This window comes from uncultured Pseudosulfitobacter sp., from assembly GCF_963976325.1.
In the GTDB taxonomy this organism is placed as follows: domain Bacteria; phylum Pseudomonadota; class Alphaproteobacteria; order Rhodobacterales; family Rhodobacteraceae; genus Pseudosulfitobacter.
On the sequence record NZ_CAXBJW010000004.1, the window covers coordinates 57,672 to 114,837 of the forward strand.

Annotated in this window: 53 protein-coding genes and 1 pseudogene (1 of these 54 running past the window's edge); 35 read left to right on the top strand and 19 right to left on the bottom strand. The window is 62.7% G+C overall.

The features are described from left to right. From AAC077_RS13390 to AAC077_RS13410, 5 genes are all read left to right on the top strand, one after another. Positions 1–670, top strand: the 3' portion of a protein-coding gene (locus tag AAC077_RS13390; protein WP_339770398.1) for an anti-sigma factor. 20 nt of this gene lie to the left of the window's left edge; only the last 670 of its 690 coding nucleotides appear in the window; the start codon falls outside the window, past its left edge; the stop codon is at positions 668–670. 136 nt (positions 671–806) lie between these two features. Further along, positions 807–1,358: a fasciclin domain-containing protein gene (locus AAC077_RS13395; protein ID WP_339770399.1), complete on the top strand. Its 552-nt coding sequence runs from the start codon at positions 807–809 to the stop codon at positions 1,356–1,358. A 113-nt stretch (positions 1,359–1,471) separates the two neighbouring features. Then, a complete protein-coding gene (msrB, locus tag AAC077_RS13400; RefSeq protein ID WP_339770401.1) occupies positions 1,472–1,948 on the top strand; it encodes a peptide-methionine (R)-S-oxide reductase MsrB in 477 nt (158 codons plus the stop codon). Next, positions 1,945–2,301 carry a DoxX family membrane protein gene (locus AAC077_RS13405; RefSeq protein ID WP_339770403.1) on the top strand — a complete coding sequence of 119 codons (357 nt, stop codon included), beginning with the start codon at positions 1,945–1,947 and terminating at the stop codon, positions 2,299–2,301. The genes msrB and AAC077_RS13405 overlap by 4 nt, the downstream gene beginning before the upstream one ends. 44 nt (positions 2,302–2,345) lie before the next feature. After that, positions 2,346–2,939, top strand: coding sequence for a hypothetical protein (locus AAC077_RS13410; protein ID WP_339770405.1), 594 nt, complete (start codon positions 2,346–2,348; stop codon positions 2,937–2,939). A gap of 63 nt (positions 2,940–3,002) precedes the next feature. Here AAC077_RS13410 and truA read toward each other — a convergent pair whose 3' ends face one another. Beyond that, positions 3,003–3,773, bottom strand: a complete 771-nt coding sequence (truA, locus tag AAC077_RS13415) for a tRNA pseudouridine(38-40) synthase TruA (RefSeq protein WP_339770406.1) — start codon at positions 3,771–3,773, stop codon at positions 3,003–3,005. 116 nt (positions 3,774–3,889) lie between these two features. Between truA and AAC077_RS13420 the strand changes: the two genes are divergently transcribed. The 7 genes from AAC077_RS13420 (at position 3,890) to AAC077_RS13450 (ending at position 14,902) form a co-directional block, all read left to right on the top strand. Then, on the top strand, positions 3,890–5,296 hold the full coding sequence (locus AAC077_RS13420) for a YcjX family protein (protein ID WP_339770408.1): 1,407 nt from the start codon (positions 3,890–3,892) through the stop codon (positions 5,294–5,296). After that, positions 5,293–5,760: a GNAT family N-acetyltransferase gene (locus AAC077_RS13425; protein WP_339770409.1), complete on the top strand. Its 468-nt coding sequence runs from the start codon at positions 5,293–5,295 to the stop codon at positions 5,758–5,760. Before AAC077_RS13420 ends, AAC077_RS13425 begins: the two co-directional genes overlap by 4 nt. Continuing rightward, positions 5,760–6,755 (top strand): TIGR01620 family protein, encoded by a 996-nt coding sequence (locus AAC077_RS13430; RefSeq protein WP_339770411.1) that lies wholly within the window; start codon positions 5,760–5,762, stop codon positions 6,753–6,755. Before AAC077_RS13425 ends, AAC077_RS13430 begins: the two co-directional genes overlap by 1 nt. A gap of 77 nt (positions 6,756–6,832) precedes the next feature. Then, positions 6,833–9,574, top strand: coding sequence for a DUF2339 domain-containing protein (locus AAC077_RS13435; protein ID WP_339770413.1), 2,742 nt, complete (start codon positions 6,833–6,835; stop codon positions 9,572–9,574). Positions 9,575–9,814: 240 nt separating this feature from the next. Then, positions 9,815–12,718, top strand: coding sequence for an isoleucine--tRNA ligase (gene ileS, locus AAC077_RS13440; RefSeq protein WP_339770415.1), 2,904 nt, complete (start codon positions 9,815–9,817; stop codon positions 12,716–12,718). Positions 12,719–12,950: 232 nt separating this feature from the next. Beyond that, a complete protein-coding gene (locus AAC077_RS13445; protein ID WP_339770417.1) occupies positions 12,951–14,363 on the top strand; it encodes an NCS1 family nucleobase:cation symporter-1 in 1,413 nt (470 codons plus the stop codon). A gap of 83 nt (positions 14,364–14,446) precedes the next feature. Continuing rightward, positions 14,447–14,902: a methylated-DNA--[protein]-cysteine S-methyltransferase gene (locus tag AAC077_RS13450; RefSeq protein ID WP_339770419.1), complete on the top strand. Its 456-nt coding sequence runs from the start codon at positions 14,447–14,449 to the stop codon at positions 14,900–14,902. Here the strand turns inward: AAC077_RS13450 and AAC077_RS13455 are convergent. From AAC077_RS13455 to fsa, 4 genes are all read right to left on the bottom strand, one after another. Continuing rightward, positions 14,899–15,594, bottom strand: coding sequence for a phosphatidylcholine synthase (locus AAC077_RS13455; protein ID WP_339770420.1), 696 nt, complete (start codon positions 15,592–15,594; stop codon positions 14,899–14,901). The genes AAC077_RS13450 and AAC077_RS13455 overlap by 4 nt on opposite strands. 91 nt (positions 15,595–15,685) lie before the next feature. Continuing rightward, entirely contained in the window at positions 15,686–16,606 is a 921-nt protein-coding gene (locus AAC077_RS13460; RefSeq protein ID WP_339770422.1) for a tyrosine recombinase XerC, read from the bottom strand. Further along, on the bottom strand, positions 16,603–17,310 hold the full coding sequence (locus AAC077_RS13465) for a DUF484 family protein (protein ID WP_339770423.1): 708 nt from the start codon (positions 17,308–17,310) through the stop codon (positions 16,603–16,605). The genes AAC077_RS13460 and AAC077_RS13465 overlap by 4 nt, the downstream gene beginning before the upstream one ends. 211 nt (positions 17,311–17,521) lie before the next feature. Then, entirely contained in the window at positions 17,522–18,175 is a 654-nt protein-coding gene (fsa, locus tag AAC077_RS13470; protein WP_339770425.1) for a fructose-6-phosphate aldolase, read from the bottom strand. A gap of 128 nt (positions 18,176–18,303) precedes the next feature. Between fsa and AAC077_RS13475 the strand changes: the two genes are divergently transcribed. The 5 genes from AAC077_RS13475 (at position 18,304) to AAC077_RS13495 (ending at position 25,093) form a co-directional block, all read left to right on the top strand. Continuing rightward, on the top strand, positions 18,304–20,499 hold the full coding sequence (locus AAC077_RS13475; protein WP_339770426.1) for a primosomal protein N': 2,196 nt from the start codon (positions 18,304–18,306) through the stop codon (positions 20,497–20,499). A gap of 118 nt (positions 20,500–20,617) precedes the next feature. Then, positions 20,618–21,850, top strand: a complete 1,233-nt coding sequence (locus AAC077_RS13480; RefSeq protein WP_339770427.1) for an MFS transporter — start codon at positions 20,618–20,620, stop codon at positions 21,848–21,850. A gap of 189 nt (positions 21,851–22,039) precedes the next feature. After that, entirely contained in the window at positions 22,040–23,506 is a 1,467-nt protein-coding gene (locus AAC077_RS13485) for a hypothetical protein (protein WP_339770429.1), read from the top strand. Positions 23,507–23,768: 262 nt separating this feature from the next. Beyond that, a complete protein-coding gene (locus tag AAC077_RS13490; RefSeq protein ID WP_339770431.1) occupies positions 23,769–24,641 on the top strand; it encodes a 50S ribosomal protein L11 methyltransferase in 873 nt (290 codons plus the stop codon). 170 nt (positions 24,642–24,811) lie between these two features. Continuing rightward, the gene (locus AAC077_RS13495) at positions 24,812–25,093 is read left to right on the top strand and encodes a hypothetical protein (RefSeq protein WP_339770433.1); all 282 of its coding nucleotides are present in this window, start codon (positions 24,812–24,814) and stop codon (positions 25,091–25,093) included. Between the two features lie 183 nt (positions 25,094–25,276). Here the strand turns inward: AAC077_RS13495 and AAC077_RS13500 are convergent, their stop codons facing one another. After that, entirely contained in the window at positions 25,277–25,486 is a 210-nt protein-coding gene (locus AAC077_RS13500; protein WP_339770435.1) for a DUF1127 domain-containing protein, read from the bottom strand. 344 nt (positions 25,487–25,830) lie between these two features. Between AAC077_RS13500 and ruvC the strand changes: the two genes are divergently transcribed. The 18 genes and pseudogenes from ruvC to AAC077_RS13590 all read left to right on the top strand — a co-directional run bounded on the left by ruvC (position 25,831) and on the right by AAC077_RS13590 (position 42,268). Then, positions 25,831–26,337 carry a crossover junction endodeoxyribonuclease RuvC gene (ruvC, locus tag AAC077_RS13505; protein WP_339770437.1) on the top strand — a complete coding sequence of 169 codons (507 nt, stop codon included), beginning with the start codon at positions 25,831–25,833 and terminating at the stop codon, positions 26,335–26,337. Continuing rightward, positions 26,334–26,990: a Holliday junction branch migration protein RuvA gene (ruvA, locus tag AAC077_RS13510; RefSeq protein ID WP_339770439.1), complete on the top strand. Its 657-nt coding sequence runs from the start codon at positions 26,334–26,336 to the stop codon at positions 26,988–26,990. The genes ruvC and ruvA overlap by 4 nt, the downstream gene beginning before the upstream one ends. 3 nt (positions 26,991–26,993) lie before the next feature. After that, a complete protein-coding gene (gene ruvB, locus AAC077_RS13515) occupies positions 26,994–28,016 on the top strand; it encodes a Holliday junction branch migration DNA helicase RuvB (RefSeq protein ID WP_339770441.1) in 1,023 nt (340 codons plus the stop codon). Positions 28,017–28,073: 57 nt separating this feature from the next. Then, positions 28,074–28,703 carry a hypothetical protein gene (locus tag AAC077_RS13520; RefSeq protein ID WP_339770443.1) on the top strand — a complete coding sequence of 210 codons (630 nt, stop codon included), beginning with the start codon at positions 28,074–28,076 and terminating at the stop codon, positions 28,701–28,703. Beyond that, positions 28,693–29,082, top strand: coding sequence for a YbgC/FadM family acyl-CoA thioesterase (locus tag AAC077_RS13525; protein WP_339770445.1), 390 nt, complete (start codon positions 28,693–28,695; stop codon positions 29,080–29,082). The genes AAC077_RS13520 and AAC077_RS13525 overlap by 11 nt, the downstream gene beginning before the upstream one ends. Positions 29,083–29,181: 99 nt before the next feature. Beyond that, on the top strand, positions 29,182–29,877 hold the full coding sequence (gene tolQ, locus AAC077_RS13530; protein ID WP_339770447.1) for a protein TolQ: 696 nt from the start codon (positions 29,182–29,184) through the stop codon (positions 29,875–29,877). Positions 29,878–29,880: 3 nt separating this feature from the next. Beyond that, entirely contained in the window at positions 29,881–30,360 is a 480-nt protein-coding gene (tolR, locus tag AAC077_RS13535; RefSeq protein ID WP_339770449.1) for a protein TolR, read from the top strand. A gap of 6 nt (positions 30,361–30,366) precedes the next feature. After that, a complete protein-coding gene (locus AAC077_RS13540; RefSeq protein WP_339770450.1) occupies positions 30,367–31,509 on the top strand; it encodes an energy transducer TonB in 1,143 nt (380 codons plus the stop codon). Next, the gene (tolB, locus tag AAC077_RS13545; RefSeq protein ID WP_339770452.1) at positions 31,506–32,828 is read left to right on the top strand and encodes a Tol-Pal system beta propeller repeat protein TolB; all 1,323 of its coding nucleotides are present in this window, start codon (positions 31,506–31,508) and stop codon (positions 32,826–32,828) included. Before AAC077_RS13540 ends, tolB begins: the two co-directional genes overlap by 4 nt. 82 nt (positions 32,829–32,910) lie before the next feature. Continuing rightward, on the top strand, positions 32,911–33,429 hold the full coding sequence (gene pal, locus AAC077_RS13550; RefSeq protein ID WP_339770454.1) for a peptidoglycan-associated lipoprotein Pal: 519 nt from the start codon (positions 32,911–32,913) through the stop codon (positions 33,427–33,429). 4 nt (positions 33,430–33,433) lie between these two features. After that, positions 33,434–34,264 (top strand): tol-pal system protein YbgF, encoded by an 831-nt coding sequence (gene ybgF / locus AAC077_RS13555; protein WP_339770456.1) that lies wholly within the window; start codon positions 33,434–33,436, stop codon positions 34,262–34,264. Positions 34,265–34,266: 2 nt separating this feature from the next. After that, a complete protein-coding gene (gene tilS / locus AAC077_RS13560) occupies positions 34,267–35,523 on the top strand; it encodes a tRNA lysidine(34) synthetase TilS (RefSeq protein ID WP_339770458.1) in 1,257 nt (418 codons plus the stop codon). Between the two features lie 98 nt (positions 35,524–35,621). Further along, the gene (gene ftsH, locus AAC077_RS13565) at positions 35,622–37,541 is read left to right on the top strand and encodes an ATP-dependent zinc metalloprotease FtsH (RefSeq protein WP_339770460.1); all 1,920 of its coding nucleotides are present in this window, start codon (positions 35,622–35,624) and stop codon (positions 37,539–37,541) included. Between the two features lie 126 nt (positions 37,542–37,667). Further along, positions 37,668–37,826: pseudogene (locus tag AAC077_RS13570) on the top strand (type I methionyl aminopeptidase); the annotation flags it as partial. An 85-nt stretch (positions 37,827–37,911) separates the two neighbouring features. Continuing rightward, positions 37,912–38,523 carry an MOSC domain-containing protein gene (locus AAC077_RS13575; protein ID WP_339770462.1) on the top strand — a complete coding sequence of 204 codons (612 nt, stop codon included), beginning with the start codon at positions 37,912–37,914 and terminating at the stop codon, positions 38,521–38,523. A gap of 148 nt (positions 38,524–38,671) precedes the next feature. After that, entirely contained in the window at positions 38,672–40,348 is a 1,677-nt protein-coding gene (locus AAC077_RS13580; RefSeq protein ID WP_339770464.1) for a formate--tetrahydrofolate ligase, read from the top strand. A gap of 115 nt (positions 40,349–40,463) precedes the next feature. Next, positions 40,464–41,357 carry a bifunctional methylenetetrahydrofolate dehydrogenase/methenyltetrahydrofolate cyclohydrolase FolD gene (gene folD / locus AAC077_RS13585; protein WP_339770465.1) on the top strand — a complete coding sequence of 298 codons (894 nt, stop codon included), beginning with the start codon at positions 40,464–40,466 and terminating at the stop codon, positions 41,355–41,357. A gap of 188 nt (positions 41,358–41,545) precedes the next feature. Then, positions 41,546–42,268 carry a LytTR family DNA-binding domain-containing protein gene (locus tag AAC077_RS13590; protein WP_339770467.1) on the top strand — a complete coding sequence of 241 codons (723 nt, stop codon included), beginning with the start codon at positions 41,546–41,548 and terminating at the stop codon, positions 42,266–42,268. Here AAC077_RS13590 and pdeM read toward each other — a convergent pair. The 13 genes from pdeM to cpaB all read right to left on the bottom strand — a co-directional run bounded on the left by pdeM (position 42,263) and on the right by cpaB (position 56,982). Next, positions 42,263–42,928, bottom strand: coding sequence for a ligase-associated DNA damage response endonuclease PdeM (pdeM, locus tag AAC077_RS13595; protein ID WP_339770469.1), 666 nt, complete (start codon positions 42,926–42,928; stop codon positions 42,263–42,265). The genes AAC077_RS13590 and pdeM overlap by 6 nt on opposite strands. Positions 42,929–43,034: 106 nt before the next feature. Beyond that, positions 43,035–45,443, bottom strand: a complete 2,409-nt coding sequence (locus AAC077_RS13600; protein WP_339770471.1) for a ligase-associated DNA damage response DEXH box helicase — start codon at positions 45,441–45,443, stop codon at positions 43,035–43,037. A 100-nt stretch (positions 45,444–45,543) separates the two neighbouring features. Further along, positions 45,544–46,851, bottom strand: a complete 1,308-nt coding sequence (locus AAC077_RS13605; RefSeq protein WP_339770473.1) for an ATPase — start codon at positions 46,849–46,851, stop codon at positions 45,544–45,546. Between the two features lie 98 nt (positions 46,852–46,949). Beyond that, the gene (locus AAC077_RS13610; RefSeq protein WP_339770475.1) at positions 46,950–47,447 is read right to left on the bottom strand and encodes a prepilin peptidase; all 498 of its coding nucleotides are present in this window, start codon (positions 47,445–47,447) and stop codon (positions 46,950–46,952) included. Positions 47,448–47,452: 5 nt separating this feature from the next. Then, entirely contained in the window at positions 47,453–48,316 is an 864-nt protein-coding gene (locus tag AAC077_RS13615; protein WP_339770477.1) for a tetratricopeptide repeat protein, read from the bottom strand. Between the two features lie 27 nt (positions 48,317–48,343). Further along, complete coding sequence (locus AAC077_RS13620) at positions 48,344–48,874, bottom strand: tetratricopeptide repeat protein (RefSeq protein ID WP_339770479.1); 531 nt, start codon at positions 48,872–48,874, stop codon at positions 48,344–48,346. 43 nt (positions 48,875–48,917) lie between these two features. Further along, on the bottom strand, positions 48,918–49,895 hold the full coding sequence (locus tag AAC077_RS13625) for a type II secretion system F family protein (protein WP_339770481.1): 978 nt from the start codon (positions 49,893–49,895) through the stop codon (positions 48,918–48,920). A 12-nt stretch (positions 49,896–49,907) separates the two neighbouring features. Next, positions 49,908–50,870 (bottom strand): type II secretion system F family protein, encoded by a 963-nt coding sequence (locus AAC077_RS13630; RefSeq protein WP_339770483.1) that lies wholly within the window; start codon positions 50,868–50,870, stop codon positions 49,908–49,910. A gap of 11 nt (positions 50,871–50,881) precedes the next feature. Beyond that, positions 50,882–52,336 carry a CpaF family protein gene (locus AAC077_RS13635; RefSeq protein WP_339770485.1) on the bottom strand — a complete coding sequence of 485 codons (1,455 nt, stop codon included), beginning with the start codon at positions 52,334–52,336 and terminating at the stop codon, positions 50,882–50,884. 20 nt (positions 52,337–52,356) lie between these two features. Next, complete coding sequence (locus AAC077_RS13640) at positions 52,357–53,598, bottom strand: AAA family ATPase (protein ID WP_339770487.1); 1,242 nt, start codon at positions 53,596–53,598, stop codon at positions 52,357–52,359. A 204-nt stretch (positions 53,599–53,802) separates the two neighbouring features. Continuing rightward, positions 53,803–54,465, bottom strand: a complete 663-nt coding sequence (locus AAC077_RS13645; RefSeq protein WP_339770488.1) for an OmpA family protein — start codon at positions 54,463–54,465, stop codon at positions 53,803–53,805. 22 nt (positions 54,466–54,487) lie between these two features. After that, positions 54,488–55,921, bottom strand: coding sequence for a type II and III secretion system protein family protein (locus AAC077_RS13650; RefSeq protein WP_339770490.1), 1,434 nt, complete (start codon positions 55,919–55,921; stop codon positions 54,488–54,490). Positions 55,922–56,124: 203 nt separating this feature from the next. Further along, positions 56,125–56,982: a Flp pilus assembly protein CpaB gene (gene cpaB / locus AAC077_RS13655; RefSeq protein ID WP_339770492.1), complete on the bottom strand. Its 858-nt coding sequence runs from the start codon at positions 56,980–56,982 to the stop codon at positions 56,125–56,127. Between the last annotated feature and the right edge of the window lie 184 nt (positions 56,983–57,166).

The following is a 57,166-nucleotide window of genomic DNA, read 5'->3' on the forward strand; positions in this document are numbered from 1 at the left end:
AGAAGACGACCGCGCCCTGGCCGCCGAATATGCGCTAAGCCTGTTGGAAGACCAGGAAGCGGAAGACGCTGCCACCCGTGTGCGCGACGACGCAGGCTTTGCCGCCGAGGTCGTGGCCTGGCAACGCAATCTGTCTGCGCTGACCGATGCGCTGGACCCGGTGCAGCCGTCGGCTGCGGCACGCCGTGCGCTTATGGCGCGTGTGTTCGGCCGCAAACCGGCAAGCGCGCTGCGCTGGCTGCGCCCGCCGATGTGGATCGGCTTGGGCGTTGCCGCGCTGGTCGCTGTGGCGCTGTTTGTCTACACGCCCGGACCGTTGCAGCCCACCGGCCCGGTTTATACCGCGCAACTGACGCCTGAGCAGCGCAGTTTTGTGCTGACCGCGACGTTGCAGCCCGACTCCGGCCTGCTGAACCTGGTGCGCAGCAGCACATCGGCCCCCCCGGCGGGCCGTGTGACCGAACTGTGGGCCATTGCGCCCGATGCAGCGCCCGTGTCGCTGGGCGTTGTCCCGCTTGAGGGCGAATGGCAGATCACCTTGCCGGAAAACCTGCGCGCGGTGGCGGCCAGCCTGACGCTGGCCCTGTCCGACGAACCCACGGGCGGCTCGCCCACGGGCGCACCAACGGGTGCGGTGCTGGCGGCGGCAGCGGTCGAACAGGCGCTGTAAACACAGCGCTAAAACGTCCTTTCGAAAAAAATCAGAAAAAAATGCACGCCGCGTGAAACTTCACGCGGCGTTGTTGCGTGGCTCAGGTCAAGCAGGGGGGAAAACGCCGCTGCACACACTAGGAAGGAATGAAGATATGACACCGATGAAGACATTTGCAGCCCTTGCCCTGAGTACTGTGCTGGCAACTTCTGCCTTTGCGGCCAACCCCGACGTGGGCGGCGCGCCGATGTTCGAAGACAAGAACATTATTGAAAACGCCGTGAACTCGGCGGACCACACGACGCTGGTCGCGGCTGTCAAAGCCGCCGGTCTGGTGGACGCACTGCAAGGCGCTGGCCCCTTCACGGTCTTTGCCCCAACCAACGCGGCCTTTGCGAAATTGCCCGATGGCACGGTCGACACACTGCTGAAGCCTGAAAACAAAGGCATGTTGACCAAGGTGCTGACAGCCCACGTGGTTGCCGGCGACATCTCGGCAGCAACGCTGATGAGCAAGGCGAAGAACTCCAAAGACGGTTTTTACCACATGCAGACCCTGTCGGGCGATGCGATCTCGGCTCAGGTCAAGGGTAAGAACGTCTATATTTATGACGAAAACGGGAATGTCGGAAGAGTAACGATTGCGGACGTAGACCAGTCGAATGGCGTGATTCACGTCGTCGATGCGGTTCTTGTGCCGAAGTAAGTACCAGTTTTTTCCGACCGGGTTGGTCGCTGGCCCCCCATGTTAGCGGCCAACCCATTTTTTTTTGACGCGATCCCGTTCAAACCTACCTTTGTCTTGAAAGGATCACCCCTATGTTACGCCGAAATTTCCTGGCCTCTGCTGCCGCCTTGGCCTTTGCCCGCCCGGGCTTTGCCGCCGCATCCGAAGGCACATTCGAAGTCACCCGCACCGATGCCGAATGGCGAGCGATGCTGACCGACACCGAATATGCAGTGATGCGCGAAGAAGACACCGAGAAACCCTTTACCAGCCCGCTGAACGACGAAAAGCGTGCAGGTGTGTTCCACTGCAAGGGCTGCGATCTGCCGCTGTATGACGCCAAGACGAAATTCGAAAGCGGCACCGGTTGGCCCAGCTTTTACGACAGCCTGCCGGGTGCCATCGAAACCAAAGAAGACCGCAAGCTGCTGTTCTACGTGCGCACCGAATGCCACTGTCGCCGCTGCGGCAGCCATCTGGGCCACATCTTTGACGACGGGCCAGCACCCACAGGCAAACGCCACTGCCTGAACGGGGTCAGCCTGACCTTCACGCCAGAGGCTGCGTGACAGGCTACCGCATCTGGTCTTTCCGTGCAGGGCGCGCCCTTTTGGGCGCGTTCTTTGCTGCGGGGGCTGTGCAAAAGATCATGGACCCGGCGCCCGCGATGGATCTGCTGCGCGGCCTGGGTTGGCCTGCCGTGCTGGTCTGGCCCGCGATGGTGTTCAACGTGATGGGGGCCTTTGCCCTGTGGTTCGGGACATACCTTAGCCTGATGGCCCTGGCGCTGGCTGCCTATTGCATGGTCACGTCGGTGTTCCACTACCTGCCGGACGATCCATGGCAAATGACCATCTTCGTCAAGAACTGGGCGATTGCGGGCGGCCTGCTGGTGCTGGCAGGGCACCCGGACGCGCGCTGAAAACAACCCTTGGCTGCAAAATGTGACGCGGCTAACAATGCGGTATGCGCGCGCCATTCTTTCTTTTTCTGATTTCCTGTATCGGCATCGCTGTGGCGCTGCTGCTGCCCGGCTGGTCCGATCTGTTGCTGGTTGCCGTTCCGATGGCGGTGGCCGCGGCGGTCCTGATTGCACGCCGCCCGCGGATTGCGCCAAGACGGCACACCCCACCAAGACAAGCGCAGACCGGTCCGCCTGTCATTCTCGACGGATCGAACGTGATGTACTGGAAAACCCAAACCCCCAACCTTGCGCCGGTGCGCGAGGTGATTGCCACGCTCAAGGCACGCGGCCTGTCGCCTTGGGTGATCTTTGACGCCAACGCCGGCCACCTGTTGGATGGAAAATACTGGCACGACAGCGACTTCGCGCGCGCTCTGAACCTGCCCGAAGCCCACGTGACGGTGGTCGACAAAGGCACCCCCGCCGATCCGCTGATCCTGCACACCGCCCGCAAGACCGGCGCCCGCATCGTCACCAACGACCGCTACCGCGACTGGTTGGAAACCTACCCCGAGGCCCGCAAACGCGGCCACCTGATCCGCGGCGGCTACCGCAAGGGGCCGCTTTGGCTGGACCTGCCAAAACCAACGGGTTGACCTTCATCTTGCCAGACAAACTCCGGGGGAGGCGCGCCAGCGCCGGGGGCAGCGCCCCCAATCCTAGCCCCTGAACGGGTCGTCAGGGTACTTCACCCCCGCCAGATACAGCCCCTGCGGCGGACACACCGGCCCACAGGCCGCACGGTCCCGCGCCTCAAGCGCGCGCCGCACATCATCCGGCTGCCAGCCACCGCTGCCCACACGCTCCAGCGTGCCGACAAAACTGCGCACCTGGTTGTGCAGGAACGACCGCGCCCGCACGGTGAACTGCACTTCGGGGCCCCAGTCGGTCTCGACGCGCACAATGTCCAGCGCGTCCAGCGTTTTCACCGGGCTTTCCGCCTGACAGATCGACGACCGGAAGGTGGTGAAATCATGCAAGCCCAGCAAATGCGCCGCCCCTTCGCGCATCGCGTCCACGTCCAGCGTGTGGTTCACCCGCCACACCAGCCCGTTCAGATGCGTCGCAGGCGGGCGGCGCATGAGCAGGCGGAACAGGTATTTCCGCTCAAGCGCGGAAAACCGCGCGTGCCAGTCGTCGTCCACGGCGGCGCAATCGACAATCGCCACGGGGGCCGGTTTCAGGTGATAATTGATCGCCTCGGACAGCCGGAACGGGTCCCATGCCTTGTCCATATCGCAATGGGCCACCTGCGCCAGCGCGTGCACGCCCGCATCGGTGCGCCCTGCGGCGGCTATGGTGTGGGCGCGTGGTTCCAGCTTTGCCAGTGCAGCCTCGATCGCACCCTGAACCGATGGCTGGTCCGGTTGCCGCTGCCATCCGACGAATGGCGCACCATGATATTCGACTTTTAACGCATAACGGGGCATGGCCTATGCCCTAGCGCCAGCCGCGCCCACTGGCAAGCCTGCGGTGGACACCCTATGTTCATCCCAACAACATGCACCGCCCGTCAGGGTGGTCGCGCGGAACAAGGGAACCCCGGGTGGTCATATCAGCAATAGCCGACAGTCTGGTGCGCGGCGTCGAAAGCGTGCAAGACACGGTGTCCGAAACACTTTTTGAACCCGTGGTGCGCCTTGGGGTCACCGGCCTTGCGCGGTCGGGCAAGACGGTGTTCATCACGTCGCTGGTGGCCAACCTGCTGGACCGGGGCCGCATGCCGCATTTGCTGGCCGCCTCCGAAGGGCGGATCGAGGCGGCGTTTTTGCAACCCCAGCCCGACGATACGGTCCCGCGATTCGACTATGAAAGCCACCTTGGCGCGCTGACCGCCGATCCGGCCCACTGGCCAGACAGCACGCGGCACATTTCCGAACTGCGGGTCAGCCTGCGGGTGCGTCCCAAGGGGCTGCTGGCGGGGCTGAAAGGGCCGCGCACGGTGCATGTCGACATCGTGGATTATCCCGGCGAATGGCTGCTGGATCTGACGCTGATGGACAAGACCTATGCCGAATGGTCCGCTGCCACGCTGAAATCCATCACCAGCCGCGAAGAGGCCGCCGACTACCGCAGCAAGGTGGCGCAGGTGGACGGGGCCGCCAAGCTGGACGAACCGCTGGCCCAGGATCTGGCCGCCAGCTTTGCCGCCTATCTGCAAGACGCGCGGCGGGCGGGCTATTCCGACTGCGCACCGGGCCGGTTCCTGTTGCCCGGTGATCTGGCGGGCTCTCCGGTTCTGACCTTTGCACCGCTGCCCACGGGCAACGCCCCGCGCGGGTCGTTGTTGCGCGAGATGGACCGCAGGTACGAGGCGTATAAGGCGCAGGTGGTCAAACCGTTCTTTCGCGATCATTTTGCCCGCATCGACCGTCAGGTGGTGCTGGTCGATGCCTTGGGTGCGATCCACAACGGCCCCGCGGCACTGGACGACCTGCGCGGCGCGCTGACCGATATCCTGTCGGCCTTTCGACCCGGGCGGAATGCGTTTCTCACGCGGTTGCTGATGGGCAAGCGGGTCGAGAAGATCCTCTTTGCCGCGACCAAGGCCGACCACCTGCACCACAGCCAGCACGCGCAACTGACCGCGATCATGCAGGCGCTGGTGCGCGACGCCACCGACAAGGCGCGCTTTGCCGGCGCTGACACGCAATCGCTGGCCATCGCGTCGCTGCGGGCGACGACGGAAACCGACATGCCCCATGACGGCGAAACGCTGGGCATGGTGCAGGGCAAGCTGCTGGACACCGGCAAACAGGCGGCGTTCTTTCCCGGCCATCTGCCCAGCGATCCGTCGCATTTGCTGAACCCGCAGCGGGGCGAAAACTGGCTGGCGGGGGATTATCAGGTGATGCGCTTTGCCCCCGCCACGCTGACCCTGCGCCCGGGCGACGGGCCGCCACACATCCGGCTGGACCGCGCCGCGCAATTCCTGATCGGGGACAAGCTGTGAGCGGGGCGCAAACAGCGATAGAGATACGGGCCGCGCGTCCGCTGGATGCGGGCACCGTGGGTGCCATTCTGGGGGCCAACGTGGATGCGACACCGTGGTTGCCACGGGTGCACACCCGCGCCGAAGAGGTGATGTTTGCCGCCGACATGATCGACGCAGGCTGGGTGACCACCGCGCGCACCGATGCGGGGGTGGTGGGGTTTCTGGCCTTGCAAGGCACTGAAATTCAGGCGCTTTACGTCGCCCCCGATGCGCAGAACCGCGCGGCGGGCACGGCCTTGCTGGACCATGCCAAACAACAGTCCACACGCCTGGGCCTGTGGTCCTTTGCGCGGAACACCGGCGCAAACCGCTTTTACGAACGCGCGGGGTTTGCGCCCGTGCAGCACACGGACGGGGCGGGCAATGACGTGGGCCTGCCCGACATCCGCTATGAGTGGCATGCTGACAAGGAGACGCTGTAATGGCCAAAGGTCCGGTTTTGATTGATCTGTCCGAAACGCCCTCGGTCGCCGATGCGCCGCCCGTGCCCGACACGCTGGCCGAGCCGCTGCCGCAGGGCCGCGCGATGCAGGCCGCCGCCCGCATGGCTGCGCGCCGTCCATCGCTGCTGGCGCGGATGTTCTGGTGGGTGACGACCACGCTGATCGGCGCAGTGGTGTCGATTGCCGCGTGGGATTTCGCCAACGGGCTGATCGCACGGGCGCCGGTTCTGGGCTGGATCGTGACGGCGCTGTTCGCCCTGTTCGTCGCAATCCTGCTGCTGATGGCGGTGCGCGAACTGGCCGCCCTTGCGCGGCTGACCCGCATCGACGACCTGCGCCATCAGGCCGCCACGGCCATCGAGGCCGCCGACCTGCCCGCCGCGCGCAAGGTCACCGACCGTTTGGTCACGCTCTACAGCAGCCGCGAAGACACCCGTTGGGGCCGCGAGCGTCTGCAAGAGCTGCGCGGCGACCAGATGGATGCAGCCGCCTTGCTGACGCTGGCTGATGCCGAACTGCTGGCCCCGCTGGATGTGGCCGCATCGCGCGAGGTCGAGGCCGCCGCACGGCAGGTGGCGGCGGTGACGGCGCTGGTGCCGCTGGCGCTGGCCGATGTGGCCACGGCGCTGACCGCCAACCTGCGGATGATCCGCCGGGTGGCCGATGTCTATGGCGGGCGTTCCGGATTTTTCGGAAGCTGGCAGCTGACGCGCGCGGTGCTGTCGCATCTGGTGGCAACCGGTGCGGTGGCCGTGGGCGACGACATGCTGGAGCCGGTGCTGGGCGGTTCGCTGCTGGGCAAGCTGTCGCGCCGCTTTGGCGAGGGGCTGGTGAACGGTGCGCTGACCGCCCGCGTGGGCGTGGCCGCAATGGATGTCTGCCGCCCGCTGCCGTTCCCCGCGGGGAAGCGCCCGACCAGCCGCGGCATCGTCCAGCGCAGCCTGACGGGGCTGTTCGGGTCCAAGGAACGCTAGGTCTGGATTTCCCCACTTTGCGCCGCCGCGTCAACGCGTTAACCTGCGCTTTGAATGTGGCTTGGGGGTAGGGCGTGATGGAAGGTCTTCTGGTTTTGATCGGGGGGATCGTTGTGGCGATTCCCATCGCGGTGATCTATCTGTTGATCAGCCACAGCGGCGTGAAATCGCGTCTGGCCGAAGTGGAAAAAGAGCTGACGGCGCTGCGTTTGCGGTCCAGCTCTGAACCTTTGGAACGCGCGGAAACTGCCGCGCCTCAGGCGTCAACGCCGTGGCCGCAACCGGCCGAACCGGCCAAGCCCGCAGCAACGCCGCCGCCCCCGGCCGCTGCCGTGATCGCCGCGCGTGCAGCGGCGCAGACAAACGCACAGACATCGACACCAGCCGCACCGCGCCCACGCCCGCAGCCCGAAGGCCCGGATTGGACCCAGCGGCTGAGCGCGTGGCTGGTTGAAAACTGGTTCTACGCCGTGTCGGCCGTGTCGCTGGCTTTGGCAGGGCTGTTTTTGGTGCAATACGGCGTTGAAAACGGCATGTTGCCGCCCACCGCACGGGTCGCTGCGGCGCTGGCCTTTGGCGTGGTGCTGATCGGCGCGGGCGAATACATCCGCCGCCGGTTCGGCGATGGCGAGGACAAGACCACCGCCTATCTGCCGTCGGTCTTTTCCGGCGCGGGCATCGTGTCGCTGTTCGGCGGCGTGCTGTCGGCGCGACTGCTGTATGAGCTGATCGGGCCGGAAACGGCGCTGATCGGTATGGTGCTGGTGGCGCTGGTCGCGCTTGTGCTGGGCTGGTTCTATGGCCCGCTGCTGGCGGCGGTGGGCGTGATCGGTGCCTTTGCCGCACCGTTCGTGGTGGGCGGGTCGTCGGATGATCCGACGATTTTCTACGCCTATTTCGCCATTATCGCAGCCCTTGGGCTGGGCATCGACACGCTGAAACGCTGGGCCTGGGTCTCGGTGCTGAGTCTGGGGCTGGCTTACGGCGCGGGCTGGTTGCTGGTGAACGGCGCGGACCAGACGGTCGCGGCCTTCGTGGCTTATGTCTTTGCGCTGGCGGTGATGGCAGTGCTGATCCCGGCGCGCTCGGTGTCGCCGGACCACGGCGGCGCGATGCTGCACCAGATGACCCCGACCACGCGCCCGATCTTTCCGACGTGGCTGGCCGCAGGCGCGCTGGCCGCGACGGTGCTGGCGCTGGTGTCGACCGCGCAGGCGGGCGCTGCCGAATTCGGGTTGTCGGTGCTGGCGCTGTCGGTGCTGGCGGGGGCATGGACCTGCTGGTCGGTGCGCGCACCGGCCTTGCAGGACCAGACGCTGCTGCCGGTCGCAGGCCTGGGCGCTGCGGTTGTTCTGGTCGGTCTGGACCGCGCGCCCATCGTGACCGATTACCTGACCACATATGTGGATGCGCCAGAGGCCAAGTTCCCCCTGACCGTCACCGCGTTGGTGGGCATCGGCGTGGTGCTGTCACTGCTGACCGCATGGCGGTCGCTGCGCGGCGGGGCGTTTGCACCCCTGTGGGCGCTGGCGGCGGCGGTGATCGCACCGGGACTGGCCGTGCTGATCGAAGTGACATGGCAGCCGGCGACGGCCATCGGGGCCTATGCATGGGCGCTGCACGCAGCGGCGCTGGCGGCGTTGATGAGCGTGATGGCCGAACGGTTTGCCCGTGTGGACGGGCCGGAACACCGCCTGCGCACCGCGTTTTTCGTGCTGTCGGCGCTGTCGTGCATCACCTTTGCGCTGGTGCTGATGCTGTCGCTGGCGGCGCTAACGGCGGCGATTGCGGTGACGGTTGTGGTGGCCGCGTGGCTGGACCGCAAGTTCGACCTGCCGCAGATGGCGTGGTTTGTGGCGGCGGGTGTGGCCACGCTGGGATACCGGCTGGTGGCCGATCCCGGGATGATCTGGGCCATTGATACGGGGCTGGCGGAAATGCTGCTGGCCTATGGCAGCGCCTTTGCCGCGATGGTGGCGGGGCTGTGGCTGCTGCGCCCGCGCGTGGCCCAGGGGCGGCGGGACGAGGCGATGCTGATGCTGGACAGCGCGGCCTGGTCGTTCGGCGGGATACTGGTGACGCTGCTGGTCTACCGCGCGATTTCCTATGTGCTGGACGAGGACAGCGTCGGATCGCATTGGGCGATGGGGCTGTTTGCGACGATCTGGTTCGGGCTGGCGCTGGCACAGGTGCAGCGTATGGCGGGGCGGCCCCTGTTGCGCATGGTGCGGGCAGGGCTGGCGGCTGTCTTTGCGCTGATCGGCCTGCTGGCACTGGGGGGCGCTGCGGTGCTGACCTCGCCGTTGCTGAGCGACTGGTTCGCGGATGTCTCGGGCCCGCCGCTGATCAACACGCTGGCACCGGCTTATCTGGCACCGGCGCTGGTGTTGGCCTTGGGCGTGTGGCGGATTGGCACGCTGCCGCGTCTGCTTCGGCTGGGCATGACGGGGCTGGCCGGTGCGCTGGGTCTGTTGTGGCTGTTCTGCGTGATCCGCCATTTCTGGCAGGGGGCCGATGCGATGGAGCTGTCTTACGGCATGGGCCAGGGCGAGCTTTATACCTATACCGTGGCGCTGCTGCTGGCGGGCGCGGGGCTGTTCTATCAGTCGATGGCGGCCAATTCGGCGCTGATGCGGCGGGCGGGCCTGGTGGTGATCGGGCTGGCCGTGGCCAAGGTGTTCCTGATCGACATTTCGGGGCTGGGCGGTCTGGTGCGGGTCTTCTCGTTGCTGGTGCTGGGCCTGTCGCTGGCGGGGCTGGCGTGGCTGAACCGCTGGGCGCAGGGCAAGACGGCGGCGCAGGGGGACGCGGCGGACTAGGGGGCGCTGCCCCCACGGCCCGTTGGGCCGTCCCCCCGGGATATTTGAGGCCAAAAGAAGGGGTCTTGTCGGGCTTTGCTGGGCTGCTTATAAGGCGGGCATGATGATGCTATCCGCGCTCATTATTCGAATTATTTCCCCGGCGCTCTGACACTTGAGACGCCGGGCAACAGGTGTTTGAGCCATCGCACCGACCCTCACTGAACATATATTCCCGACCTGATCCGAAGGACGCCCGACATGTGCGCCGATACACCTGAATACAAAGACACACTGAACCTGCCCCGCACCGATTTTCCGATGCGCGCGGGCCTGCCCAAACGCGAACCCGAATGGCTGGCGCGTTGGGAAGAGATCGGTGTCTATGACCGCCTGCGCGAAAAACAGGGCCGCACGCCCTTTACGCTGCACGATGGCCCGCCCTATGCCAACGGGCACCTGCACATCGGCCACGCGCTGAACAAAACGATCAAGGACATGATCGTGCGCAGCCACCAGATGATGGGCTTTGACGCGCGCTATATCCCCGGCTGGGATTGCCACGGCCTGCCGATCGAATGGAAGATCGAAGAGCAGTACCGCAAGAAGGGCCGCGACAAGGATCAGGTGCCGATCAACGAATTCCGCGGCGAATGCCGCGAGTTTGCGCGCGGCTGGGTCGACATCCAGCGCGAGGAATTCAAACGTCTGGGCATCACCGGCAACTGGGAAAATCCGTACCTGACGATGGATTTCCACGCCGAACGGGTGATCGCCGAGGAGTTCATGAAGTTCCTGATGAACGGCACGCTGTATCAGGGATCGAAGCCCGTGATGTGGTCGCCGGTCGAAAAGACCGCGCTGGCCGAGGCCGAGGTGGAGTATCACGACAAGGAGAGCTTTACCGTTTGGGTGAAGTTCCGCGTGGTCGGCACCGGCGGTGATCTGGACGGGGCGAAGGTCGTGATCTGGACCACAACGCCCTGGACCATGCCCAGCAACAAGGCTGTCGTATACGGCGCGGGCATTTCCTATGGCCTGTACGAAGTGACCGCCACGCCCGATGAATGCTGGGCCGAGGTGGGCGAACGTTTCGTGCTGAGCGATGCACTGGCCGCCGACGTCATGGGCCGCGCGCGGCTTGAGGAAGGCATGTACACCCGCGTGCGCGATGTGACGCAGGACGAACTGGCCAAGGCCAGCCTTGAGCATCCGCTGAAAGGGGCAGAAGGTGCGGGCGGCGAATGGGACGACCTGCGCGATTTCCGTGCCGCTGATTTCGTCACCGACACCGAAGGCACCGGCTTTGTCCACTGCGCGCCAAGCCACGGTCTGGAAGAATACGAGCTGTATCGCGATCTGGGTATGTTGGAGCAGGTGATCACCTATAACGTCATGGAAGACGGGCGTTTCCGCGACGATCTGCCGTTCTTTGGCGGCAAGGCGATCCTGAAACCCAACGGCAAGGAAGGCAATGCAAACAGCGCCATCATCGACAAGCTGGTCGAGGTTGGCGGCCTGCTGGCGCGTGGCAAGATCAAGCACAGCTATCCGCATTCCTGGCGCTCGAAAGCGCCCGTGATCTATCGCAACACGCCGCAGTGGTTTGCCGCCATCGACAAGCCCGTGGGCGACGGGCTGGACACATTCGGCAAGACCATCCGCGAACGTGCCCTGACCGAGATCGACAACGTCAACTGGACGCCGAAATCGGGCCGCAACCGTCTGCATTCGATGATGGAGGCGCGCCCCGACTGGGTGCTGTCGCGTCAACGGGCATGGGGCGTGCCGCTGACCTGCTTTACCAAGAAGGGCGCACTGCCGACCGACGCAGACTTCCTGCTGCGCAATGCCGACGTGAACGCGCGGATCGTCGAAGCGTTTGAGGCTGATGGCGCGGATGTCTGGTACGCCGATGGCGCGAAAGAGCGGTTCCTGGGTGGCATCGTCAACCCTGACGACTACAACCAGGTCACCGACATTCTGGATGTGTGGTTCGACAGTGGCTCGACCCACGCCTTTACCCTGCGCGACCGTGAAGACGGGTCCGAGGACGGCATCGCCGATGTCTATATGGAAGGCACCGACCAGCACCGGGGCTGGTTCCATTCGTCGCTGCTGCAATCGGTCGGCACCACCGGCCGCGCGCCTTACCGGAACGTGGTCACGCATGGCTTTACGCTGGATGCCAAGGGCATGAAAATGTCCAAATCCATCGGCAACACCATCGTACCGGACGAGGTCGTGCGCCAGTACGGGGCCGACATTCTGCGGCTGTGGGTGGCACAGGCCGACTATACCGCTGACCAACGGATCGGGCCGGAAATCCTGAAAGGGGTGGCCGACAGCTATCGCCGCCTGCGCAACACCATGCGGTTCATGCTGGGGTCGCTGTCGGACTTTACCGACGCCGACCGGACCGCCGCCGCCGACATGCCCGAGCTTGAGCAATGGGTGCTGCACCGTCTGGCCGAGCTGGATGAGGTGGTGCGCACGCGCTATGCCGCATTCGATTTCCAAGGTGTCTGGCAGGCTGTGTTCAACTTTGCCACGCTGGATCTGTCGGCGTTCTACTTCGATGTGCGCAAGGATGCGCTGTATTGCGATGGCGACACGCTGCGCCGCCGTGCCGCGCGCACGGTGCTGGACCTGCTGTTCCAGCGCCTGACCACGTGGCTGGCCCCGATCCTTGTGTTCACGATGGAAGAGGTCTGGTTGGAGCGGAACCCCGGTGCGGATGCGTCCGTTCACATGGCCGATTTCCCCGCCACCCCTGCGGACTGGCGCAATGATGCGCTGGCGGCGAAATGGGCGGGTGTGCGTGCCGCACGTCGCGCGGTGACCGCGGCGCTGGAAGTACAGCGCACCGACAAGGTCATCGGTGCCTCGCTTGAGGCGGCGCCTGTCGTGCATGTCGAAGACGATGCTTTGCGCGCGGCCCTGCAATCGGTGGCGTTCGAGGATCTGTGCATCACGTCCGACATCGCTGTCACCGCCGACACGGCCCCCGCTGAAGCGTTCCGCCTGCCGGAAGTGGCAGGCGTGGGCGTGGTGTTTGAAAAAGCCGCGGGCGACAAATGCCACCGCTGCTGGAAGGTGCTTCCCGATGTGGGCACGCACAGCCACGCAGGTGTCTGCGGACGCTGCGATGATGCGTTAAGCTAAGCCCGCGCACAGCTCAACATCTGGCGGCCCGTTCCCGGTTCGGGGGCGGGCCGCTTGTTATTTAAGCATTTTCCCTGCAACGCCTAATCTGTGATCAATTCGACGCTATGCAGGCGCAAACCGATGTGACAGGTTCCCGTTATCGTGGTGCGCCAAGCGCCGCGCAACATCAGGACGCCAAGGCCAAAGGCCGCCGTTCGCACACTATTCGCACAAATAGCGAGGGACACTCATGACCATGCACACAGACACCCCCATTGGCGGCGGTGGCGATACGCTGAACCCCGTCATCCCGTCTGAAAAGAACTGGGGCTGGTTCGCCATTTTCAACATCTGGGCCAACGACGTGCAGTCACTGTTTGGCTATTCGCTGGTGGCCTCGCTGTTCATTTCGTTCGGGGTCAGTGGCTGGACCGCCTTTGCCGCGCTGATCGCGGCGGGCCTGTTCGTGATGTTCCTTGTCAATCTGTCCGGCGCGCCGGGCGAGAAATACGGCATTCCCTATCCGGTGCTGGCCCGCGCCAGCCTTGGCACCCAAGGGGCCAAGCTGCCCGCGATCCTGCGGGCCATCGTGGCGGTGTTCTGGTACGGCGTGCAGGTCTATTTCGCCTCGACCGCTGTGGCGCTGTTGATCCGGTCGCTGACGGGCATCAGCGGCGGGACCGAGGTGCTGGGGCTGACCGGCGTTGACTGGCTGTCGTTCATCGTGGTCTGGGCCTTTCACATCGTGATCTTCTGGCGCGGCATGGACTGGGTCGAGACGTTCCTGAACATCGCGGGGCCGTTCGTCTATCTGGTGATGATCGGGCTGGTGATCGTGCTGTGGCAAAAGGCGGATGGCCAGCTGCTTGAGGCGGCGCGGACGATCTTTGTGCAGCCGGATGCGACGTTCCTGACCGAATTCAACGGTTTCGTGGCCATCGTCGGCACGATGGTTGCCTATTTCGCCGCCGTCATGATCAACTTTTCCGACTTTTCGCGCTATGCCAAGGACAAGCCGGCGATGGTGCGGGGCAACCTTGCAGGCCTGCCGTTCAACATGATCCTGTTCTCGGCCCTGGCGCTGCTGACCACGGCGGGTGCCGCAGTGGTCTACGGCGAGGCGATCATCAACCCGACCGAGATTGTCGAGCGTACCGACAGCGTGTTGCTGAGCATCATTGCCGCGATCACCTTTTTCGCAGCGACGGTGGGGATCAACCTGGTGGCCAACTTCATCCCTGCGGTGAACGGCATTGCCAACCTGGCCCCCCGCAAGATCAGCTTTCGCATGGCGGGGCTGATTACATCGGGTTTCGCTTTTGTCATCGGTGGCCTTTGGGTCAGCTTCATCGCGAATTTCGGCATCGGCGGCTTCGTCAACACGCTGGGGGCGACGCTGGCGCCGATCTACGGGATCATGATCGTCGACTACTACATGCTGCGCCGTCAGACGCTGGACGTGGCGGGACTGTATGACGAGGTCGGCGGGCCTTATCGCTTTGGAAACGGCTGGAACACTCCGGCTGTGGTGGCCTTTGCCATTGCGGCGCTGTTTTCGGTGGCCACGGTCTGGGTGCCTGCGTTGGCGGTGCTGTCGGGCTATGCCTGGGTCATCGGGGCGCTGATTGGCGGCGCGCTGTATTACATGCTGGCCAAACGCTGAACCCGTTGCGCACCGCTTGCGGGCGGTGCGCAATGCGCATGTTACGGGTTGAGCAGGCGCGGCTTTGGTCGCATCCTTCGCCCATGAACCTGCATGATGTTTCCACACAATTCGGCACCCTGTGCCTGACCGAAGACGACGGCGCGATCACGGGCCTGTCGTGGCAGGCGTCGGGGCGCAGCGACGACACCGCGCTGCTGCGTGCGGCGGTGGCGCAACTGCGCGCCTATGATGCCGGCACGCTGGAACGCTTTGATCTGCCGCTGCGTGTGGCGGGGTCTGACCTGCAACGCGCGGTCTGTGCGGCGATGTCTGCGATTCCTCACGGGTTCACCCGCACCTACGGCGAGATTGCCCGCGACGTGGGCGCGTCGGCACAGGCGGTGGGGCAGGCGTGCGGCGGCAATCCGGTGCCGGTGATCATCCCCTGTCACCGCGTGATGGGGGCCAAGGGGCTGACCGGATTTTCAGGCGCAGGCGGGGTCGAAACCAAGGTCGCCCTGTTGCGCCACGAGGGCGCGGGCGGTTTCCTGATTTAGCCGTCGGGACCGTACAGCACCTGCTGCGCGATGCCAGCGAACGTCAGATAGACAGAGGTGATCGCCAGCCCGTAAACAGCCCATGTGTCGGGATGAAAGTTCACCCAAGCGGCCCAGCCTGCAAAAATCGTCCACGCCAGGGCCACCGGCAGGCTTAGCTTGCGCCAGCGTTCGGTGCGCACGGGGTGGATGAATTTCAGTGGCAGGAACATCGCCACCGCCAACACCGTGACCAGCGCCAGCGACACCCAAAAGTTTGGCTCGGTTGCGAAAATAACCAGCACCAGCATGTTCCAGCAGCCCGGAAAGCCGGAAAACGAGTTGTCCTTAGTCTTCATCCGCGTGTCCGCGAAATACAGCGCCGAGGCAAAGGTGATCAGGATGATCGCCACCCAGCCGGTCCAGCCGTCCATCAGCCCCGATTTGAACAGGGCAAAGGCAGGGATGAACACATACGTCAGATAGTCGATGATCAGGTCCAGCAGCACGCCGTCAAATTCGGGTGCGTTGTTCTTTACATCATATTTGCGCGCCAGCGGTCCATCGACGCCGTCTACGGCAAAGGCCACCACCAGCCACAAGAACATCAGATCCCATTTGGCATCAACCGCGGCCAGCATGGCCAGCATGGCAAAGACCGCGCCCGTAGCGGTCAGCAAATGGACGGAAAGGGCTTTCATCTGGCGAGTCATGGCACCCTTGATGGCCCATCGGCGGCGCGGATGCAAAAGGAAATCAGGGGGATTTTCTGGATTGTGGTGTGCGGCTGCGTAAACAGGCCCGTCAGGCCTTGGGATGGGCGCTGTTGTAAACATCCATCAGGCGGGCAGTGTCCACCGCTGTATAGGCTTGAGTGGTCGACAGCGACGCGTGGCCCAGCAGTTCCTGAATGCTGCGAAGATCCCCGCCCGCGTTCAGCAGATGCGTGGCAAAGCTGTGGCGCATGGCGTGCGGCGTCGCGGTGGCGGGCAGGCCCAGTTGCATCCGCGCGGCCTCCATCGCCTTTTGAATCGCGCGGGGGGCCAGCGCCCCGCCGCGTATTCCGCGAAACAGCGGTTGGTCGTCTTGCAGGATGTGCGGGCAGGCGGCGATATAGGCGTCCACCGCCTGTTGTGCGGCGCCCACCACCGGCACGATGCGTTCCTTGCCGCCCTTGCCGGTGATCCGCATGACCTGCGGCAGCGGTGCGTCACCGCCGCGCAGGCTCAGGGCCTCGGAAATCCGCAGGCCGCAGCCCCACAGCAACGTCAGAACCGCAATGTCGCGCAAGCCGACCCACGGGGTCAGTGACTGCATCCCGATCGCCTCGACCATATCGCGGGCCGCATCCACGGCCAGCGGGCGGGGCAGTTTGCGGGTGTATTTGGGCGCACGGGTGGACAGCACGGCGGTGGGCTCAAACCCTTCGCGTGCGGCCAGCCAGCGATAGAACGACTTTACCGCACTCAGCTTGCGCGCCAGCGACCGTGGCCCGACATCCTCGGAACGCGTGTGCGCCATCCAGGCCCGCATGTCGCTGACAGTAATATGCGACAACGCGCCCAAGCCCTGCGGCGCGCCCTTGTGCGCGGTGATAAACGCCAGAAATTCGCCCAGATCGCCCGCATAGGCGGTGATCGTGTTGGCGGCCGCGCCCTTCAGCGCACGCTGGTGGTCCAGCCACGTCTCCAGCGCGTCGCGCGCAGCCGGAGAGATCAGGCTCATGACAGCCAGCGGCGCATGGTGCGCTCGAACACGCCGGTAAAGAAGGTCAGCAGGTCGGTGCCCTGTTGCGGGCCGAACATATGCGGATCTTCGGCGCCCATGACCAGCAGACCGGGCAGGCGGCCCGCGCCAAAGTTCAGCTTCAGACAGGCCTCGGAACGGATCCAGTCGCAGTTGTTGCCGTAAATCTCGGCGTTGCCATTCTGGACCTGACGCAATGTGACCTGACGCACCGGGCCGCCGCGGCCCTGGCTTAGGTAGCTGTCAATAAATCCCGGCTCGGCCACGCTTAGAACATCGCCCAGCCGCTGCACGGCAGGGTCATTGTCGTTCTGCACGCTTTCCAGCACCAGCTTGACCGCATCCACGCGCAAAATCTCGGCCACTTCGCCGCCCAGATCACGCAGGAAGGTTTCAAATTCGATCGGGTCCAGCATCCGCAGAATCGCGCGGTGCACCTGATTTGTGCCTGCCAGATTCTCGTAAGCGGCGGCAATCACGCTGCGGTGGGTGTCTTCCAGCCGGTCCAGCCGCGATTCAAGCCGTTCCATCGCGATGCCGCGCAGATCGACGATATTGCCACCCATACTGCGTTCGTTGGCCGCAATCAGGGCGTGCATCATGTCCTTGTCATCAAGGATCACATCGGGGCGCGAAATGATCGCCTCGCGCAGGGCGTCGTCGATTTTCGGGCTGCTGGTCATAGACTGCTCATTTTTATTTTGTGGGACCCTAACACGCGTCCACAGCAAAATCTGCCCCTTTTTGGCCAAAAAGGCAGGTTTTGCCGCGCCCTGCGCAGGGTGTTGCCGAAATTCCCGTTTAAGGGGAGTTTTGGCGCAAATTCCCCCCGATCCGGGAAAAGTGCAGCACCGCCCGGTCGTTGCCGGACGGTGCAGGGGCAAGCCCGCAGGCTTACAGGATTTTCTGGCCGGTTTTCGCCCAGTCTTTCATGAACTGGTCCAGACCGGCATTGGTCAGCGGATGTGTCGCCAGTTTCTTGATGACTTCGGGCGGGGCGGTCATCACGTCGGCACCGATGCGCGCGCAATCCTGCACGTGGGCCACCGACCGGATCGACGCGGCCAGAATGTTGGTTTCGAACCCGTAGTTGTCATAGATGGTGCGGATGTCTTCGATCAGGTCCATGCCGTCGATGTTGATGTCGTCCAGACGCCCGATAAAGGGGCTGATGAACGTGGCACCCGCCTTGGCCGCCAGCAGCGCCTGATTGGCCGAGAAGCACAAGGTGACGTTGACCATCTTGCCTTCGCCCGACAACACCTTGCACGCTTTCAGACCGTCCCATGTCAGGGGCAGTTTTACAGCGATGTTTTCCGCGATCTCGGCCAGCTTGCGGCCTTCGGCGATCATCGCGTCGGACTCCAGTGCCACCACTTCGGCGCTGACGGGGCCCGAAACCAGATCACAGATTTCCTTGGTCACTTCAAGAATGTCGCGGCCCGATTTCAGGATCAGCGACGGGTTGGTGGTTACCCCGTCAACCATGCCCAGATCGTTCAGTTCCGCAATGGCGTCGATGTCGGCTGTGTCTACAAAGAATTTCATCTCGATGGCTCCAGTGGCTGTTAGCGCAATCACAAGGCCGGACGCGTTCAGTTCGCGATGGTCTTGCCTTGTGTTTGCATGTACCCCAACTGAACACCTACCGAAACCCACAATTGCCGAGGCCAGACGTGACGCGCCCCGAATTCTATGACGAAGGTGCCCTTGTGGCTGTGTTGACCACGCAGCCGCTGGACCGGTTGCTGGACTACAAGGCACCCGAGGGCGGCGCGATGCTGGGCGCGTTCGTCGAGGTGCCGCTGGGCCCGCGCAAGGTGCTGGGCATTGTCTGGGGGCCGGGGCGGGGCGATTGGGACATCTCCAAGGTGCGGTCGGTCATTCGGGTGCTGGATGCCGCCCCCATGCGCGAGGAAATGCGCACGTTTTTGCTAAAGGCGGCGGAATACACGCTGACGCCCATGCCCGCGATGCTGCGTCTGGCCACCCGCGCGCCGGGCTTGGGCGATCCGCCGTCGATGCGCAAGATCTACCGGCGGGGCGAGGGGGAGCCGGACCGCGCCACCGATGCCCGCCGCCGGGTGATGGAGACGCTGGCAGACTACGGCGATCTGTCGTTCACCCTGAAAGAGCTGTCCGAGATGGCAGGCGTCACGTCGTCGGTGGTCAAGGGGCTGGTGAAGCAGGGCGTCGTGTCAGAAGAGGACGCGCCGCGCGATGTGCCGTTCCGCCGTCTTGACCCGTCCTTGCCCGGCAAGGAATTGACCGACGACCAGGCGGCAGGGGCTGCGATGCTGGCGGATGCGGTACGCTCCGAAACCTATGGCACCACGCTGCTGCGCGGCGTCACCGGATCGGGCAAGACCGAGGTCTATCTGGAAGCCGTCGCCGCCTGTCTGGCGCAGGGGCGGCAGGCGCTGGTGCTGCTGCCCGAGATTGCGCTGACGGCTGAATTCCTGAAACGGGTGCAGGCGCGTTTCGGCGCGCGGCCTGCGGAATGGCACTCGGGGGCCACCTTGACCGAACGCCGCCGCATCTGGCGGATGGTGGGCCAGGGCGGCGCGCAACTGGTGATCGGGGCGCGGTCGGCGCTGTTCCTGCCCTATCAGAACCTTGGCCTGATCGTCGTGGATGAGGAACACGATACCTCTTACAAACAAGAGGACGGCGTGCTGTACAACGCCCGCGACATGGCCGTGCTGCGCGCGTCGATCTGCGGGGCGCATGTGGTGCTGGCCTCGGCCACGCCCAGTCTGGAAAGCTGGGCCAATGCCGAGGCGGGCAAGTACAAACGGCTTGAGCTGACGTCACGCTTCGGCCCTGCGGTGATGCCGACGATGGGCACGATCGACATGCGCGCCGCCGCCTTGCCCGCCGACCGCTGGGTGTCGCCGGATTTGCAAAAGGCCGTACAGGCGCGGATTGATGCGGGCGAGCAGGCGATGCTGTTCATCAACCGGCGCGGCTATGCGCCGATCACGCTGTGCCGGGCCTGTGGCCATCAGATCGCCTGTGACCAATGCGACGCGCGCATGGTCGAACACCGGTTTCTGAAACGTCTGATGTGCCACCAGTGCGGCGAGACAAAGCCGATGCCGACCGTCTGTCCAAGCTGCGAGGCCGAGGACCGGCTGGCCCCCGTCGGCCCCGGCGTGGAGCGGCTGGGCGAAGAGGCCGCAACGCTGTGGCCCGATGCGCGGATTGCGACGCTTAGTTCCGACATGTACGGCAGCGCCCGCGCGCTGAAGGCCGAGATTGAAAGCATCGCCCAAGGCGGCGCGGACATCGTGATCGGCACGCAGCTTGTGGCCAAGGGGCACAATTTTCCCAACCTCACGCTTGTGGGGGTGATCGACGCCGATCTGGGCCTGCAAGGGTCCGACCTGCGCGCCGCCGAACGCACGTTCCAGCTGATGCGACAGGTGGCGGGGCGGGCAGGCCGTGCCGACAAGCCGGGCACCGCACTGTTACAGACCTATCAGCCCGACCATCCGGTGATCCGCGCCATCCTGGCGGGCGACGAGGAAGGCTTTTGGCGGGCCGAGGCCGCGCAGCGCGAGGCGGCGGGCGTGCCGCCTTATGGCCGGATGGCGGGAATTATTCTAAGCGGGCCGGATGTGGCGGCGGTCTTTGACATCGCCAACCATCTGGCACGGGCGGATGGGCCGTTGCGGCAGGTGGGCGCGCAGGTCTACGGGCCGGCCCCTGCGCCCATCGCGCGCGTGCGCGGGCGGCACCGGGTGCGGATGCTGGTCAAGGCGGACAAGGGCGTGGCCTTGCAAGCCGCGCTGCGGGCTTGGGTGAAGCAAGTGCAGATCAGGGGCGACATCCGGCTGGCCATCGACATCGACCCGCAAAGTTTCTACTGACGCCCGCGCAGGGTGTTCCGTCACACGTTTGAGCAGGCCGCAAAGTTGTACATAAAACAGCCATTTTGGTACAATTTTTATATCGCCTCGTTTTCGCAATAGGCGTAATGCGGACCGCATGACACGTCTTGTAAAAACCGGCGATGCCGCCACCTTGCCGTTCTGGCGCCGCCCCATCGCCCTGCTGTTCCTGATGGCGATGGCCATGCCGATTGCCTTCAACACTTGGTCGGCGCTGCTGAACAACTTTGTCATCGAGGCCGCCGATTTCGACGGTGCCGACATTGGTCTGCTGCACACGATCCGCGAAATTCCTGGGTTTCTGGCCATCGGTGTCATCGCCATCATCATCTTTGTGCGCGAACAGGTGCTGGGGCTGGTGTCGCTGGTGCTGCTGGGGGTGGCCACGGCGGTCACTGCGCAGTTCCCGTCGCTGGGCGGTATCCTGACGCTGACCATGCTCAGCTCAATCGGGTTTCACTATTACGAGACGGTGAACCAGTCGCTGCAACTGCAATGGATCGACAAGGAAAACGCGCCGCGCGTGCTGGGCTGGCTGCTGGCCACCGGATCGGCGGCCACGTTTGTCGTTTATCTGGTGATCCTGCTGCTGTGGGAGCCGCTGCACCTGACCTATAACATTGTCTATATGGCAGGGGGCGGCGTGACCGCAGCCATCGCCATTTTTGCAATGTTCGCCTATCCGCAGTTCGAAGCGCCCAATCCCCAGCGCAAACAGTTCATCCTGCGCAAACGCTATTGGCTGTATTACGCGCTGCAATTCATGGCGGGCGCGCGGCGGCAGATTTTTGTCGTCTTTGCCGGGTTCATGATGGTCGAGAAATTCGGCTTCAAGGTCGACGAGCTGACGATGCTGTACCTGATCAACCTGTTGATCAACATGCTGGTCGCCCCGATGTTGGGCCGCGTGGTACAGCGGTTTGGAGAACGCAAGACGCTGGGGTTTGAATATATCGGTCTGGTGATCGTGTTCCTGAGCTATGGCGGTGTCTATTACTTGGGCTGGGGGATTGCCGTGGCGGCGTTCCTGTATGTCGTGGACCACGTGTTTTTTGGTTTGGCGCTGGCGTTGAAGACCTATTTCCAGAAGATCGCCGATCCGGGGGACATCGCGCCCACGGCTGCTGTGGCCTTTACCATCAACCACATTGCCGCTGTGGGCCTGCCTGCGCCGCTGGGTCTGTTGTGGCTGGTGTCGCCGGCCGCGGTGTTCTTTCTGGCTGCTGGCATGGCGGCGACGTCGCTGATGCTGGCGCTGCTGATCCCGCGCCATCCGGTGCCGGGGCACGAGACGGTGCTGACGCGCACTGTGGCTGCTGCCGCCGAATAGGGGGCACGGGGCGGGCCGAGGGCAGGATCGTCATTGAAGGTTGTGGTGTAATTTGAAAATCTTGTTTCAAGACAATACCATTTTGGACAGTTTGGACAAAGAAAAGAGACTCGGTTGCTTAGAAAATTGTTAACCGCTGCGACACTGGCCAGTCTGGCTGTCTCAGCAGAAGCCGATAGTGCTTGCTTGATGGACGCGTCAGCCGAGACCCTTGTGCAGGACCTTTTGGCTCTTCCGAAGCCTGAGCGGTACTATTCAGCGGCAGAGGTGTTGCGCGATGCAGTTCTGGCGGAACAGATGCAGGCGGGCTCGGCAGCCAAAATGTTGGATCTGCCTATAGCGATGGCCAGCGAAGGCGAAACGCTTGAAGCGGTTCTGCCGATGGTTCTGTCGCTGGCCGAACATGATTGGGATGGAGCCACCCGGCAGGTAGGTGGCGTTGAGAGCCACGGTGTGATGCTGGCGGCCAAGCGGTTGCTTCCCCTGACGGTTCAGTTGAGCGGGCAATACCAGCGGCTGGGCGCGCTCTACCCTTTTGGAAAAGATACTTATACGCAGAACCTCAACATGTCGGACGCGGTCACGACCGCGATTGAAGCCGAACATTTGGATCTGGCGGTGAGCATCTTTGCCAGCCACAATTTTGGCTATCATACTGCGATGCGGTACGACGACACGATGCGTTTATTGCTGGATGTCGGGGCGACCGAGCAAGCACAACGATTGACCGAGGTAGTTAATACCGGATTGAAAGATTACGAGGCCGAGGGCGGGCTATCGCTGTGCCTGGAAAGAAGCAGCCTTGAAGAGTGTCAAAAAGACATTGCCAAACGTCCCGACATGGCGCGGTTGGAAAGCTTTGACCAAGGGGCATTCGTAGACTGCTTTACTCTGAGCCGAGAAAAGGATGTTATCGCAGCCTGTCTGAACGGAATACGGACGCGGGCTGATGCTGAGGATTTTGATCTGGATGCCGATGAACCGGTTACCGACGGCTTAAGCGGTCCAGTCTATGTGAAACTGTGGACCTACGCAGCGGCAATGGGAAATCTCCAGCCCGACGACGTGCCAGACGCAGTGTTTCGCGAAAGTGATTTTGACATCATGAGGATGCACGGGCAGGTGTTGGCGGCCCTTCTTATCCAAGGCGATGATGCCGGAGTCGAAAGCTACCTGCAGCGCATCCTTAGTCCGGACCGGCAGCATACGCAGTCCGCGCTGGATCGTCTTACAAGCGGGATGGAGCCTGATTTGGCCCAAGTTCTCAATTGGGAACTCGCCACAGCCCTCACACGCAAGCGCGATGTTTCGGGGTTGGAGGATATGGCCAGCGCACCCGACATATCAGAAGAAGGGCGCAGGGCTGCACAGCACGGTCTGTTCGAGGTTTATCGTTTGACGGGCCGCGCTGACAACGCAGCCGAATTGGCGCGGACAATTGGATATGAGCCTGAACGGCTTTTACAGAAAGCGCAGTGGCACACGGCCGCCGGTGAGACCGAGATGGCCAAGGCCCTGTCACAGGTGGTGCGCGAAGATATTTGTGGCGGCCAGCACGTGTTGGCTGGAGATCAACGCAGGCGCGTGATCGGCCGTTTTCTGATGGCGCGCGCGGTGCAGGCGGGGCAGGCACCATTAAGTTTGTTGTTTCACTGAGCCGGAATTTAACCAGTCGAAATCAAAGTGGTCCTTGACGTCAGTCGATCGAGCGGGGCCTTGGCGTGGGGGAATTCATGTTCCTGGGCGCGTTCCTCCCGTCCAACGCGGTGTTTAACTGTCGGGGCAAATCAGGGTGCTCCTGCGGCCATGCTGCGGGCGGCAGAACAGGGTCGGCACCGGGCTTTGAGGCCGCAATCGGACATTGACCCCGCGCCGCCACGCCCCTATCCGAATCTGGACCGCTTTCGGAGACGTTGACATGCCCACATTCACAGCCCTGACCACATTGACCGGCAAAACCGCAGCCGAGGCGCTGGGCGCCGCGATGGAGCGGTTGGAGCCGGAACCCACCGGCATCGGCGTGTTCGAGGTCGAGGACGGATCGGGCTTGTGGGAAGTGGGCGGCTATTTTTCCGAGCAGCCGGACGAGACCGCGCTGGCGCTGCTGGCCACGATGATGGACGCGAAACCCTTCGTGATTTCGGAACTGCCCGAAACCGACTGGGTCGCCCATGTGCGCCGCGAACTGGCGCCGGTCGAGGCGGGCCGGTTCTTTGTCTATGGCAGCCACGATGCCGACAAGGTGCCCGAGGGCAGCGTGCCGCTGTTGATCGAGGCGGCGATGGCGTTCGGCACCGGACACCACGGCACCACGCTGGGCTGTTTGCGCGCGCTGGACCGGTTGGCGAATGACGGCTGGAAAGCCGGGCGCGTGGCCGACATCGGCTGTGGCACTGCCGTTCTGGCGATGGCGGCGGCGCGGATCTGGCAGGGCGACGTGATTGCCAGTGATATCGACGAGGTCGCGGTGGACGTGGCCGAGGCCAATCTGGCGGCCAACGACATGGCCGGCGCCGTCAAATGCGTCGAGGCGGCGGGGTTTGACCACCCCGATCTGAAGGCGCTGGCGCCCTATGACCTGATCTTTGCCAACATCCTGAAGGGACCGCTGGTGGCGCTGGCCCCCGATATTGCTGCGAATCTGCGGCCCGAAGGCATGGCGATTCTGTCGGGTCTGTTGAACGAGCAGGCGGATGGAGTTCTGGAGCATTATCTTCAGGCTGGACACAGTCTGATGCATCGCGAACAGATTGGTGACTGGACGACATTAACCATCCGCAGAAATGCATAAGAATGGCCTTTATTGGTCCATATTTGGACATTTTGCCTAGATTTTGCCACATTTCAGCGACATGGTTAACGGGCAATTCGGTGGGGGCCGAACCGCTAGAGGCTGCCATGGTTGAGACCAAGCAAAATTTTGATTCCCGCCTGCGTTTTCTGACTCGCAAGCACCGCCGTATGTCCAATGGATACACCGCCCATATGCGCGGGGATGGTTTGATCGTCGTCAAACCGAAGCGCCGCAAGATGCAGTTCCCGCTGAAAGGGGCCGTGTTGGTGGTGATCGGGTTTTTCGCCTTCAAGGCGTTCATGCTGATGTCGCTGGGCGAGGTGACCTATGCCGACCGTCTGGGTGCGCTGCAAAGTGGTACGCTGCTTGAACAGGGTGGCGCGTGGGTGATGCAGGCCGATCCTGTGACGCAGGCGATGGTTGCGTTCGTGAACGCCAACCTTCTTTGATCTGCCTTCCGGATAGCTGACAGGCCAGGGCCGCTGCGACATCTGTCGGGGCGGCCTTTTTGCGTGGGGTTTGGGTTATATCAGCGGGCACAAAAAAACCGCTCACCCGAGGGGGGAAGCGGTTTTTCATATCCGGTGCGGGCGTACCCTGAGGGAGGAGCAGGGAGCGCCCGGAAGGCCGGATTAGCGACGGAAGGTCACCGAGTCGATGTCGCCACGGATCAGGCCGATGTCTTCCAGCTCGCGGTCGGACAGAGCGGACAGGGCGTTGCGTGTGACGCGTGCATCGTTCCATGCCATCACCGAAGCGATTGCGTTGAAAGCGAAGCGAGAGATGCGGCCTGCTACAATAGCAGAGCCGTAGGTGGTGCGGGTGGTGTCGAAAGCAGCCATTGGTGCAGTCCTTTAAGTTTGAGTAACGACATTACGTCCTTCTGAGGGGCACATAGTTCGCCTTATTTTTCACCACAAGCTGTGAACTTTGCATGTGTGATATGCGAAATTCGCATGGGTTGCGGAAAGCGTTGTTTTTTTCTTGACATGATTTTGTGCGTGGCTGTCAAAGCGGTCGTTTTTCCAGCTTAAAAGGGCGGATTCGGTCGCTTTTTGGCGCTGTGGGGCCCGAGCCGCCTTTGGGGGGCTGTCGTGTTACCTCTTGGCGGATGTTCGCGTTTCGTGCTACTTGGGGATCAACGCGACAAAAACGTCGCACCAAGAGGCCGGGCGGGGCGACATTTATGACACGGATTTTGGGCATCGACCCGGGGCTGCGCAACCTTGGTTGGGGCATTATCGACATGACCGGATCGCGGTTGACCCATGTGGCGAACGGCGTGTGCCAGTCGATGACAGGGGATCTGGCGGATCGGTTGCTGTCGTTGCACAGCCAACTGACCGCAGTTCTCCGGCAGTATATGCCCGATGCGGCGGCGGTCGAGCAGACGTTCGTCAACAAGGACGGCGCCGGCACGCTGAAGCTGGGGCAGGCGCGCGGCATCGCGATGCTGGTGCCCGCGCAGGCGGGGCTGAAGGTTGGCGAATATTCCCCCAACACGGTCAAAAAGACGGTGGTCGGCGTGGGGCACGCGGCCAAGGTGCAGGTGTTGCATATGGTGCAGATGCAACTGCCCGGTGCGGTGATTGCCGGGCCGGATGCGGCGGATGCGCTGGCCATTGCCATCTGTCACGCGCATCATGGCCCCACAGGCGGCTTGGCCGCAGCAGTTGAACGGGCACGCGCATGATCGGCAAAATCACCGGACGGATCGACTATCGCGCATTGGACCATGTGCTGATCGACGTGAACGGCGTGGGCTATCTGGTCTATTGCTCGGACCGCACGCTGGCCGCGCTGCCCGGCACGGGGCAGGTGGTGGCGCTGTACACCGATCTGGTGGTGCGCGAGGACCTGATGCAGTTGTTCGGATTTACGACATTGGTCGAAAAGGAATGGCACCGATTGCTGGTGTCGGTGCAGGGCGTGGGGGCCAAGGCGTCGCTGGCCATTCTTGGCGCGCTTGGTCCTGATGGCGTGGGGCGGGCGATTGCGCTGGGTGACTGGAACGCGGTCAAGGCGGCCAAGGGCGTTGGCCCCAAGATTGCGCAGCGCGTGGTGCTGGACCTGAAGGACAAGGCCCCCGGCCTGATGGCGATGGGCGGCACCGTGGCGCAGGCGATGGGTGACGAAACCGCCGAAGTGATTGAAGCCCCGAAACGCGCCGCTGCCCCCGCAGCCACACCCACGGCACAGGCCGACGCGCTGTCGGCGCTGGGCAACCTTGGTTATGGCCCGGGCGATGCGGCGGGTGCCGTGGCACAGGCGGCCACCGACGATCCGCAGGCCGACACACCGACGCTGATCCGCGCGGCGCTGAAACTGCTGGCACCAAAGGGGTAGGGTATGAGCGACATTGACCCCACCGTGCGGCCCGAACCACTGGCCGAGGACGGCTTTGACCGCGCATTGCGCCCGCAGATGCTGGACGATTTCGTGGGGCAGGCCGAGGCACGGGCGAACCTGCGGGTGTTCATCCAGTCCGCCCGTCAGCGTGGCGAGGCGATGGACCACACGTTGTTTCACGGGCCCCCCGGACTGGGCAAGACGACGCTGGCGCAGATCATGTCGCGCGAGTTGGGCGTGAACTTTCGCATGACCTCGGGCCCCGTGCTGGCCAAGGCGGGGGATCTGGCGGCGATCCTGACCAATCTGGAAGCGCGCGATGTGCTGTTCATCGACGAGATTCACCGCCTGAATCCGGTCGTCGAAGAGGTGCTTTACCCTGCGCTGGAAGATTTCGAGCTGGATCTGGTGATCGGCGAGGGGCCGGCCGCACGCACGGTGCGGATCGAGTTGCAGCCCTTTACGCTGGTCGGGGCCACCACGCGGATGGGGCTGTTGACCACACCGCTGCGCGACCGGTTCGGTATTCCCACACGGCTGAATTTCTACACCGAGGACGAGCTTTTCCAGATCGTCACCGGCAACGCCCGCAAGCTGGGCGCGCCTGCCGACGAGGGCGGCGCGCGCGAGATTGCGCGGCGCGCACGGGGCACCCCGCGCATTGCGGGGCGGCTGTTGCGGCGGGTCGTCGACTTTGCCGTGGTCGAAGGCGACGGGCGGGTCACCAAGGAGCTGGCCGACAGCGCGCTGACGCGGCTGGGAGTGGACCATCTGGGGCTGGACGGGGCTGACCGGCGGTATTTGCGGCTGATTGCGGAAAACTACGGTGGCGGTCCAGTGGGGATCGAAACGCTGAGTGCTGCGCTAAGCGAAAGCCGCGATTCACTTGAAGACGTGATCGAGCCGTTCATGCTGCAACAGGGGCTGATCCAGCGTACCCCGCGCGGGCGAATGCTGGCGGCGAAGGCCTGGGCGCATCTGGGGCTGGACGCGCCGCGCGGGCCGGATGATTTGTTTGGTTGAGGCTGCGCGCCATACCTTTTATGCCTTCGGCGAGGATATTTAAGGCCAAAAGAAACCATGACTGCTGACCAGATCGAAGCCTTGTTCACGCGTGCCGACGGAACCTATGCCTTTGCGCGCTGGGGGCGGCCGATTGCGCCGATTGCCTTTGGCGTGCAGGACGAGACGCTGGGGTTGATCAAGGGCGCGATCGAGGCGGTCTGCGCGCTGGCGGGCCACGAGACCACGGATATGGACCCCGAGCTGGGCAGCAATTTCATGTGGTTTTTCTTTCGCGACTGGGACGAATTGCCGGGTGTGCCGGGGTTGGAGCGTATGGTGCCCGATCTGGAACCGTTGGTGGCGCGGCTGAAGGCATCGGATGCGAACCAGTATCGTGCGTTCCGGTTTGACGAACACGGCGGGATCAAGGCCTGTTTCGTGTTCTTGAAGATGGACGGCGCGCTGGCGGATCTGCCTGCGGACACGCTGGTGTTGGGGCAGGCGGCGCAGTCGATCCTGTTGTGGTCTACCCTTGCCTTTGCCACGCAATCACCGCTGGCCGTGGCTGGGCAGACCACTGTGTTGCGCCCCGAGATCGCCGATGTGATCCGCGCGGCCTATGATCCGGTGATGCCGGTGGCGGCAACGGACAAGACACATGCGCTGCGGCTGGCTGCGCGGTTGGAGGTTTCGGATGGCGCATGAGTTTCCTGTTACAGTTTATTACGAAGACACCGACATGGCGGGGATCGTCTATTACGCCAATTACCTGCGGTTCATCGAACGCGCGCGGTCGGAAATCGTGGAAGATCTGGGTGTGGACCAGCGGGCGATGCGCGCCGAGGGAATCGTTTTCGCGGTGACGCGGGTTGAGGCGGATTATGTCGGATCGGCCCGTCTGGGCGACCGTTTGACCGTTGTGACCACTCACCAACCCGTGGGCGCGGTGCGCTGGGTGTTCGACCAAGAGGTGCGTTTGGGCGGCAAAGCCATCTTTCGCGCCAAGGTCACTGCCGCCTGCATGTCAACCGAAGGCCGGCCGACGCGGCTTCCAGCGAAAATACGCGCATTACGTGGCGATTGAGGGCCAATTGCCGCCATTGTGATAGCTTTCCCCTTGGTCTTCCGCTAGATTCCTCCCAAGGAAGGCTGGACATAACAGCCGTAGACAAAGAGCAGGCAGATGGAAGCAGACACGCTGGCTTTGGCGCAGGGGATAGATTTCTCTCTGTGGGGCCTTTTCGCACGCGCCACAATCTTAGTTAAACTCGTCATGATCATGTTGATCGTCGCGTCCTTTTGGTCGTGGGCGATTATCGTGCGCAAACTGATCAGCTATCGCGCGGCGCGCGCCGAGGCTGCGCGTTTCGACGAACGGTTCTGGTCGGGCGAGCCGCTGGACGAATTGTTCGACGAAATCGGACCCGAGCCGCGGGGCAGTGCCGAGAAGATATTTGCCGCCGGTATGACCGAATGGCGGCGTTCGCACCGCGATGATGGCGGGCTGATTGCCGGGGCCACCGCGCGGATCGACCGCAGTATGGACGTGGCGATCAACAAGGAAGCGGAAGAGCTGCAAAAAGGTCTGCCTATTCTGGCGACAATCGGGTCGACGGCGCCTTTTATCGGTCTGTTCGGGACGGTCATGGGGATCATGAACGCCTTTATCGAGATTGCAGAGCAGCAAAACACCAGCCTTGCGGTTGTGGCCCCCGGCATTGCCGAGGCGCTGCTGGCCACGGGCCTGGGGCTGCTGGCCGCGATCCCGGCGGTGATCTATTACAACAAGCTGTCGTCGGACAGTGACCGCATCATTTCGGGGTACGAGGCGTTTTCGGACGAATTCGCCACCATCCTGTCGCGCCAGTTGGACAGCTGAGCGATGGGCGCTGGTGTGATGCAAAAGGACGGGGGCGGCGGGCGGCGACGCAAGCGCAGCCGCGCGCGTCCCATGGCCGAGATCAACGTCACGCCCTTTGTGGACGTGATGTTGGTGCTTTTGATTATCTTCATGGTGGCTGCCCCGTTGTTGACGGTGGGCGTGCCGGTCGAGCTGCCCAAAACGGCGGCGGGTGCCCTGTCGGCGGATCAGGAAGAGCCGTTGACGGTGACGATCACCTCGACGGGATCGGTGCAGATTCAGACGACAGAGACACCGCGCGATCAGTTGATCGCCAAGCTGCGGGCGATTTCGTCCGAGCGGGAAAGCGACCGTGTGTTCCTGCGGGCGGACGGGGCCGTGCCCTACAGCGACGTGATGCAGATCATGGGCGCGCTGAACGCGGGCGGATTTTCCAACATTGGTCTGGTGACGGACACCGGCGGTCCTGCGTTGGACGGCACGGACACATCGGGCGGGTAAGCCACAGTGGACGCAGGGCATGTCATATCGGGTGCGGGCCATATCGGCCTGATCGGCTGGTTGCTGTTTGGCGGCGCGTTCCAGACCGACCCTTTGCCATTGGAAACCATGGATGTTTCGGTCATCTCGACCGAGGCTTACGAAGCGATTGTCGCGGCACAGCGCCCGCCTGCTTCGGAGACCGAGGTGGCGCAGCCGCAGCCGCCTGCGGCCGAGGATACGGTCGCAACCCCGCCGCCTGCCGAAACCGAAGTGACGCCGCCGCCCGCACCCGAAACGGCGGAAGCGCCCGAGCCGGAAACCGCGCCCGAACCACCGCAGCCTGTGCCGCCCGTGGCCGAGGTTGAAGACAGCGCACCCGTGCAGCCCGATCCGCCTGCGGACGTGGCCGTTGTCGTGCCCGAGGTCAGCACACGCCCCGTGCCGCGCCCTGTCGAGCGCGTGGCCCCCGAGGCCGTGGCACCGCCACCGCCCGAAGCCAAGCCCGATCCGGTCGAACAGGAAGCGGTCGAGCAGGCTGAGACCGGCGAGACCGTGCAAGAGCCGCAAACCGCGACCGCGCCCGAAGAGGCCGCGACCGAGATCGTGACCGAGGCCGAAAAGCCCAGTGCCGCGCCCAATGCGTCACCGCGCCCGCCTTCGCGGCCTGCACCCCCGGTGCGCACCGCCGCCGCCGAGCCGAAGCCCGAGGCGAAACCGGAAACCAAGCCCGATCCGAAGCCTGAAACACCGCCTGCCACCAGCAGCAGCACCAAGGATGCGGTGGACGCAGCCCTTGCCGAAGCGCTGGGTGGCACCACATCCGAACCAACGGCCCCCACCGGGCCGCCGCTGTCGGCGGGTGAAAAGGATGCCTTGCGGGTGGCGGTTTCAAGCTGCTGGAACGTGGGTTCCTTGTCGTCCGAGGCATTGCGCACCACAGTGGTGGTGACAGTGTCGATGACGCCCGACGCGCGGCCTGTGACGTCGTCCATCCGGATGGCCAGCAGTTCGGGCGGGTCCGGGGCGGCGGCCGATCAGGCGTTTGAAGCGGCCCGCCGGGCGATCATTCGCTGCGGGGCCAAAGGATACAACCTGCCGTCCGAAAAATACGGGCAGTGGCAAGAGATAGAAATGACGTTCAATCCCGAAAGGATGCGCATCAAATGATCTGGCGAATTCTCGTTTGCATGATGGCCGTTCTGGCCTGGACCGCCCCCACCGCGCAGGCCCAGCAGGGCCCGCTGCGTATCGAGATCACCGAAGGTGTGATCGAACCCTTGCCCTTTGCCGTACCCGCCTTTGTGGCCGAAAACGGCGAAAGCGCGCAGATGGGGCAGCAATTGGCGCAACTGGTGGCGGCCGATCTGACCGGCACCGGCCTGTTCCGCGAAGTGCCCGCCAGCGCGTTCATCAGCGGGGTCAGCGATTTCAACGCCGCGATCCAATATGCCGACTGGAAGGCCGTGAATGCGCAGGCGCTGATCACCGGTGCGGTGGCCGTGTCGGGCGATCAGTTGACCGTGAAATTCCGCCTGTATGACGTGTTCTCGGGGGCCGAGCTGGGCAGTGGGTTGCAATTTGCGGGCACCGCGTCGGGATGGCGCCGGATGGGGCACAAGGTGGCCGATGCGGTTTACAGCCGGATCACCGGCGAAAGCGGTTACTTCGACAGCCGCGTGGTGTTCGTGTCGGAAACCGGCGGCAAGGCGGATCGTCAGAAACGTCTGGCGGTGATGGATTATGACGGCGCGAACGTGCAGTACCTGACCGGCAGCGAAAGCATCGTGCTGGCGCCGCGGTTCTCGAAATCGGGCGACCGGGTGCTCTACACCAGCTATGAAACCGGATTTCCGCGTATCTTTGTGCTGGACGTGGGCAGCGTGCAGCGCCGCGTTCTGGAAAGCCAGGAAGGCACCATGAGCTTTGCGCCACGGTTCCACCCCAACGGGCAGACGGTGGTATATTCGCTAAGCCAAGGCGCCAACACCGATATTTACACGCTGGACATCAACTCGGGCCAGACCACGCGCCTGACGTCGGCCCCGTCGATTGAAACAGCGCCCAGCTATTCGCCCGATGGCAGCCAGATCGTATTTGAAAGCGACCGCTCTGGCGCGCCGCAGCTGTACGTGATGTCCGCCAGTGGCGGGGAACCGACGCGGATTTCCTTTGGCGAGGGGCGTTATGGCACGCCGGTGTGGTCGCCGCGCGGCGATCTGGTGGCGTTTACCAAACAGTCCAAGGGCCGTTTTCACATCGGCGTGATGCGGCTGGATGGCAGCGAGGAACGTCTGCTGACCGCGTCGTTCCTGGACGAAGGTCCGACCTGGGCGCCCAATGGCCGCGTCATCATGTTCACCCGCGAAACCCAAGGGGATTCAGGGCGTTCGACGCTGTATTCGGTGGACATCTCGGGCCGCAACCTGCGCCCTGTGCAAACCCCCGAAGGCGGATCGGACCCAAGCTGGGGACCGTTGCAGAATTAAGCCGCACGATTCCCCTTTGCGGGCAAGCGTGCTAGACTAACCCGAACGCGTGATTACGAACTCAATTCAAAAGGCTTTAAGCATGAAACTCTCGACGAAATTCGTATTGCTGGCAGGCGTGCTGGCATTGGCGGCCTGTACAAACCCCGACCGCTTTGGCGCAGATGGCGCGAATGGCATGAACGGCACCGGTATGAACGGCGGCATGGTCCCCGGCAGCGCAAGTGACCCGACCTCGGTCGCGTATTTCCAGCAATCGGTCGGTGACCGTGTGTTGTTCCTGGTTGACCAGTCGACCCTGACCGCCGAAGGCCGCGCCACGCTGGACGGGCAAGCCGCATGGCTGAGCCAGAACGGTGACTACACGGCCATCATCGAAGGTCACGCCGACGAGCAGGGCACACGGGAATACAACCTTGCACTGGGCGCACGTCGCGCTGATGCCGCGCGGGCCTATCTGGTCAGCCAGGGCGTGCCGTCGTCGCGTTTGCGCACCATCAGCTATGGCAAGGAACGGCCCATCGAAGTGTGCAGCAACGAAGCATGTTATGCAAAGAACCGCCGCGCTGTGACAGTGCTGGCCGGTGGATTGACGGGGTAAAGTGATGCGGCGTATCGCAATTCTGGCAACGGTCGTGGCGCTTTGGGCACCGGCCTCGGGTTTCGCTCAATCGGCGGATGGCAGCACCTTGGCTGACATCCGGCAGGAGCTGACCATTCTCAACGTGGAAATCCAGAAGCTGCGCCGCGAGCTTTCGACAACAGGGTCGGCTTCGGTGGATGTTGGGGCGGGCGGTTCGCTGGACCGGCTGAACGCCATCGAGTCCGAACTGCAACGGGTCACCGCCAAGACCGAACAGCTTGAATTCCGCATTGGCCGCGTGGTCGAGGATGGCACCAACCGGATCGGCGATCTTGAATTCCGGCTGGTCGAGCTGGAAGGCGGCGATCTGGGTGCGCTTGGCGATACGCCCACGTTGGGTGGTGACACTGGCGGAGCGACACCGTTGCCCGGTCCGGTAACTCCGCCCGCCACGAACGAGGCACAACTGGCAACGCAGGAACAGGCCGACTTTACGCGGGCGTCGGAGGCGCTCGCTGCAAGTGACTTTCGCGGCGCCGCTGACCAGTTTGCGACCTTTAATCAGAACTACCCCGGTGGTCCGCTAGCCGCGGCTGCCGATCTGGGCCGGGGCAAGGCGCTGGAAGCGCTTGGCGATACGCGCGAGGCTGCGCGGGCCTATCTGGCGTCATTCTCGGCGGATCAGGCGGGGCCCACCGCGCCTGACGCGCTGTTGTTGCTGGGCGTGTCGTTGGGGCGTCTGGGCAAGACCGGCGAAGCCTGCGTGACCCTGGGCGAGGTGCCTGTGCGCTTTGGCGGAACAGAGGCTGCGGCACGGGCGCAAAGCGAAATGAGCACGTTGGCCTGCGGCTGATCATGGATGATGACGCCGCATTAAGTGCAGCCATCGCGGCGCACTTGTTGCCTGACCCTCCTGAAAAACTGGGCGTCGCCGTGTCTGGCGGCGGCGATTCGATGGCGCTGTTGGCGCTGGCGGACGATTTTGCGCGGGCGCAGGGCGTTCAGGTGCATGTGATCAGCGTGGATCACGGGTTGAGGTCGGGCGTGCGCGAAGAGCTGGCCCTTGTTGCTGCATTTTGCGCGGCGCGGGGGCTGCCGCATCAGGTTGAAACCTGGAGTGGCTGGGACGGCGCGGGCAACCTGCAAGGTGCCGCACGGGCGGCACGGTATCATCTGATCAATCAATGGGCCGACAGTGTGGGGCTGGCCACGGTTCTGCTGGGCCACACCGCTGACGATCAGGCTGAGACGCTGATGATGCGTCTGGCGCGCGGGGCGGGGGTGGACGGATTGTCTGCCATGGCCCCCCGACGGGTTCGGGACGGTGTGACCTATGTGCGTCCCTTGCTGGACATCACCCGCGCCGAGTTGCGCGCCTATCTGGGCCGTCATGGCATTGCCTGGGCGGATGATCCCAGCAACGACGACACCAGCTTTGCCCGCGTGGCGATGCGGCAGGCGTTGACACAGCTAGAGCCGCTGGGGCTGACGGCCAAGACGCTGGCGGGGGTGGCGCGGAACATGCGCCAGTCACGCGAGGCGTTGAATTGGCAGGCTTTTCAGGCGGCGCGCGATGTGGCGCAGGTGCAATGCGGCGCGGTACGGGTGGATGTGCAGAAGTTTCGCGATCTGCCGACCGAAATCTCGCGGCGGTTGCTGGTGCAGGCGGTGATGTGGATCAACGGCGGCGGTTATCCGCCACGGCGTGCGGGCATCGCGGGGGTGCAGGCGGCGGTGAACGACGGGCGCACCACCACGCTGGACGGTTGCCAGATCAGCTTTGCCGGGCCGGTCATGTGGATTTACCGCGAGCTGAACGCGGTGCGCGACAGTACCAGCAAACTGGACGGGGTTTGGGACAACCGCTGGCGGGTGGATGGCCCTGAAAACAACCCGGGCTGGCGCATCGGCGCGTTGGGCGAGGACGGTTTGTCGCAACGCCCCGACTGGCGCGATCTGGGCTTGCCGCGTGGCGCGATGTTGTCCTTGCCTGCGGTCTGGGACGGCGCGCAACTGGTCGCTGCACCGGTTTTTGACGCCGCCGCAGGGTGGTCCGCCGAGATCACCGGCGGGCAAGAAACCTTTTTTGCCGCACTTCTATCCCGTCAATGATGCTGTTATCGCATTGAACTGACGGACAGCATGTCTATCTTATGCGGGTGACCGTGGCGTATTGCCGTTCGGTCCCGAGAATTTTTGGGAGAGTATCCTTGGGTAATGCACGCAATATCGCGTTCTGGGTCGTACTGCTTGTATTGATCGTTGCGCTGTTCAATCTGTTCAGCGGCACTGGCAGCACACTGCAAAGCCGTGAAATCAGCTATTCCGAGTTCGTCCAGTCGGTTGAATCCGGCAAGGTCACCAGCGTGACACTGGACGGAGAGCAAGTGCGCTTTCGCGAAGGCGAGACCGACTATGTGACCATCAAGCCGACGGATGCCGAGGTCACGAACCTGCTGATTTCCAACAATGTGCCGGTCAAGGCCGAGCAACAGCAACAATCAGGGTTCCAGACCTTTTTGATGTCGCTGCTGCCGTTCCTGCTGCTGATCGGTGTCTGGATCTATTTCATGAACCGGATGCAGGGTGGCGGCAAAGGTGGCGCCATGGGCTTTGGCAAGTCCAAGGCCAAGATGCTGACGGAAAAGTCGGGTCGCGTGACCTTTGACGACGTGGCCGGTATCGACGAGGCCAAGGAAGAGCTGGAAGAGATCGTTGAATTCCTGCGCAACCCGCAGAAGTTTTCGCGTCTGGGCGGCAAGATTCCCAAAGGGGCGTTGTTGGTGGGCCCTCCGGGCACCGGTAAAACGCTGCTGGCGCGCGCGATTGCGGGCGAGGCGGGTGTGCCGTTCTTTACCATCTCGGGCTCTGACTTTGTTGAAATGTTCGTGGGTGTGGGTGCATCGCGTGTGCGCGATATGTTCGAGCAAGCCAAGAAAAACGCGCCCTGCATCGTGTTCATCGACGAGATTGACGCCGTGGGCCGTCACCGGGGTGCCGGTTATGGCGGTGGCAACGACGAGCGTGAACAGACATTGAACCAGTTGCTGGTGGAAATGGACGGCTTCGAGGCGAACGAAGGCGTGATCATTCTGGCCGCGACCAACCGTCGTGATGTTCTGGACCCTGCGCTGTTGCGCCCCGGTCGTTTTGACCGTCAGGTGACCGTGCCGAACCCCGACATCAAGGGCCGCGAAAAGATCCTGAGCGTGCACGCGCGCAAGACCCCGCTGGGCCCCGATGTCGATCTGCGCATTATTGCACGCGGCACGCCCGGTTTTTCGGGTGCTGATCTGGCGAACCTTGTGAACGAGGCGGCGCTGATGGCTGCCCGTGTGGGCCGTCGTTTCGTGACGATGATTGATTTCGAATCCGCCAAGGACAAGGTCATGATGGGCCCCGAGCGGCGCAGCATGGTGATGACGCCCGAGCAAAAGGAAATGACCGCCTATCACGAGGCCGGTCACGCGCTGGTGGGGATGACCCTGCCCAAGTGCGATCCGGTCTACAAGGCGACGATCATTCCGCGCGGTGGTGCCTTGGGCATGGTGATGAGCCTGCCGGAAATGGACCGTCTGAACATGTTCAAGGACGAGTGCAAACAGCGTCTGGCCATGACCATGGCGGGCAAGGCGGCCGAGATCATCAAATACGGCGAAGATTCGGTGTCCAACGGCCCCGCGGGTGACATCCAGCAGGCCAGCGCGCTGGCCCGTGCGATGGTGCTGCAATGGGGCATGTCGGACAAGGTCGGCAACATCGACTATTCCGAAGCGGCCCAGGGTTACCAAGGTGCGACCGCAGGCTTCTCGGTTTCGGCCAACACCAAGGAAACCGTCGAACAGGAAGTGCGCATGTTCATTCAGGACGGCTATGACTGGGCGGCCAAGATCATCAAGGAAAAGAACGTCGAATTCGAACGTCTGGCCCAAGGCTTGCTGGAATACGAAACGCTGACCGGCGACGAGATCAAGCGCGTGATGAACGGCGAACCGCCGCAGGCGGGTGACGGCGACGACGATGGCACGGCTGCCAGCGAAGACAAGCCCAGCCTGACCGCCATTCCCAAGGCCAAGGCGAAGAAAAAGCCGCCGTCGTCCGAGGGCGGGATGGAACCTGAACCGACCTGAGGTTGGTGGGAAAGATGCAAAGGGCCTCGCGGATGCGGGGCCTTTTTGCTTTAAGGGCCGCGCGACGTGTCGAAGGTTGGGAACGGGAAAGGCCACAGATGACCATTACAAGGCAGGACGAGTTGGACGGTCGAGCCGTTCTTGTCGCTGGGCGGGCAGTGGGCGGATGACGGCGACGATGGCTGGACGCTTTATAGTGAACCGCCCGCACCCGAGGTGCAGTACGAGCATACAGTCGTTGCAACAGGTCGTGGTGCGATCATCGTAACGTTGCCCAGTGCATAAATAGCGCCTTGCGGGGCTTTTCATTTGCCTGTCATGGGGCCAGATTGCGCCCGAACCCTGTGCCCCTAGCGAAAGGTTGCCGCCTATGCCCGCGCTTAAACCTACATCTTTCACTGCCCGCATTACATGGCTGGGCCGTAACACCAATCCTGACGACAGCAGCGTCGCGGGGGCCTTGCGGTCCGAGCCGCTGGAAAGTGTCGCGGCCACGTTGCAAGGGTTCGAGGGCGAGGTGCACAGCGGCTTTTCGCGCCCGTCGTGCAGCCGCGTGACGTCACAGCATCCCAAGGGCACCGAGATTGGCAATGCGCGACAGGTGACGATCCTGTCCGCCGAAGAGCTGGCCGAGATTGCGGAAAAGATGGGTGTCGATGCGCTGGACCCTGCGTTGCTGGGCGCGTCGATGATTGTCGAGGGCATTCCCGATTTCACCCACATCCCCCCGTCTTCGCGCTTGCAGGGGCCCAGCGGCGCGACGTTGGTCGTGGACATGGAGAACCGCCCCTGTGTTCTGCCGGGGCGCGAGATTGAAAGCGAAATGCCGGGGCTTGGCAAAACTTTCAAGACTGCGGCGCGCAACCGGCGCGGGGTAACGGCATGGGTCGAGCGGGCAGGGCACTTTGCTGTCGGTGACACGCTGGTGCTGCACATCCCCGACCAACGCGTGTGGCACCACCTGTCGGAAGCCCGCCGCTAGGCTTCGCGGTTTCCGAAACGAAACGATTGATGCGTTCTGGACGGTCCAGAAGCGCAATATGTCGGAAATGCCCTGCCATTTGGGCTGGACCGGCCTGTATGCATAAGGGCACACCCAACGGAAACGGGAGTGCCGGTAAGGAGAGTTGATGGCTTACAAAACGGACATCCAGATCGCACGCGAAGCGAACAAGCTGAAGATCCAAGAGATCGGCGGCAAGCTGGGGATTCCGTCGGACGATTTGCTGCCCTATGGCCATGATAAGGCAAAGGTCAGCCAGAGCTTTATCAACAGCGTGCAGGATCGGACCAACGGCAAGCTGATCCTTGTGACCGCGATCAACCCCACGCCGGCGGGCGAGGGCAAGACGACGACCACGGTGGGGCTGGGCGACGGGCTGAACCGCATTGGCAAGAACGCCGCTATCTGCATCCGCGAAGCGTCGCTTGGGCCTAACTTTGGCATGAAGGGCGGGGCCGCAGGCGGTGGCTATGCGCAGATCGTGCCGATGGAAGAAATGAACCTGCATTTCACCGGCGATTTTCACGCCATCACCAGCGCCCATTCGCTGCTGTCCGCGATGATCGACAACCACATCTATTGGGGCAACGAGCTGGACATCGACGTGCGCCGCGTGGTGTGGCGGCGGGTGGTGGATATGAACGACCGCGCGCTGCGCCAGATCAACGTCAGCCTTGGCGGTGTCGCCAACGGGTTCCCACGCGAGGGGGGGTATGACATCACTGTCGCGTCTGAAGTGATGGCGATCCTGTGTTTGGCTGATGATCTGAATGACCTGCAAAAGCGACTGGGTGACATGATCGTCGCCTATCGCCGCGACCGCACGCCGGTGTTCGCGCGTGACCTGAAGGCCGATGGCGCGATGACCGTGCTGCTGAAGGATGCGATGCAGCCCAACCTGGTGCAGACGCTGGAAAACAACCCCGCCTTTGTGCACGGCGGCCCGTTTGCCAACATCGCACACGGCTGCAATTCGGTCATCGCCACCAAAACGGCGCTGAAACTGGCAGATTTCGTGGTGACCGAGGCCGGCTTTGGCGCCGATCTTGGGGCCGAAAAGTTCATGAACATCAAGTGCCGCAAGGCGGGACTGGCCCCGTCGGTGGTGGTTTGTGTGGCCACGGTGCGGGCGATGAAGATGAACGGCGGCGTGGCCAAGGCCGATCTGGGGGCCGAAAATGTCGAGGCGGTGCAGAACGGGTGCCCCAACTTGGGGCGTCATATCGAGAATCTGAAATCCTTTGGCGTGCCGGTGGTCGTGGCGATCAACCATTTCGTCACCGACACGGATGCCGAAGTGCAGGCGATCCAGGATTTCGTGGCCAGCATGGGGGCCGAAGCGATCCTGTCGCGGCATTGGGAGCTGGGCGGCGAAGGGGCCGAGGCATTGGCCACCCGCGTGGCCGAGATTGCAGAGGCGAACACCGCAAACTTTGCCCCGATCTATCCCGACGACATGCCGCTGGCGGAAAAGATTCAAACCATCTGCAAAAAGATCTATCGCGCCGATGCGGCGGTAATGGACGACAAGATTTTGAAGCAGTTGAAGGACTGGGAGGATCAGGGATATAGCGCGCTGCCGGTCTGCATGGCAAAGACGCAATATTCGTTTTCGACCGACCCGACCCGGCGCGGTGCGCCCACAGGGCACACGGTGCCGGTGCGCGAGGTGCGGCTGAGCGCGGGGGCCGGTTTCGTGGTGGCCGTCTGCGGAGAGATTATGACCATGCCGGGCCTGCCGCGCAAACCATCGGCGGAAACGATCATGCTGAACGCGGATGGCCAGATCGAAGGGCTGTTCTAAACCAAAGCGGGCCGGAGCGCCCGGGGGATCGAGCCCCCGCGTGCTTCGGTCGAAACCTTGCGGCGGCTGCGTGCCTCCGGCGGGGATTTATGAAACCAAGGAAGAGGACGCTCAGATGGCGGCGACTGTGATTGATGGCAAGGCTTTTGCGGCCAGGGTGCGAGGGCAGGTGGCGACCCATGTGGCGGCGCTGAAGGCGGATCACGGGATCACGCCGGGGCTGGCCGTGGTGCTGGTGGGCGAAGATCCCGCCAGCCAGGTCTATGTGCGATCCAAGGGCAAGATGACCGTTGAGGTGGGCATGAAAAGCGTCGAGCACAAGCTGGATATGGATACGTCCGAGGCGGACTTGTTGGCGTTGATCCAGACGTTGAACAACGATCCGGAAATTCATGGAATCCTTGTGCAATTGCCGCTTCCTGATCATCTGGATGAAGATCTGGTGACCAACAGCATCGACCCGGCCAAGGATGTAGACGGCTTCCATATTTCCAACGTGGGCTTGTTGGGCACCGGACAGGACAGCATGGTGCCCTGCACGCCGCTGGGGTGTTTGATGATGCTGCGCGATCACCACGGATCGCTTTCGGGTCTGGACGCGGTGGTGATCGGGCGCAGCAACATTGTGGGCAAGCCGATGGCGCAGTTGCTGCTGGGCGACAGTTGCACCGTGACGATTGCACATTCGCGGACCAAGGATCTGGCCGATGTTGTGCGCCGTGCTGATATTGTGGTGGCCGCTGTGGGCCGTCCGCAGATGGTGCCGGGCGACTGGATCAAACCGGGTGCGACGGTGATCGACGTGGGCATCAACCGCATCGACAAGCCCGAAGGCGGCACGCGGCTGGTGGGGGATGTCGATTATGACAGTTGCGCCGCCGTCGCGGGGGCAATCACGCCGGTGCCGGGTGGCGTCGGGCCGATGACCATCGCGTGCCTTCTGGCCAATACGGTCACGGCGTGCTGTCGCGCCAACGGATTGCCTGCGCCCGAGGGGCTGACAGTCTGAAACCCAAAGCCGGTGGGGGCGGGCCGATTCCCCGCCGGTTATGATTGTTTGGCGATTGAATTTGTTCGGTAAAGCATGCAATTAGGCGGCGTTCTTATAGTTTGTTGTTGTGTGTTTCGAGCGGTTGCCAAGTGAATTTTGTTTTTTACGGTCTGCGTAGGACCGCGGTGCGGCTTCTATCGACCGAGTTGGGACTATTCGCAGCGATTGTTCTGATCCTGATGATTGTCGCGGCTTTTTCAGGGCCGTTTGGCACCTATGTCCAAGGACCGTTTCCCACCCGGCTTGTCTATTGGATCATCAGCATCGGATGCGGGATTGCAGTGGCGCGCAGCGTGCGTCGGATCTGTGCGCACTGGCTGGGGCATGTGCCGTTTGCCGTGCGCGAACCACTGGTTCTGATCGCTGTCACGGCCATCTACACCCCGTTCTTGCGATATTGGACTGTGTTTTTGTTCGAAGGACGCGCGTTCGATACGGTCCCTTTTTGGCCGCTGGCGGCGAAAATACTGGCCATTTGTGTTATGGTCAGCACGCTGCGGTTCTTTGTGTCGAAACTTGTCAAACGGGCGGTCGCGGTTCAAGAGCCACACGGTGACAAGGTGCGGTTGCTGCGCCGGTTGCCCGATGATGCGGACCAGACGGTTTTGCGGCTGTCCGCAGAGGGGCACATCGTTCATGTGGTCATGGCGCAGGCGCGCTATACGCTGCGGATGCGGTTCAGCGACGCGGTGGACGAGATGGACGCAGCCGACGGGTTCTGCACGCACCGGTCGCATTGGGTGGCGCGGGGTGCCGTCGCCGCTAAGAAGACCTGTAACGGGCGGCCGGTGCTGATCCTGACCAACGGGGACGAGGTGCCGGTCAGTCGCAAATACCAGCGGGATCTTGAGGTCGCAGGCGTGCTATAGGCGCGGCATCGGCACCTCGGCGGGTACGGGGCCGGTCAGGATCGCGGTGGCATCGGGACGCATGAGCTGCGCCAGAACGCCGTCGTGGCTGCGCAGGCCGCCGGTATAGGTGCCGTAAGCGGGCAGGATCAGCCGGTCCTCATCCACCAGAAACGCAGGCCGCGAAATGCGGCGTCCGCGCGTGGGCAGCGTGACCTTTGGGTGGTAATGCCCTGAAATCTCGCCTTTACCTTCATCGGTCGCAATGTGCCGAAAGGTCAGCGGTGGCAGGGCCAGTTCGGCCAGGTGGGTGCCGCCCAGGTCAATCGGGCCGGGGTCGTGGTTGCCCTCGATCCAGATCCAGCGGCGGCCCGCTTGCAGGCGGGTGATCCAAAGCCGCTCGTCCTCGGGCAGGGACCGGGCGGCTTGCAGGTCGTCGAAACTGTCGCCCAGGCAGACCACGGTGTGGGCCTGTGTGCGGTCCAGATCGGCGGCTAGGCGGGTCAGGGTATCGCGTGTCTCGTAGGGGGGCAGGCCGGGGCCGCCGCGGCGCGCCATGCGTTCGGATTTGCAAAGGTGCAGGTCCGAGACACACAGCAGGCTGTGGTCGGCCCACCACAAAGCGCCCGAGCCCAGGGCGGTGAGGCGGGCGCCTTGGAGGGTGATGTCGCATCCGTTCATGATTTGTTCATAGCGGGTGTGATTGTCTTGGGAAAGCGGGAATTTGGGGGCGCTGCCCCCGGCGCTGCTGCGCCTCCCCCGGGATATTTTCGGCCAAAAGAAAGTGTCATGGCTTCAGGCCCGCTGTCGCCATCAGGCGGGCCGCCTCTTCGGCCAGCAGCCGCTCCTCGGCCATACCTTTGACCGGCACGCGGCCCATTTCCAGCATCAGCGGCGCGGCCAGCGGCGTTAGCCGGTCGAGCGTGACCAGGTCAATCCGAGAGCCGATGCGCGTGGCCATATCTTCGATGCGACCAAAGTCGACCAGACCGCGCATCGCCTCTTCGCGGGTGATGTCCAGCATCAGGTGGTCGGGGTCATATTTGGCGAGCGTGTCATACAGGATGTCGGATGAAAACGTCGCCTGTCGGCCCGATTTACGTGCCGTGGGCGTGTTGCGGTCGATCAGCCCCGCGATGGTCGCCGAGGCGCGAAAGGTGCGTTTCATCACCGCGTTGCCCGCCAGCCAGCCATCAAGACCGTCGCGCAGCGCGTCGATGTCGAACAAGGGCGCGGGGTCGGTGATGGGTTCAAGCCCCCAGATCAGCGTGGCGTAGTCGGTGGCCATAAACCCCAGCGGATCAAGGCCCAGCTCCTCCATCCGTTTGGTCAGCAGCAGGCCCAGCGTCTGCATCGCGTTGCGGCCGGCAAAGCCGTAGACCGCGTGGTGGATGCGCCCGTCGTGGGGAAAGCATTCGATCAGCAACCGGCCCGGTTCTGGCAGGCGGCTGACCTGCCGTTGCAGGGACAGCCAATCCGCGGTGTGGGCAGGCAGGTCGGGCCAGGTGTCTTGCTGGAACAGGCGCAGGATGCGCTGGCTGAGCTGGGTCGAGGTGGCGAATTTGGTGCCCATGAAGGTGGCGATCTTGGGCTTTTTGGCGGCATCGCGGGTGACCTGCACGGTCATTTCGCGCAAGGAATCATACCGCACGATCTGCCCGCCGATCAGGAAAGTGTCGCCGGTGGTCAGGGTGGCGGCAAAGCCTTCTTCGATTTCGCCCAAGGGTTTGCCGCCGCGCGCGTTCTTCATGCGCACCTTCAGTGTGTCGGTGTCCTGAATGGTGCCGATGTTCATGCGGATGCGCCGGTCACCGCGTGGATCGCGCAAGGCCCATGTGCCGTCGGGGGCCTGTTTCAGCCGCTGCCATTGGTCGTAGCGACGCAGGGCATAACCACCGATGGCCACGAAGTCGAGGCACGCGTCGAAGTCGGGGCGCGACAGGGCACTGTAGGCGCCGACGGTCGTGACCTCGGCGTAAAGCGCATCTGCGTCGAAGGGGCCTGCGGCGGCGGTGATCAGGATGTGTTGGCACAGCACGTCGCGGGGGCCGGGGCCGCGCGGGTCGCCGTCCAGCTCACCGGCCAGTGCCGCGTCGATGGCGGCGACGCATTCGACGACCTCGAAGCGGTTGGCGGGGACCAGGCGGGCCTTGGACGGGGCGTTGTAGCGGTGGTTGGCGCGGCCGATCCGCTGGACCAGACGTTTGACGTTTTTCGGCGCGCCGATCTGGATGATCAGGTCGACATCGCCCCAGTCGATCCCCAGATCCAGCGTGCCGGTGCAAACGATCGCCCGCAACTGGCCTGCGACCATCGCCGCTTCGACCTTTTGCCGCTGGGCGCGGTCCAGTGATCCGTGGTGGATGCCGATGGGCAGGGCGTCGTCATTGGCCAGCCACAGGTTGTGAAAGAAAATCTCGGCCTGCGCACGGGTGTTGTGAAAGATCAGCGTGGTCTTGTGCTGGCGGACCTGCTCCAGCACCGCCGGAATGGCGTATTTGGCGCCACCGCCGGACCATGGCGGGGCGGCGTCTGTGGTCAGCATGGCAATGTCGGGGGCGGGGCCGGGGTCGGCCAGCAGAACCTCGCAGGGGTCGGGGTGGCGGGCCAGCGTGTGGGCAATGGCGGCGGGGTCTTCGACCGTGGCGGACAGGCCGACGCGTTTCAGATCGGGACACAGGGTTTGCAGCCGCCCCAGCGCCAGCATCAACTGGTCGCCCCGCTTGCTTTCGGCCAATGCGTGGATTTCATCGACGATAACCCGCTTGAGCCCTTTGAAGATGTGCGGCGCGTCGGGGTAGCTGGTCAGCAGCGCCAGTGATTCCGGCGTGGTCAGCAGGATGTGCGGCGGATCGGCGCGCTGGCGGCGTTTGCGGGTGGCGGGGGTGTCGCCGGTGCGGTCCTCGATGCGGATGGGCAGGGCCATTTCCGTCACGGGGGTGGTCAGGTTGCGTTTGATGTCAGCCGCCAGCGCCTTGAGCGGCGAGACGTAGAGCGTGTGCAATCCGTCATGCGGCTGGCGGGCCAGGTCGACCAGCGTGGGCAGGAACCCCGCCAGCGTCTTGCCGCCGCCCGTGGGCGCGATCAGCAGCAGCGCGGGCGCATCGGCGCGGTCCAGCATGTCCTGCTGGTGCGGGTGGATGTGCCAGCCTTTGGCGGCGAACCAGTTGGCAAAAAGGGGGGGCAGTGGGGTCATGCGCCACAGTGTAGCGCGGCCGCGCGGAGGGGCCAGCGCAATTGGGGCGCTGCCCCCGGCCTGCGGCGCGTCCCCGGAGTTTATGGGGCAAGATGAAGGGTTATTTGATGATCACTTCATCCTTGACGAACATGTTGGCCCAGGCGCGGTCGATCAGTTGCGGCGACATCTTGTAGGGGATGCCTTCGAAGTCGCAGATCGCGATCATCTGGTCGATCAGGAAAACCGGTTGATAGTTGGCATAGACGTTGTTGATGGTCGGGTATTTCACCTTGAGCAGGTGGACCAGCGACGGTTCGTCCAGCGCCATCTTTTTCTTGCGGGCGACCATGGCGAAAATCTTGAGGAAGTTCGCCTGATTGGGGCCGTCGATCTTGATCTTGAAGAAGATACGGCGCAAGGCCGCCTGATCGAAAATCTCGTTCGGGTGGAAGTTGGTTGAAAAGATCACCAGCGTGTCGAAGGGCACTTCGAATTTTTCGCCCGATTGCAGCGACAGGATGTCCTTGCTTTCTTCCAGCGGCACGATCCAGCGGTTTACAAGGCTTTGTGGTGGTTCCGCCTGTCGGCCAAGGTCATCGACGATGAAAATGCCGCCGGTCGATTTCAGTTGCAGCGGCGCCTGATAGGTGCGCGCGACGGGGTTATAGACCAGATCCAGCATACTCAGCGACAGCTCGCCGCCGGTGATGACCGTGGGGCGTTCGCAGCAGACATAGCGGCGGTCAAAGCGGGTGACGCGGCGCAGGGCGTTGGGGTCGTCCACCTGATGTTCGGCGACGGTGTGCACGATAGGGTCGTAAACGGTAATCACCTGACCCGCGTATTCGATGGCGCGCGGCACATAGACCCAGTCGCCCAGGGCGTCGCGGATGCCGTTCGAGATGGATGATTTGCCGTTGCCGGGGGGGCCGTACATCAGGATCGAGCGGCCCGCGCTGACGGCGGGGCCGAGGTGGTCCAGCAGGCTGTCGGGCAGGACCAGATGGCCCATGGCGTTGGTCAACTGGTCGCGGCTGACCATGATGTTGCGGATTGACTGGCGTTCCACCTGTTCGCGGTAGACATCCAAGGGCACCGGCATCGCGCCGAAATATTCCGATTGGGTCAGCGCATCCAGTGCACGGGCCTTGCCGGCGTCGGTTAACTGATAGCCCATTTCGTTGCCATTGTTGGCATTCAGCGTGCCCGTCGCCTCGATCAGGCGCTGGTCGCGGCCCATGTCGATCAGTTCCTGCGTGACGGGAATGGGCAGGCACAGGGCGGGGGCCAGATCGCTGACCATGTCCAAGTTCTTGCGAAACATGGTCTTGATCAGGATGTCGCGCATCATGACGATGGGCAATTTCATCTCTTCCAGCCGCTTGGGGGCGGGCGGGGCCATCACGGATGTTTGCTGCATTGTCATGGGCGGGTGCCTGTGTGTTGTCCGGGTGAAAGGTGCAGTAACGTGAATTTGGGCCAATAATGTGGCGAATTATTTAAGATATGTGTGATGTGGCGCCATCAGCTTCCAAAGACAGCGCCAAAACCTAGATAGAGGGCCAGTGTCGCGCCCAGCGGAAAACCCATCGGGAACTTCTTGTTCTCTTGGTCCCAACTGGCCCAATGGGGGGCCACCCGACGCAGGGGGCTGTGTTTGGCCAGACGGTGTGTGGCAAAGGCAGCCAGCAGGCTGGCGGCGTAAAGGGCGATCAGGAACTGCACGTCGCCCATGGCCACAAAGGGCGCGGCGGCGGCGATAAACTTGGAATCACCTGCCCCCATGACGCCGGCGGCATTCAGCGCGATGGTCACCAGCAGAACAATGCCCAGTTGCGCCAGGCGCCACAGGTATTGATCAAAAGGCAGGGCGATCAGACCGACCAGCAAGAACACGACGATCAGGGCGATAACAGCCTGATTTGTAATGCGCATTTCGCGCAGGTCAGTGAAGGCCACGTAGAAACACAAGGGCAGCACAAAGGGCAGGAACCACCATGCGGAAAAGGCCGTGATCGCCACGGGCCTTATCCGTTCGTGACGTTGTTTTCCAACGCCTGAAGGGACCGGACCGCAGCTTCAAAGTGCTGGGGGTGCGTTTCAATCGCATCGCGCAGCAACCCTTTGCCGGTTTCCACGTCGCCTTGTTTGATCGCTGACAGCGCCAGCGTGTGCAGCAGTTGCGCGCGCTCGATCTGGTCCATTGGAATGACGGGCAGGGTATAGTCACGCTGCGCGCCCCGGGCCAGGATCATATTGTTCTTGGCGGTGAACAGGGTCGGGTCCTGGCGGATCGCCTCGCCAAACAGCCGCTCGGCGCCCTGATAGTCGCCGCGTGTCAGCTTGGAATAGCCCCAGTTGTTCATCACGCCCGACGGCTGGGTGGTCAGACCGACGGCAATTTCATAGAAACTGTCGGCTTTTTTCCATTCCTGATTGCTGTCGGCCACCATCGCTTCCAGCCGGTAGCGTTTGAATGTCTCGTGGGTGGGGGGGACGCCGTCCAGCACCTTTTCGGCCTGCGACCAGTCGCCCGAGCGGATCAGCGCATCGGCATAGTCCACTTGGTCGTCTGCGGTGGCGCCGTCCATCTTGACGACCTTGCCATAGGCTGTGGCCGCTTCGGTGGTGCGCTTGGCGCGGATCAAAGAGATGGCAAGCCCGCGTTGCAGGTCAATGCGGCTGGGGTCGGTTGCTGCTGTGCGCTGGAAATAACCGACCGCTTCGTTGGGGTCGGCCACAGTCAGCATCACGTCGTTCAGGTTGCTTTCATCAACGACGTTCACGTCCTGAAACGCACGTTGCACGGCAGCGTCGCCGCTTTTCTTTTCACATGCGGACAGAACCATAGCGCCTGCAATGCAGGCGGAAAAAAGAATGGGGTGGCGCATTTATTGCGTCCTTTACTGCTGCCTCGATCATGATGCTGGCCGGATCAGATAGTCACTGCTGCCGCGCCGCACCAATTTATAATTGTTATTTTCTGGGTCCACCGTAACAGAATTTTCCGTTTTTGCGAGTGCTAAGCGCAGATTATCCCTAATGAGTGTGCTTTCTCCGTCATCCAGCGCGTAGGCCTTGCGGAAAATCTGTTCGGCTTCGGCGGTTTTGCCGCGTTCCATCAGCACAACACCCAGATTGTTGTAGATTTCGGGCCATGCATCCTGTTCGGCGGCGGCACGGCGCAACAGGGTTTCGGCCTGTCCCAGACGGCCCAGGCCCAGATTGGCGGTGCCCAGGCCCGACAGAATTTCCGCATCCATGCCCTGATCCAGTGCGGCGCGGGTAAAGGCCTTGATTGCCAGTTCATATTCGCCCGCAGCGATCAGCCGGTGGCCGACATCAATGCCGTTCACGGCCTCTTTGCGGGTGTCGATGCCGGGGGCATAGACACCGTCCTGAGACGACGAAAGGCCGCCCGGTGAACAGGAGGCCAATCCGAAAGCCATGAGAGCAGCAAGAAGGGCCGCTTTGGTGGCTGATGTCATATGGTCAATTGCTCATTTTGCCCAATTGGGTGATGCCATGCACCGATGGGCCGACCAGAATGATCAGCAGCGGCGGCACCGTTAGCATCATTGTGGCAAGGGTCATCTTCGTTGGCAACTTGTTTGCGGCCTCTTCGGCGCGCATCACACGTTTGTCACGCATTTCCCCTGCATAAACCCGCAACGCTTCGGCGATGGATGTACCGAAGCTGGCCGATTGCACCAGCACGGTGGTAAAGCTGGACACATCCTGCACGCCGCAGCGTTCGCCCATGTCGTTCAGAACGGTTTCCTTGTCCTTGCCGGCCTTCATCTCGTAGGCGACGATGTCGAATTCGTCGGCCAGCGCGGGGTAAGAGGCGCGCAGCTCGCGGGCCACACGCACGATGGACTGGTCCAGCGATTGACCGGCCTCGACGCAGACCAGCATCATATCCAGCGCGTCCGGGAAACCACGGGTGATTTCCTGTTTGCGTTCCTCGACGCGGCGGGTGACCCAGTATTGGGGCAGGTAATATCCGATCCCGCCCGGTCCCAAGGTCCACATGGCCATTTTGTTGGTGGTCATTTCGACATCGGCGTTCAGCACGTTCACATAGATCACGCCAAAGATCAGCCCAGCGATCCCCAGCGCAAACTGGGCAAAGTGGAAGATCCGCACCGCATCGCGTGACTGATAGCCCGCTTGGGTCAGCATCAACTGGCGCTTGCTCAGCTCGGCCACGTCCTTGGGTTCCAGAAAGCCTGCAAAACGGTCAAGCTGTTCGTTGTGCCCGCCCTGCCGCAGCTTTTCGCGCGGTGCATCGCCGCCTGGCGCCTGAACCTGACGTTTCAGTTTGGCCATCGGATCTTCGGGCTGGCGCAGCATCATGACCACGGTGCCGGTGACCAACATCAGCCCGAGTACACCGGCGATGATGATCGGGCCAAGCGGGCCCAGCAGATCGGTGATCATGGTCTGGATTTGTGTAAACGTGTCCAAAGCTACGCTCCCTTATACCTTGATGTCGGTCAGGGCGCGCATGACCAATAGGTTGACGCCCAGGAAAATCGCCACGATGAAACAGGCGGGGATGAAATAGGGATGGTCGCGCACTTCGTCATAGTAGTGCGGGTCGCCCAGATTGATCACGACCAGCGCCACCAGCGGGAAAGCGGACAGGAACTTGCCCGACCATTTCGCCTCGGCGGTGATCGCCTTGACGCGGCGGAACAGACGAAAACGGGCGCGGATCACCTGTGCCAGACCGGCAAGGATTTCGGCCAGGTTACCACCCGATTGCTGCTGGATGGTCACGGCCACGGCCAGAAAGCGCAAATCCTGCATGTCCAGACGTTCGGCCATGTCCTTGAGCGCCTCGCCCACGTCGCGGCCATAGGCGCTTTCGTCTGCGATCACGCCAAATTCCGACGCCAGCGGGTCCTTGACCTCTTTTGATACGATCTGGATGGCCGATACGAACGGGTGCCCCACGCGCAGCGACCGCACCATCAGCTCGACGGCGTCGGGCAGTTGCTCTTCGATCATGGCAAGACGCTTGTTTGCCTTGGAGGAAACCCAGAAATAGACCGCGCCGACGCCGATCACGATCGACAACAGGATGCGCACGGGTGGTTCGGTTTCGGTGCCGATGGTCAGGCCCATAAAGGCCACGACCGCAAGGCCCGCCATCACGCCGATCAACTGTTTGGGGGTAAACGCGATGGCCGCCTTCTGTGCCTTTTCCGCCAACAGCGAATACAGCGGGATCGACTTGGCGTTCATGTGCTGCTGCATTTCCTTGCGCAGCTGGTCCAGCACTTCTTCGCGGCGGCCGCCCTTGTTCAGCATATCAAGGCGGCGGTTGACGCGCGAGTTCAGCGAAATCGACTTGCCAAAGGCCACAAGGTACAGCCCCTCGACAAGCACAAGGACGCCGACAAAAATCAGGCCGTAGATAATGGGTTCTGCGCTCATGGCGGCGTTCCTTATTGGGCTGCGATGGGTTCGTAGATGGACGAAGGCAGGTCATAGCCCCACATCCGGAAGCGTTCGGCATAGTGCGAACGCACGCCTGTCGCGGTGAAATGGCCGATGATCTTGTTCTCGGGGGTCAGGCCGACACGCTGATACCGGAAAATCTCCTGCATCGAAATCACGTCGCCTTCCATGCCGGTGATCTCGGTGATCGAGGTCATGCGGCGCGAGCCGTCCTGCAAGCGAGAGGCCTGCACGATCAGGTTCACAGCCGACGAAATCTGACTGCGCACGGCCTTGAGCGGCATTTCGATGCCCGCCATTGCGATCATGTTTTCCAGACGGCTGACGCCATCACGCGCACTGTTGGCGTGGATGGTGGTCATGGACCCGTCGTGGCCGGTGTTCATGGCCTGCAACATGTCGATGACTTCCTCGCCGCGCGTCTCGCCGACGATGATACGGTCGGGGCGCATCCGCAGGGCGTTCTTCAGACAGTCGCGGGGCGACACCTCGCCCTTGCCTTCGACGTTGGGCGGGCGGCTTTCCATGCGGCCCACGTGGGTTTGTTGCAGTTGCAGTTCGGCGGTGTCTTCGATGGTCAGGATACGTTCGGCGTTGTCGATAAAGGACGACAGGGCGTTCAGCGTGGTGGTTTTGCCCGAACCGGTACCGCCCGACACGATAATGTTCAGACGGGTCGCCACGGCGGCTTGCAGATATGCAGCCATTTCTTCGGTGAAGGCCCCGAAATTCACCAGATCGTCGATGCCCAGCTTGTCTTTTTTGAACTTCCGGATCGACACCAGGCTGCCGTCGACCGCGATGGGGGGCACCATGGCGTTGAAGCGCGAGCCGTCTTTCAGACGGGCGTCAACGTAAGGGTTGCTTTCATCGACGCGCCGACCCACCGCCGACACGATCTTGTCGATGATGCGCAGCAGGTGGCGTTCGTCCTTGAAGGTGACGTCGGTCAGTTCCAGCTTGCCGTTGCGTTCGACAAAAATCTGTTGCGGGCCGTTGACCAGAATATCGTTGACGGTGTCGTCTTTCAGCAGCGTTTCAAGCGGGCCGAGGCCTTTGACCTCGTCGTACAGCTCCTGGTTCAGCGTATGGCGTTCGTCGCGGTTCAGAACGATGCTGCGTTCTTGCAGGAATTCGGCTGCGATTGCGCTGATTTCGTGGCGCAGGTCCTGTTCCGACGCGGTTTCCAGCGCGGCCAGGTTCAGACTGTCCAGCAGGGCGCGGTGCAGTTCCAGCTTGATCTCGCCCATACGCTCTTTGCGTTTGCGTTCCTTTTCAACCGGCGCAACGGTCGCGGCGGCGATGGTCGAGCGCCGGGAGACGCGGGTCGGATCGGGCTTGACCGTTGTCGCGGGCATCTGCGTAACCTTGGCGGTCGGCGCTGCCTTAGGGGCGGATGCACCAGGCGCTGTTGCCGCGGCTTTTTTATACTTGGAAAACATGGGCTTCCCCCGGTTTCAGATCAGGCCGCCTTGGCCTGTTCGGATTTTGTTTCATGAATTGATGCTGCCAGTTTGGCAATTTCGCGGCGCAGCGGGTTTTTCGGGGCCGAAGCGGCCAGCGGCAGCCCGTGATCGGCGCCTTGGGTGATCGGTTTGCCGCCGTCGGGCAGCGACACTTCGATGTTTATTTCAAGGCTTTCGGCCATACGCTTCACCCGGCCCTTGCCGCTGAGATCGGTGAACTTCGGGGCGCGGTTCAACACATAGCGCAGCTTTTCCGCGGGCAGTTCTTCGGACTGCAACGCGCGTTTGAACCGCAGTGTGTTTTGCGCCGACCGCATGTCCAGTTCGATGGTTGCGAAATAGATATGGGCGGCGTGCAGCACCGTTTCGGTCCACTGCACCAGCGTCGAGGGCATATCGACCACAACATAATCAAAGTGGCTGCGGGCCATTTCGATCACGCGGCTGATGTCTTCGGGCGTGATCAGGTCCAGCGGCAGCATGTCGGCGGGGGCCGTCAGCACGTGCAACTTTTCGTTAAAGGTCAGCAGCGACTGGCCGAAGGTTTCGTCGTCCATGTTTTCGGTGTCGGATATCATTTCATAGACCGCCTCGCGGCGGGCAAGGTCCAGATAGGTCGACACCGACCCGAATTGCAGGTCCAGATCCAACAGACATACGGTGGGGGCGGTTTCGCCCTTTTTGCCCAAGGTCGCCAGCTCCCACGCCAGATTGGTCGCCAAAGTCGTGGCACCGGTGCCGCCGGCGATGCCGTGTACCACGATCACCGCGCCTTCCTTGCTGGAGCCTGCGCGCAGGGCGGGGGTGTTTGTTTCGATTTTTTCCGGTTCGGGCGGGGTTTGAATGCGCTGGATGGCCAGTTGCAATTCACCCTCGGGCAACGGGTAGGGAATGAATTCGTCCGCACCTTGGCGCAGCAGCGAATGCAGCGATGCGGGTGTCACGTCCTCGGCGATCAGGATCACCTTGATCTTGCGCGCCTTGGCCTGGGTGATCACTTCGGTCATCAGGACAAGGTTGTCCTCGTCCTCTTGATCCATGGCCAATGCGATGAACTCAAGCGCCTCGGCCTCGGGTTGACCAAAGAATGCCAACGCCTCGACAAAGCCCAGATCACCCCAGGCCTCGCCCAGAGTGGTTTCCATGTCCTCGATCAGCAGGTCAAAGTTCTGCACATCGCGGCTGACGGTGCAGGCGACAATCGGGGCGGTTTCTGGTTGTGGCATGGCGATGCTCATTACCTATCTTCCTCATTTACAAGGGCAGGCAGGTAGAGCCGGGGCGTTGTCTTTCGCCCAAATCTATCCCACCGTAGCTGAGTCGGGTGCAAGGCACCGAACACAGTTGTCCCACTGGGGGTAAATTCGCAGCTAATCTGGGCAGGAATGGGGCCAAAACGGCCCAATTGTTAGGAATCTCGGAACGATGGGCGCGCGTTGCGCTTATTGTTCAGTCCGCAAATCAGACCCTTTGATGCCTTCCAACTGGCTGGGCGGCACGGCGGATGCGATGTAGTCGCGGTAGATGATTTCGGCGTATTTGCCGTCCAGCACCTGCGGATGGCGGGCGACGAAACCGGACACTTCGGTCACGGTGCGGCGGTTGCGCCGTTCGCGGCCCTGGGTCACGATCAACGGCTGGGTTTCGCCAAACGACGCGACCGCTTCCAGTCGTGACCGCGAAATGCCCATCGAGGTCAGATAACCCACGACTGCGTTGGCACGGGCCAGCCCCAGACGGCGGTTGTAGGCCGCCGATCCGACGGCATCGGTGTGCCCGTAGACGCGAAAGCGGATTTCGGGGAATTGGCGAATCCAGTCGGCTTGCTGACGCAGAATGGCCTGTGCAGTGCCGTCCAGTTGCGCGCTGTTGAATGCAAAGGTCACCATCGAGGTGATTTCGGTCGCAAAGCGGTTTGCCAGATCAACAGTGTATTGACGTTCGCCGTTCATGATTTGGGTGTTGTTTTGTGTGGCCGACCCGAACGACCCGTTGTCTATCGTCGATCCCGCCTCGCGGTAGAATTGCGTGTAAACAGGGTCGGTCGATGTACAGGCGGATAGGGCGACCACAAGGGCCAGTACGCAAGTGGATTGTTTTTTCATGATATTCTGGCCTCGCATCGCATCAATCCATCACATAGCCGTAAGAGCCGCTGAAATCCTGTTTGGCCACTTCGCCTGCGGCCCCTTTTTTGGGCGTCCGCGTTCCGGCGGCCACGCGGCCGTTCAGGAACAGATCCTTTTCAGTCGGCGCAAGCACCCGGTCGGTGGGCAAAGCCAACGCTTCGCCGCGTGTCGGCGTCACCAAGTGGGCGGTGATGATGATCACCAGTTCCGTCTGGTTGCGCTGGTACGAGGCCGAGCGGAAGAGGGCGCCCAGAACCGGCACATCGCCCAGCCACGGAAGCTGCGAGTTGCTGTCGGAAAAGTCGTCTTGCAGCAGTCCCGCAATGGCAAAGCTTTCGCCGTCGCGCATTTCGACCGTGGTCGAGGTTTCGCGACGGGTGAAGGCGTCGATCTCGAAGCCGTTGACCGAAAAGCCGTTGGTCGGGTCAATCGCCGATACGGCAGCTTCAAGTTCGAGGTTGATCAGATCCTTGTCCACCACGCGGGGGATAAAGTTCAGCTCGATGCCGAAGGGTTTGTATTCGACGGTGATTGTGCCGCCATCCTGGCTGACCGGAACGGGATATTCGCCACCGGCGAGAAATTTCGCCTCTTGGCCCGAAAGCGCCACGAGGTTCGGTTCGGCCAGCGTGCGCACAACACCTTTGGTTTCAAGGGCTTCCAGAAGGATGCCAACCTGGGTCGAGCCTGCGTTAAAGCCGAACAGAATAGCGCCCGCATTGGTGTTTGTCCCCGGAACGCTGCCGCCCAGCGAATTGGTGATGCCGCCGGATGTGTTGGTTGTGCCCGTGCCGCCGTTGATGCCCAGATCACCGCCCAACGTGGTGCCGTTCAGCGCCAGCGACGAGCTGAGCGATTTTGACACCGACCGCTGCATTTCGGCAAAGCGCACCTTCAGCATGACCTGCTGCACACCGCCGACGCTCATCAGGTTGGACACGCGGTCGGGGGCATAGCGCGATGCCAGATCCAGCGCCCGTTGCAAACGTTGGGTGGACGAAACGGTGCCCGACAGCACGATGCCGTCATTGGCGGTGCGCACTTCGATGTTTTCGCCGGGCAGGATCTGCCGCAGGCGTTCCTTGAATTCCGAGATGTCCGCGGCGACGCGCACATCGACGTTGGTGATCAATCGTCCCGAGGCGTCCAGCAGCGTCAGCGTGGTCAGCCCCGGCGACTTGCCCAGAACATAAATGGTGCGGTCGGACAGCGACGAAATGTCTGCAATCGCCGGGTTGGCGATGCTGAGTTCCGCAAAGGGGATGTCACTTTCAACGACCACAGCGCGGTTCATGGGTACGTTCAGCGTGCTGGCTGTGCCCTTTTTGACCACGCGCAACGTGTCTGCCTGTGCGGAATGTGTCAGCGCCAGCGGTGCAGCCGCCAGCGTAAGGCCCACAAGGGCCGCCTTGAGAAAACTATTCAATGTCATTGTGACCTGCCCTTTTGATCACGCCTGGATAGGGTCTTGGTGCCCTGAATTGCCTGAACCATGCGCCAGTTTGCTTTTTTATGCAAGAATCAACGCCTTCGCGTCTTTGGTTTATGTGGATAAGTGGCAACAGAGCCAGAATGCCCAAGGCCGCCTGTCACGGGCGGCCTTGGGTAAGATCATGTAATCATGCGGCTTTGCGGTCAGTTGGTGCAGGGGATCGGAATTTCGACCACCTCTGCGCCACGGCGGGTTTTGATGGTGCAAACCTCGGCAGCCTTCACCTCGGCGGCGGCTTCCTTGGTTTCGATGCCCAGCAAGGTGCGCTGGTCGATCTCGATTGCGCCGGCCACCGTGTCGTCATCCGCGCCGACCAAAGACAGCGCCAGCCGACCTGTCGATTGGGCCTGGGCCAGCGCTGCGACCTGCGCGGGTTTGACCGCAACAGTCACGGTCTGTGCAATGACCGCGCCATCCAGATCACCGGCGGCGGATTGGTCGATGGCGATCAGCTTGACACCTGGCTCGATCAGTTTGGTGACATCGCCGCTTTCCGAAGACAGCTCGCGGCCCACCTGGCCGGTCCAGTACACGTCGACGCGGTCGCCGGGGCGCAAGAAGCCCGAAACACCGCTGGCCACGTCCACCTTGATGGCAAAGGCGCGCATGCCGCGTTCAAGACGCGATGTCAGGCCTGCTTCTTCGCCCGGTTCTGTCACTTTGACCGACAAAATGGCTTCGTCTTTTTCCATGGCGCGCAAAACGACACGCTGGTTGGACTGGCCTTCGGGCCACAGGACATTGTCGCCGGTGAAGGCACCTTCGGGAATGGCGTTAACCGGCCAGTTGACCGTGCGCACATCCTCGGCGGTGAACGGCTCGCCGTATTTCAGTTGGCGGTCGGCGACGTAAACTTCGACGGTGGGCACCACTTGGGCGCGCGCCGCGCGTTCTTTGGCCAGTTCATGTTGATAGGCCCCGATATAGTTTTTGGCCATGTAGACGGCGCCACCCGCAAGGGCGAAGCCAACAATCAGGACCAGTCCAAATACAGCACGCATCTGATTACCTCTAGTTCGATGTGGCGCGCCCCAGTGTCCGGTGCGCTTGTTTGTTGCTGTCCCTGATATCGCAACAATGTGGCGAAAACGCGGACAGTGGGTGGCTAGGTTAAGACAACTGGATCAATCCGACCCAAGGTCGAAACGCCGCAACCTGTTTCAGGCGCGGCGTCTTTTCGTAGTG

What these genes read in the sequence shown, in the direction of transcription:
- AAC077_RS13395 (WP_339770399.1), top strand. Translation starts at nt 807, where the DNA reads ATGACACCGATGAAGACATTTGCAGCCCTTGCCCTGAGTACTGTGCTG.
- msrB (WP_339770401.1), top strand. Translation starts at nt 1,472, where the DNA reads ATGTTACGCCGAAATTTCCTGGCCTCTGCTGCCGCCTTGGCCTTTGCC.
- AAC077_RS13410 (WP_339770405.1), top strand. Translation starts at nt 2,346, where the DNA reads ATGCGCGCGCCATTCTTTCTTTTTCTGATTTCCTGTATCGGCATCGCT.
- truA (WP_339770406.1), bottom strand. Translation starts at nt 3,773, where the DNA reads ATGCCCCGTTATGCGTTAAAAGTCGAATATCATGGTGCGCCATTCGTC.
- AAC077_RS13430 (WP_339770411.1), top strand. Translation starts at nt 5,760, where the DNA reads ATGGCCAAAGGTCCGGTTTTGATTGATCTGTCCGAAACGCCCTCGGTC.
- AAC077_RS13435 (WP_339770413.1), top strand. Translation starts at nt 6,833, where the DNA reads ATGGAAGGTCTTCTGGTTTTGATCGGGGGGATCGTTGTGGCGATTCCC.
- ileS (WP_339770415.1), top strand. Translation starts at nt 9,815, where the DNA reads ATGTGCGCCGATACACCTGAATACAAAGACACACTGAACCTGCCCCGC.
- AAC077_RS13445 (WP_339770417.1), top strand. Translation starts at nt 12,951, where the DNA reads ATGACCATGCACACAGACACCCCCATTGGCGGCGGTGGCGATACGCTG.
- AAC077_RS13450 (WP_339770419.1), top strand. Translation starts at nt 14,447, where the DNA reads ATGAACCTGCATGATGTTTCCACACAATTCGGCACCCTGTGCCTGACC.
- AAC077_RS13455 (WP_339770420.1), bottom strand. Translation starts at nt 15,594, where the DNA reads ATGACTCGCCAGATGAAAGCCCTTTCCGTCCATTTGCTGACCGCTACG.
- AAC077_RS13460 (WP_339770422.1), bottom strand. Translation starts at nt 16,606, where the DNA reads ATGAGCCTGATCTCTCCGGCTGCGCGCGACGCGCTGGAGACGTGGCTG.
- AAC077_RS13465 (WP_339770423.1), bottom strand. Translation starts at nt 17,310, where the DNA reads ATGACCAGCAGCCCGAAAATCGACGACGCCCTGCGCGAGGCGATCATT.
- fsa (WP_339770425.1), bottom strand. Translation starts at nt 18,175, where the DNA reads ATGAAATTCTTTGTAGACACAGCCGACATCGACGCCATTGCGGAACTG.
- AAC077_RS13480 (WP_339770427.1), top strand. Translation starts at nt 20,618, where the DNA reads ATGACACGTCTTGTAAAAACCGGCGATGCCGCCACCTTGCCGTTCTGG.
- AAC077_RS13485 (WP_339770429.1), top strand. Translation starts at nt 22,040, where the DNA reads ATGGACGCGTCAGCCGAGACCCTTGTGCAGGACCTTTTGGCTCTTCCG.
- AAC077_RS13490 (WP_339770431.1), top strand. Translation starts at nt 23,769, where the DNA reads ATGCCCACATTCACAGCCCTGACCACATTGACCGGCAAAACCGCAGCC.
- AAC077_RS13495 (WP_339770433.1), top strand. Translation starts at nt 24,812, where the DNA reads ATGTCCAATGGATACACCGCCCATATGCGCGGGGATGGTTTGATCGTC.
- AAC077_RS13500 (WP_339770435.1), bottom strand. Translation starts at nt 25,486, where the DNA reads ATGGCTGCTTTCGACACCACCCGCACCACCTACGGCTCTGCTATTGTA.
- ruvC (WP_339770437.1), top strand. Translation starts at nt 25,831, where the DNA reads ATGACACGGATTTTGGGCATCGACCCGGGGCTGCGCAACCTTGGTTGG.
- ruvA (WP_339770439.1), top strand. Translation starts at nt 26,334, where the DNA reads ATGATCGGCAAAATCACCGGACGGATCGACTATCGCGCATTGGACCAT.
- ruvB (WP_339770441.1), top strand. Translation starts at nt 26,994, where the DNA reads ATGAGCGACATTGACCCCACCGTGCGGCCCGAACCACTGGCCGAGGAC.
- AAC077_RS13520 (WP_339770443.1), top strand. Translation starts at nt 28,074, where the DNA reads ATGACTGCTGACCAGATCGAAGCCTTGTTCACGCGTGCCGACGGAACC.
- AAC077_RS13525 (WP_339770445.1), top strand. Translation starts at nt 28,693, where the DNA reads ATGGCGCATGAGTTTCCTGTTACAGTTTATTACGAAGACACCGACATG.
- tolQ (WP_339770447.1), top strand. Translation starts at nt 29,182, where the DNA reads ATGGAAGCAGACACGCTGGCTTTGGCGCAGGGGATAGATTTCTCTCTG.
- tolR (WP_339770449.1), top strand. Translation starts at nt 29,881, where the DNA reads ATGGGCGCTGGTGTGATGCAAAAGGACGGGGGCGGCGGGCGGCGACGC.
- tolB (WP_339770452.1), top strand. Translation starts at nt 31,506, where the DNA reads ATGATCTGGCGAATTCTCGTTTGCATGATGGCCGTTCTGGCCTGGACC.
- pal (WP_339770454.1), top strand. Translation starts at nt 32,911, where the DNA reads ATGAAACTCTCGACGAAATTCGTATTGCTGGCAGGCGTGCTGGCATTG.
- ybgF (WP_339770456.1), top strand. Translation starts at nt 33,434, where the DNA reads ATGCGGCGTATCGCAATTCTGGCAACGGTCGTGGCGCTTTGGGCACCG.
- tilS (WP_339770458.1), top strand. Translation starts at nt 34,267, where the DNA reads ATGGATGATGACGCCGCATTAAGTGCAGCCATCGCGGCGCACTTGTTG.
- AAC077_RS13575 (WP_339770462.1), top strand. Translation starts at nt 37,912, where the DNA reads ATGCCCGCGCTTAAACCTACATCTTTCACTGCCCGCATTACATGGCTG.
- AAC077_RS13580 (WP_339770464.1), top strand. Translation starts at nt 38,672, where the DNA reads ATGGCTTACAAAACGGACATCCAGATCGCACGCGAAGCGAACAAGCTG.
- folD (WP_339770465.1), top strand. Translation starts at nt 40,464, where the DNA reads ATGGCGGCGACTGTGATTGATGGCAAGGCTTTTGCGGCCAGGGTGCGA.
- pdeM (WP_339770469.1), bottom strand. Translation starts at nt 42,928, where the DNA reads ATGAACGGATGCGACATCACCCTCCAAGGCGCCCGCCTCACCGCCCTG.
- AAC077_RS13600 (WP_339770471.1), bottom strand. Translation starts at nt 45,443, where the DNA reads ATGACCCCACTGCCCCCCCTTTTTGCCAACTGGTTCGCCGCCAAAGGC.
- AAC077_RS13605 (WP_339770473.1), bottom strand. Translation starts at nt 46,851, where the DNA reads ATGACAATGCAGCAAACATCCGTGATGGCCCCGCCCGCCCCCAAGCGG.
- AAC077_RS13615 (WP_339770477.1), bottom strand. Translation starts at nt 48,316, where the DNA reads ATGCGCCACCCCATTCTTTTTTCCGCCTGCATTGCAGGCGCTATGGTT.
- AAC077_RS13620 (WP_339770479.1), bottom strand. Translation starts at nt 48,874, where the DNA reads ATGGCTTTCGGATTGGCCTCCTGTTCACCGGGCGGCCTTTCGTCGTCT.
- AAC077_RS13630 (WP_339770483.1), bottom strand. Translation starts at nt 50,870, where the DNA reads ATGAGCGCAGAACCCATTATCTACGGCCTGATTTTTGTCGGCGTCCTT.
- AAC077_RS13635 (WP_339770485.1), bottom strand. Translation starts at nt 52,336, where the DNA reads ATGTTTTCCAAGTATAAAAAAGCCGCGGCAACAGCGCCTGGTGCATCC.
- AAC077_RS13640 (WP_339770487.1), bottom strand. Translation starts at nt 53,598, where the DNA reads ATGAGCATCGCCATGCCACAACCAGAAACCGCCCCGATTGTCGCCTGC.
- AAC077_RS13645 (WP_339770488.1), bottom strand. Translation starts at nt 54,465, where the DNA reads ATGAAAAAACAATCCACTTGCGTACTGGCCCTTGTGGTCGCCCTATCC.
- AAC077_RS13650 (WP_339770490.1), bottom strand. Translation starts at nt 55,921, where the DNA reads ATGACATTGAATAGTTTTCTCAAGGCGGCCCTTGTGGGCCTTACGCTG.
- cpaB (WP_339770492.1), bottom strand. Translation starts at nt 56,982, where the DNA reads ATGCGTGCTGTATTTGGACTGGTCCTGATTGTTGGCTTCGCCCTTGCG.